At 45.7% G+C, this 57,671-nt stretch carries 53 protein-coding genes (2 of these 53 only partly in view); 16 read left to right on the top strand and 37 right to left on the bottom strand.

The features are described 5' to 3' along the window. The 3 genes in view from DVG78_RS10295 to DVG78_RS10285 are tightly spaced (at most 3 nt apart) and all read right to left on the bottom strand, a layout consistent with a single transcriptional unit that may run on beyond the window. A protein-coding gene (locus DVG78_RS10295) for an oligosaccharide flippase family protein (RefSeq protein WP_114460993.1) crosses the window boundary here: on the bottom strand, window positions 1-967 show its 5' portion. The gene continues 557 nt to the left of window position 1, outside the view; only the first 967 of its 1,524 coding nucleotides appear in the window; the start codon lies at window positions 965-967; its stop codon lies beyond the left edge, outside the window. 3 nt (window positions 968-970) lie between these two features. After that, window positions 971-1,192: a PIN domain-containing protein gene (locus DVG78_RS10290; RefSeq protein WP_114460992.1), complete on the bottom strand. Its 222-nt coding sequence runs from the start codon at window positions 1,190-1,192 to the stop codon at window positions 971-973. 1 nt (window position 1,193) lies between these two features. Next, window positions 1,194-1,406, bottom strand: a complete 213-nt coding sequence (locus tag DVG78_RS10285; protein WP_114460991.1) for a hypothetical protein — start codon at window positions 1,404-1,406, stop codon at window positions 1,194-1,196. Window positions 1,407-1,470: 64 nt separating this feature from the next. Here DVG78_RS10285 and cysM point away from each other — a divergent pair, with 64 nt between their 5' ends. Next, window positions 1,471-2,343 (top strand): cysteine synthase CysM, encoded by an 873-nt coding sequence (cysM, locus tag DVG78_RS10280; RefSeq protein ID WP_114460990.1) that lies wholly within the window; start codon window positions 1,471-1,473, stop codon window positions 2,341-2,343. Between the two features lie 35 nt (window positions 2,344-2,378). Here the strand turns inward: cysM and DVG78_RS10275 are convergent, their stop codons facing one another. Beyond that, on the bottom strand, window positions 2,379-5,468 hold the full coding sequence (locus DVG78_RS10275; protein WP_114460989.1) for a PVC-type heme-binding CxxCH protein: 3,090 nt from the start codon (window positions 5,466-5,468) through the stop codon (window positions 2,379-2,381). Next, window positions 5,465-6,274 carry a polysaccharide deacetylase family protein gene (locus DVG78_RS10270; protein ID WP_114460988.1) on the bottom strand — a complete coding sequence of 270 codons (810 nt, stop codon included), beginning with the start codon at window positions 6,272-6,274 and terminating at the stop codon, window positions 5,465-5,467. Before DVG78_RS10270 ends, DVG78_RS10275 begins: the two co-directional genes overlap by 4 nt. A 164-nt stretch (window positions 6,275-6,438) precedes the next feature. Between DVG78_RS10270 and DVG78_RS10265 the strand changes: the two genes are divergently transcribed. Beyond that, window positions 6,439-6,843, top strand: a complete 405-nt coding sequence (locus DVG78_RS10265; RefSeq protein ID WP_114460987.1) for an SMI1/KNR4 family protein — start codon at window positions 6,439-6,441, stop codon at window positions 6,841-6,843. A gap of 271 nt (window positions 6,844-7,114) precedes the next feature. Here the strand turns inward: DVG78_RS10265 and lpxA are convergent, their stop codons facing one another. The 4 genes from lpxA to DVG78_RS10240 form a co-directional block, all read right to left on the bottom strand. Then, window positions 7,115-7,918, bottom strand: a complete 804-nt coding sequence (lpxA, locus tag DVG78_RS10255) for an acyl-ACP--UDP-N-acetylglucosamine O-acyltransferase (RefSeq protein ID WP_114068851.1) — start codon at window positions 7,916-7,918, stop codon at window positions 7,115-7,117. 99 nt (window positions 7,919-8,017) lie between these two features. Beyond that, complete coding sequence (locus tag DVG78_RS10250; protein WP_114070399.1) at window positions 8,018-9,409, bottom strand: bifunctional UDP-3-O-[3-hydroxymyristoyl] N-acetylglucosamine deacetylase/3-hydroxyacyl-ACP dehydratase; 1,392 nt, start codon at window positions 9,407-9,409, stop codon at window positions 8,018-8,020. Between the two features lie 5 nt (window positions 9,410-9,414). After that, window positions 9,415-10,452, bottom strand: coding sequence for a UDP-3-O-(3-hydroxymyristoyl)glucosamine N-acyltransferase (gene lpxD / locus DVG78_RS10245; protein ID WP_114460985.1), 1,038 nt, complete (start codon window positions 10,450-10,452; stop codon window positions 9,415-9,417). Window positions 10,453-10,462: 10 nt separating this feature from the next. Beyond that, window positions 10,463-11,695, bottom strand: coding sequence for an HD domain-containing protein (locus tag DVG78_RS10240; protein ID WP_114460984.1), 1,233 nt, complete (start codon window positions 11,693-11,695; stop codon window positions 10,463-10,465). Window positions 11,696-11,764: 69 nt separating this feature from the next. Between DVG78_RS10240 and DVG78_RS10235 the strand changes: the two genes are divergently transcribed. From DVG78_RS10235 to hisIE, 3 genes are all read left to right on the top strand, one after another. Beyond that, a complete protein-coding gene (locus DVG78_RS10235; protein ID WP_114460983.1) occupies window positions 11,765-12,463 on the top strand; it encodes a peptidylprolyl isomerase in 699 nt (232 codons plus the stop codon). A 201-nt stretch (window positions 12,464-12,664) separates the two neighbouring features. Next, window positions 12,665-13,828: a sigma-54-dependent transcriptional regulator gene (locus DVG78_RS10230; protein WP_114460982.1), complete on the top strand. Its 1,164-nt coding sequence runs from the start codon at window positions 12,665-12,667 to the stop codon at window positions 13,826-13,828. Window positions 13,829-13,921: 93 nt separating this feature from the next. After that, window positions 13,922-14,521 carry a bifunctional phosphoribosyl-AMP cyclohydrolase/phosphoribosyl-ATP diphosphatase HisIE gene (hisIE, locus tag DVG78_RS10225; protein ID WP_114460981.1) on the top strand — a complete coding sequence of 200 codons (600 nt, stop codon included), beginning with the start codon at window positions 13,922-13,924 and terminating at the stop codon, window positions 14,519-14,521. A 76-nt stretch (window positions 14,522-14,597) separates the two neighbouring features. On the opposite strand, the gene DVG78_RS10220 is transcribed toward hisIE, so the two are convergent. Then, window positions 14,598-15,467, bottom strand: a complete 870-nt coding sequence (locus DVG78_RS10220) for a carbon-nitrogen hydrolase (protein ID WP_114460980.1) — start codon at window positions 15,465-15,467, stop codon at window positions 14,598-14,600. Window positions 15,468-15,713: 246 nt separating this feature from the next. Here DVG78_RS10220 and DVG78_RS10215 point away from each other — a divergent pair, with 246 nt between their 5' ends. Beyond that, complete coding sequence (locus tag DVG78_RS10215) at window positions 15,714-17,933, top strand: S9 family peptidase (protein ID WP_114460979.1); 2,220 nt, start codon at window positions 15,714-15,716, stop codon at window positions 17,931-17,933. A 171-nt stretch (window positions 17,934-18,104) separates the two neighbouring features. After that, window positions 18,105-19,037 (top strand): sugar phosphate isomerase/epimerase family protein, encoded by a 933-nt coding sequence (locus DVG78_RS10210; RefSeq protein ID WP_114460978.1) that lies wholly within the window; start codon window positions 18,105-18,107, stop codon window positions 19,035-19,037. A gap of 73 nt (window positions 19,038-19,110) precedes the next feature. Here the strand turns inward: DVG78_RS10210 and DVG78_RS10205 are convergent, their stop codons facing one another. Then, window positions 19,111-21,582, bottom strand: coding sequence for a TonB-dependent receptor (locus DVG78_RS10205; RefSeq protein ID WP_114460977.1), 2,472 nt, complete (start codon window positions 21,580-21,582; stop codon window positions 19,111-19,113). Between the two features lie 174 nt (window positions 21,583-21,756). Between DVG78_RS10205 and DVG78_RS10200 the strand changes: the two genes are divergently transcribed. After that, the gene (locus DVG78_RS10200; protein WP_114460976.1) at window positions 21,757-22,401 is read left to right on the top strand and encodes a MarR family winged helix-turn-helix transcriptional regulator; all 645 of its coding nucleotides are present in this window, start codon (window positions 21,757-21,759) and stop codon (window positions 22,399-22,401) included. Window positions 22,402-22,460: 59 nt separating this feature from the next. Here DVG78_RS10200 and DVG78_RS10195 read toward each other — a convergent pair whose 3' ends face one another. The 6 genes from DVG78_RS10195 to mutL all read right to left on the bottom strand — a co-directional run bounded on the left by DVG78_RS10195 (window position 22,461) and on the right by mutL (window position 30,325). Next, window positions 22,461-22,850 carry an RDD family protein gene (locus tag DVG78_RS10195; RefSeq protein WP_114460975.1) on the bottom strand — a complete coding sequence of 130 codons (390 nt, stop codon included), beginning with the start codon at window positions 22,848-22,850 and terminating at the stop codon, window positions 22,461-22,463. A 127-nt stretch (window positions 22,851-22,977) separates the two neighbouring features. Next, on the bottom strand, window positions 22,978-24,207 hold the full coding sequence (locus DVG78_RS10190; protein WP_114460974.1) for a dicarboxylate/amino acid:cation symporter: 1,230 nt from the start codon (window positions 24,205-24,207) through the stop codon (window positions 22,978-22,980). 265 nt (window positions 24,208-24,472) lie between these two features. Next, window positions 24,473-26,407, bottom strand: coding sequence for a 1-deoxy-D-xylulose-5-phosphate synthase (gene dxs, locus DVG78_RS10185; RefSeq protein WP_114460973.1), 1,935 nt, complete (start codon window positions 26,405-26,407; stop codon window positions 24,473-24,475). 120 nt (window positions 26,408-26,527) lie between these two features. Next, complete coding sequence (locus DVG78_RS10180) at window positions 26,528-27,445, bottom strand: rhomboid family intramembrane serine protease (protein WP_114460972.1); 918 nt, start codon at window positions 27,443-27,445, stop codon at window positions 26,528-26,530. Between the two features lie 114 nt (window positions 27,446-27,559). After that, complete coding sequence (locus DVG78_RS10175; RefSeq protein ID WP_114460971.1) at window positions 27,560-28,339, bottom strand: rhomboid family intramembrane serine protease; 780 nt, start codon at window positions 28,337-28,339, stop codon at window positions 27,560-27,562. Between the two features lie 114 nt (window positions 28,340-28,453). Continuing rightward, a complete protein-coding gene (gene mutL, locus DVG78_RS10170; RefSeq protein ID WP_114460970.1) occupies window positions 28,454-30,325 on the bottom strand; it encodes a DNA mismatch repair endonuclease MutL in 1,872 nt (623 codons plus the stop codon). A gap of 295 nt (window positions 30,326-30,620) precedes the next feature. Between mutL and DVG78_RS10165 the strand changes: the two genes are divergently transcribed. Next, window positions 30,621-30,800 (top strand): hypothetical protein, encoded by a 180-nt coding sequence (locus DVG78_RS10165; RefSeq protein WP_114070401.1) that lies wholly within the window; start codon window positions 30,621-30,623, stop codon window positions 30,798-30,800. Here DVG78_RS10165 and DVG78_RS30545 read toward each other — a convergent pair. The 8 genes from DVG78_RS30545 to DVG78_RS10125 form a co-directional block, all read right to left on the bottom strand. Then, a complete protein-coding gene (locus DVG78_RS30545; RefSeq protein WP_114460969.1) occupies window positions 30,795-31,100 on the bottom strand; it encodes a DUF6787 family protein in 306 nt (101 codons plus the stop codon). The two genes, DVG78_RS10165 and DVG78_RS30545, sit on opposite strands and share 6 nt — an antisense overlap. Window positions 31,101-31,149: 49 nt before the next feature. Next, window positions 31,150-31,878 (bottom strand): RluA family pseudouridine synthase, encoded by a 729-nt coding sequence (locus DVG78_RS10155; RefSeq protein ID WP_114068870.1) that lies wholly within the window; start codon window positions 31,876-31,878, stop codon window positions 31,150-31,152. A 118-nt stretch (window positions 31,879-31,996) separates the two neighbouring features. Then, complete coding sequence (gene panB, locus DVG78_RS10150) at window positions 31,997-32,821, bottom strand: 3-methyl-2-oxobutanoate hydroxymethyltransferase (RefSeq protein WP_114460968.1); 825 nt, start codon at window positions 32,819-32,821, stop codon at window positions 31,997-31,999. Window positions 32,822-32,886: 65 nt separating this feature from the next. Continuing rightward, entirely contained in the window at window positions 32,887-34,332 is a 1,446-nt protein-coding gene (locus DVG78_RS10145; RefSeq protein ID WP_229598185.1) for a murein hydrolase activator EnvC family protein, read from the bottom strand. A 50-nt stretch (window positions 34,333-34,382) separates the two neighbouring features. Next, window positions 34,383-35,345, bottom strand: coding sequence for a lipoprotein insertase outer membrane protein LolB1 (gene lolB1 / locus DVG78_RS10140; protein WP_114460966.1), 963 nt, complete (start codon window positions 35,343-35,345; stop codon window positions 34,383-34,385). A 31-nt stretch (window positions 35,346-35,376) separates the two neighbouring features. Continuing rightward, window positions 35,377-37,092 (bottom strand): tetratricopeptide repeat protein, encoded by a 1,716-nt coding sequence (locus DVG78_RS10135; protein WP_114460965.1) that lies wholly within the window; start codon window positions 37,090-37,092, stop codon window positions 35,377-35,379. Window positions 37,093-37,268: 176 nt separating this feature from the next. Beyond that, window positions 37,269-38,042 (bottom strand): exodeoxyribonuclease III, encoded by a 774-nt coding sequence (locus DVG78_RS10130; RefSeq protein ID WP_114460964.1) that lies wholly within the window; start codon window positions 38,040-38,042, stop codon window positions 37,269-37,271. Window positions 38,043-38,135: 93 nt separating this feature from the next. Then, window positions 38,136-39,332 carry an MFS transporter gene (locus tag DVG78_RS10125; RefSeq protein ID WP_114068875.1) on the bottom strand — a complete coding sequence of 399 codons (1,197 nt, stop codon included), beginning with the start codon at window positions 39,330-39,332 and terminating at the stop codon, window positions 38,136-38,138. 82 nt (window positions 39,333-39,414) lie between these two features. On the opposite strand from DVG78_RS10125, the gene DVG78_RS10120 reads away from it, so the two are divergent. Beyond that, window positions 39,415-39,636 carry a DUF2905 domain-containing protein gene (locus tag DVG78_RS10120; protein ID WP_114461027.1) on the top strand — a complete coding sequence of 74 codons (222 nt, stop codon included), beginning with the start codon at window positions 39,415-39,417 and terminating at the stop codon, window positions 39,634-39,636. Window positions 39,637-39,737: 101 nt separating this feature from the next. Beyond that, a complete protein-coding gene (locus DVG78_RS10115; protein WP_114460963.1) occupies window positions 39,738-41,864 on the top strand; it encodes a bi-domain-containing oxidoreductase in 2,127 nt (708 codons plus the stop codon). 55 nt (window positions 41,865-41,919) lie between these two features. Here the strand turns inward: DVG78_RS10115 and DVG78_RS10110 are convergent, their stop codons facing one another. Together DVG78_RS10110 and DVG78_RS10105 are read right to left on the bottom strand one after the other, a co-directional pair. After that, entirely contained in the window at window positions 41,920-43,092 is a 1,173-nt protein-coding gene (locus DVG78_RS10110; RefSeq protein WP_114460962.1) for a cation:proton antiporter, read from the bottom strand. A gap of 138 nt (window positions 43,093-43,230) precedes the next feature. Next, window positions 43,231-44,754 carry a trypsin-like peptidase domain-containing protein gene (locus tag DVG78_RS10105; RefSeq protein ID WP_114460961.1) on the bottom strand — a complete coding sequence of 508 codons (1,524 nt, stop codon included), beginning with the start codon at window positions 44,752-44,754 and terminating at the stop codon, window positions 43,231-43,233. A 393-nt stretch (window positions 44,755-45,147) separates the two neighbouring features. Between DVG78_RS10105 and ruvX the strand changes: the two genes are divergently transcribed. The 3 genes from ruvX to DVG78_RS10090 are packed head-to-tail and all read left to right on the top strand — an operon-like array spanning window position 45,148 to window position 46,935. Next, complete coding sequence (ruvX, locus tag DVG78_RS10100; protein ID WP_114068879.1) at window positions 45,148-45,561, top strand: Holliday junction resolvase RuvX; 414 nt, start codon at window positions 45,148-45,150, stop codon at window positions 45,559-45,561. A 55-nt stretch (window positions 45,562-45,616) separates the two neighbouring features. Next, window positions 45,617-46,189, top strand: coding sequence for a peptide deformylase (gene def, locus DVG78_RS10095; protein WP_114460960.1), 573 nt, complete (start codon window positions 45,617-45,619; stop codon window positions 46,187-46,189). A 14-nt stretch (window positions 46,190-46,203) separates the two neighbouring features. Then, complete coding sequence (locus DVG78_RS10090; protein ID WP_114460959.1) at window positions 46,204-46,935, top strand: 3'-5' exonuclease; 732 nt, start codon at window positions 46,204-46,206, stop codon at window positions 46,933-46,935. A gap of 53 nt (window positions 46,936-46,988) precedes the next feature. On the opposite strand, the gene DVG78_RS10085 is transcribed toward DVG78_RS10090, so the two are convergent. From DVG78_RS10085 to DVG78_RS10070, 4 genes are all read right to left on the bottom strand, one after another. Beyond that, a complete protein-coding gene (locus tag DVG78_RS10085; protein WP_114460958.1) occupies window positions 46,989-49,163 on the bottom strand; it encodes a xanthine dehydrogenase family protein molybdopterin-binding subunit in 2,175 nt (724 codons plus the stop codon). A 4-nt stretch (window positions 49,164-49,167) separates the two neighbouring features. Further along, a complete protein-coding gene (locus DVG78_RS10080) occupies window positions 49,168-49,641 on the bottom strand; it encodes a (2Fe-2S)-binding protein (RefSeq protein WP_114460957.1) in 474 nt (157 codons plus the stop codon). Window positions 49,642-49,702: 61 nt separating this feature from the next. After that, window positions 49,703-50,380: an NAD-dependent epimerase/dehydratase family protein gene (locus tag DVG78_RS10075; protein WP_114460956.1), complete on the bottom strand. Its 678-nt coding sequence runs from the start codon at window positions 50,378-50,380 to the stop codon at window positions 49,703-49,705. Between the two features lie 2 nt (window positions 50,381-50,382). Beyond that, entirely contained in the window at window positions 50,383-50,946 is a 564-nt protein-coding gene (locus DVG78_RS10070) for a TetR/AcrR family transcriptional regulator (RefSeq protein WP_114460955.1), read from the bottom strand. A 213-nt stretch (window positions 50,947-51,159) separates the two neighbouring features. Here DVG78_RS10070 and DVG78_RS10065 point away from each other — a divergent pair, with 213 nt between their 5' ends. Further along, on the top strand, window positions 51,160-51,684 hold the full coding sequence (locus tag DVG78_RS10065) for a hypothetical protein (protein ID WP_114460954.1): 525 nt from the start codon (window positions 51,160-51,162) through the stop codon (window positions 51,682-51,684). Between the two features lie 52 nt (window positions 51,685-51,736). Continuing rightward, window positions 51,737-52,123: a hypothetical protein gene (locus DVG78_RS10060; RefSeq protein ID WP_114460953.1), complete on the top strand. Its 387-nt coding sequence runs from the start codon at window positions 51,737-51,739 to the stop codon at window positions 52,121-52,123. 362 nt (window positions 52,124-52,485) lie between these two features. Here DVG78_RS10060 and DVG78_RS10055 read toward each other — a convergent pair whose 3' ends face one another. From DVG78_RS10055 to DVG78_RS10035, 6 genes are all read right to left on the bottom strand, one after another. Further along, entirely contained in the window at window positions 52,486-53,016 is a 531-nt protein-coding gene (locus DVG78_RS10055; RefSeq protein WP_114460952.1) for a DUF5946 family protein, read from the bottom strand. A 308-nt stretch (window positions 53,017-53,324) separates the two neighbouring features. Beyond that, window positions 53,325-54,467 carry a glycoside hydrolase family 5 protein gene (locus DVG78_RS10050; protein ID WP_114460951.1) on the bottom strand — a complete coding sequence of 381 codons (1,143 nt, stop codon included), beginning with the start codon at window positions 54,465-54,467 and terminating at the stop codon, window positions 53,325-53,327. Between the two features lie 159 nt (window positions 54,468-54,626). Continuing rightward, a complete protein-coding gene (locus tag DVG78_RS10045; protein WP_114460950.1) occupies window positions 54,627-55,418 on the bottom strand; it encodes a cupin domain-containing protein in 792 nt (263 codons plus the stop codon). Between the two features lie 192 nt (window positions 55,419-55,610). Further along, window positions 55,611-57,149, bottom strand: a complete 1,539-nt coding sequence (locus DVG78_RS10040) for an alpha/beta hydrolase family protein (RefSeq protein ID WP_114460949.1) — start codon at window positions 57,147-57,149, stop codon at window positions 55,611-55,613. A gap of 66 nt (window positions 57,150-57,215) precedes the next feature. Continuing rightward, a complete protein-coding gene (locus tag DVG78_RS30045) occupies window positions 57,216-57,353 on the bottom strand; it encodes a hypothetical protein (protein WP_158549998.1) in 138 nt (45 codons plus the stop codon). Window positions 57,354-57,377: 24 nt separating this feature from the next. Beyond that, on the bottom strand, window positions 57,378-57,671 hold the 3' portion of the coding sequence (locus DVG78_RS10035; RefSeq protein ID WP_114460948.1) for a TlpA family protein disulfide reductase. 981 nt of this gene lie beyond the right edge of the window; 294 of the gene's 1,275 nt are visible here — the last part of the coding sequence; its start codon lies beyond the right edge, outside the window — the gene reads right to left on this strand; its stop codon occupies window positions 57,378-57,380.

The following is a 57,671-nucleotide window of genomic DNA, read 5'->3' as shown; positions in this document are numbered from 1 at the left end:
TCATGACCGAAGCCAACAAATGAGGGGCATTTTTGTCTTCAGCCTGCGAGAAAAAGAACGGGTCGGCGGCGTATTTGAAAGATTGTACGGCCAAGGACATGAACACCGATAATTTGTAACAACTGCCATAAATACCGAGGGCATCTTCTGACGTCAGATTTGGATAAAAACCCGCAGGAAGTAAATGACGTAAAAACCAACGGTCGGCCATTTGATTGACGGTCCCTGCCAAGCCCAAAATCAGGATAGGATACGCATAGACCCACATTTCGTTGAAAAGCGGCCCTTTCCACGTTATTTTAAAACCTTTAAATGTATCGCGAAGTAAAAACAGAAAACAGGCGTTGGCAATCAAATTGGCGATAAAAATATAACCCGGCCCGATTTCAGGACGGTACAAAAACGCCCCCAACGACTGCAATGACGGTAGGTATTTCCCCAACGCAATGTCCCGACAAATCAGTAGGAAAAAGACATTGAGCAAGACGTTGATGATGATATTTATAATCTTAATTTTAACGAATTGTTTGGCCTTTTTTTCCAAACGTAAACGTGCAAACGGGATGGCGACAACGGCATCGATGGCCACGATGAGTGCCAAATAAATAATGTTGCTTGACTCGCCAGGATAATCAAGCGTCTCACTTATTTGCGGAGCCAAAACAATCAAAGCGCCCGAAAAAACAATGCTCACCAACGCAATGGCCGTGAGGGATTGGTTAAAATAATCCTGTCGGTGTTGGGGCGAGCGGTTGGCAAAACGAAAAAAAGCCGTTTCCATGCCAAAAGTGTAGACCACACTAAACAGTGCCACCCAACTGTACAATTCGGTATTGGACGACAGCTCTCCCGGACGTAGAAAAACGTAAGTATGCAGCGGCACCAAAAACCAATAAATCACCCTGCCCAGTATGCTGCTTACCCCATAAAGCGCCGTTTCGCTGGCTAATTTTTTAAGAACACTCATGCGTTAATAATTCGGTTCAAAAAAGTCGTAAAATCCCTGAGTACGAAGATGTGTTTTCAACGTTTCATCACGCGTCCAATATTTTGCTTTTAAAGCGAGAGACAAGGCTACAAAGGGCGTATCATCTTCATCGGCATCTTTACAAAGGCGGTAAGCCTGCCAATAGAGATTGGTGGAAATAAAATCGTTGCCAACAAAATGGATGTTTTGAAGAATATTATTCAAGCTATTTCAGAAGTTCACTTTTGTGTTTTGCCCACCATTCATTTTTAATGGTTTTGCCTAATTCTGAAATAGAATCATCAAATTGTGCCCTTTTTATGAGCTCTTCTGTACGCAGATATTCCAATAAATCCATAATTTGCGCGTCATCAAAAGCCTCTTTGTCTAGGGTAATTTTTAAATACCGTTCTGTATTTTCAATTTGTAATGCTCCCATTGGTGCAACTTTTTGAACAAATTTATCGTAATTATTTCAGAAAACACAAACCCCGTCCCTCCAAATGCCAACTCTCTTAGATTTTGTCGGAAATACGCCTCTGGTGGAACTGACACGCATGAATCCCAATCCAAAAGTGAAAATATACGGTAAACTGGAAGGGCATAACCCCGGCGGCAGTGTGAAGGACCGGGCCGCGTACAGCATGATCAAAGGGGCGGTTGAGCGCGGTGAAATCCAGCCCGGTATGAAGTTGATCGAGGCCACGAGCGGTAATACCGGTATTGCGTTGGCCATGATTGCCCGCCTGTATGGTATTGAAATTGAATTGTCGATGCCCAAAAACTCCACCCGTGAACGTGTATTGACCATGGAAGCGTTTGGGGCTACGGTGACATTGACCGAAACCATCGAATCGGCCCGTGACTATGCCGACGAGAAAGTGGCCGAAGGTGGATATCTGATGCTTAATCAATTTGCCAATCCTGACAACTATCTGGCACACTATCGCACCACTGGGCCCGAAATCTGGCGGGATACCGAGGGGCAAATCACGCATTTTGTGTCGTCGATGGGAACGACGGGTACCATCATGGGCACGTCCATGTATTTGAAAGAGCAAAATCCAAACGTGCAAATTGTGGGCTGCCAACCCACCGACGGCTCCAGTATTCCGGGCATTCGGAAGTGGCCAATTGAGTATTTGCCTAAGATTTTTGACCCATCGCGGGTGGATAGAGTGATGGAAGTGTCGCAGGCCGAAGCCACGCAACGGGCGCGTGAGTTGGCCCGTACCGAAGGAATTTTTTCGGGCATGAGCAGCGGCGGCGCGGCTCACTCGGCCCTTCAGTTGGCGCAGGAATTGGAAGAGGGGGTCATTGTATTCATCGTCTGCGACCGAGGTGACCGGTACCTGTCCAGTGAATTGTTTGGATAAAGCAGTCGCGCAGACCGCAGTCTGCGCGACTGCGGTCATTGTTTCTTAATAAACGTAATCAAATCAGCCATTTCTTGAAGGCTGATGGCGTTTTCGAGGCCGTTGGGCATAATGGATTGCTCCGCTTTCTGCATCTTGGCAATGTCTTTTTTCTGAATTACGCTGACTATTCCGCCCATTTCGCGGAGGGAAATATTATTGGTGTTTTCCTGCGCGATAATGCCCGCCACGGTGCTACCGTTCTTGAGTTCCAATGTCCAGAAATCGTACAGATCAGCAATCGAATTGTTGGGATTGATGATTTCGGTCAATACCGAGTTTGCGTTTCGGCTCCGTAAGGTAGAAAGGTCTGGACCGAAATTTACGCCTTTGACCCCTTCGATTTGGTGACAGGTCGCGCAGTTCTTTTCAAATATCAATTGGCCTTTCGATTGACTACCCTTTAGCTCCAAAGCGGCCATATATTTTTGCAATACCGCTTTTCGGTCTTCGTTGACCGACAGTACCTTCCGCGCATACGCCCGAATGTCAGTGTCGTAATAATTCATTAACCGAACCATTTGTTGCCAGCCCACTATCGACTTTTCGACCTCTTTGGTTTCGATTGCTTTCAACAATACATTGATTCGTTCTGGTTTTGACAAAAATACATTCACCGCTTCTTTTTTCAACGCGGGAGCAAAGCCCTTCATCTCATTCAACAAAAACCGATAGGTTTGTGCATCAGCCGTTTTTCCCAAGGCTTTCAACGCCGCCAACTGAACCACTTCCGGCTCTTTTTGGGTTAACGCCTGTTGGAGAATCGACTTTAATTCGTTGGAATTAACCATTGAAAGAAAAGCAATGGCATGGGCGCGGTAAACAGCGATATTGCTGCCTTGGCGGGTAAGTGTGGAAGGGTTTTTAAGGGCACTGATTGCCTGCACGATTTTTTCATCTAAGCGTTTTCCTTTGGGAAAACCGCTGATTTCAAGTAATCTCAACGAAGCTATACGAAGTTCGGACGTTGCCGTTGGGGAAAAATGAGCTAACAGTTTCTCCTTTTCAGGTTCTGACAATAACACCGTTCCTTTCTCTTTTTGAAACTGCAAACGGTTGGCGACACCGTTGAGCGCGGCGGCCTTCCAAGCCTCCGTTCCGGGAGCTTCGGCCATGATTTTTTTCATCATTTCCGAGAATCCTGTTTTATTCTCTCCGCCTGCAATGGTGGAGGCCAAATTGGCAATGAACTCACTCGTTTCGGCGGTTGGTTTGTTTGTAAATTCGGCAATGGCTACGTCAAAAATCTGATTTTCTTTTCCCGCAAAAGAAGCAATGCTGGCAAGTCCCGCCCAACGGTCGTATATGTCCCGTTGTAAAATAGCCAAACGGGCTTTTTCTGACTCGGCTGTTTTTACCAAGCCTAGCGTATTGAGCAACTGAAAGCGTACTTTAGGACTTTCGTCGTTTTGCAGGGCTGTCAATTCGTTGATTAATTCTTTTCCAAAAGCTGCGTTCAGATACCGTTCCGCTACCCGGATGCCGTTTTCGCGTACGCCCGCCGTTTCGTTTTTGAGCGCCTGTAAAATATCTTCTTTTTCAATGGCTTGTATGCCGTCCAGCAACCAAAGGGCATGCGCCTTCGCTTCGGAAAACTTACTTTTCTTCAGTAGTGCGTGCAATGCCGGAATGGCCTCTTTGGCCTGGCGATGTAGCAGCAACCGTTGCGCTGTACGACGATACCAACCGTTTTCATGGTCGAGCAAGGCGACCAGTTCCGGGGCTGATTTTTTGGATAAATTCAGTTTCCCTAACCAATTCATCGGCAATCCTTTGTGGGGAACAATGCGGTAAATGCGTCCTTTGTCCGTGCCGTTGTACAACGCGCCCGATTGCGTAATTTCGTCCGACATCCATTCGGGATGCTCCACAATTTGGCGGTAATAATCAATGACATACAGCGCGCCATCAGGCCCGACGTAAAAATTGACGGGCCGAAACCACGCATCTTTTGACGCCAAAAACTCCGATTTTTCATTCAAACGACTCGCTGTAAAACTTGCCCCGGCCTCTCGCAAAATGTCGGCATGGACAAGGTTATGCACTGGCTCCGCAATGAACGTTACGTTGTTGAATTTCTCCCCAAACGCCCCGCCTTCGTACCACGTTATCCCGCAGGAAGACGTAATGACGCCGACGTCGGTCAGCAGTTGGTGATTGGGCGTTTCGGTAATGGGGTAAATTTCGGCCGCCTCGCCGTGGTCGGAAATGTTTTGGGTGGCGTTGGGTACCAGCAAAGCGGGATTGTTTTTTATATAAGTGTTTGCTAACACTTCATGGTAAATGTGGTTAGCATTGCTCGTGTAAAAATGATGCCCCCACGCGTCCATGCTGTGCCCGTACTGCGTGCGGCCTGAGAGTTCTTCGAGTTCGTAGCTGTCGGGCTTGAACCGCACCGCCTTCCCGTTGGCATTGGGCGCTAAACGTGCGGCTGACGGTTTATCGGGGAAAATAATGTCCGTGCCTTTATCACCAAATTCTTTCTTAAAAACAAAGGGCGTTACCGCACCTTCGTGGCCGAGATAGATCCAGTTATCTAGTTCGAAGCGCGGGGTGTTGAGGTTGTGTTGGGGATTGGACAGCGCAAAGCCCGAAAGCATTTTTTTGCGAATATCGGCCTTGCCGTCGTTGTCGGTATCTTCCAAATAGAGCACATCGGGCGCATCCGTGACGATGAAACCGTTTTTCCAGCGCATGATGCCCGTCGGCAGGGTTAACTTATCCGCAAAAATGATGCTTTTGTCGGGGTAGCCGTCGTTGTCGGTATCTTTCAAGAGTTTCACCTTTCCCGAGCCGCTCACATCCAGCGGATAGCCGTGCATCTCCACTACATACATATCTCCGTTTTCGTCCACTTCCATCGCCACCGGGTCAGCAATGAGTGGCTCGGCTGCGACCATTTCCACGCTGAAACCTTCCATAACGCGCAGCGATTCGAGCGCTTTTTGATGTTCAGGCGAAAGTTTTGGAGGGGTATTTTTTTGAAACGAAAAAACCGTTAACAAACAGACAAGCGCAACATAACGCATGACGGGAGAGTTTTTATGATGAATAAACTTACAAGGAATGATGAGGATTGAACTCATTTCCTTTTTTCCTGAACATACTTAGCGACGGTTCCAATAGGAGCGATCCATACACCGTTGGCGGGGTTTTGGGCGTATTCGCACAGCTTCCGCAACATCGCAACGCGGGCGGTCTGATTGCCCGATTCGCCTACTTCGTGCCCCGCCAAAACGACCCAATGCCCCGTTTTCTTGGCATTTTCGATGATGGGAAGAATCTGCTCAAACTCTTTGCCGTCCATTTCCATGCCCGTCAGTTGGGCCATATCGCAGAAAGTAGGGTCGTTGGGACCTTCGTCGAGCCAGCCTCTGCCCACCGAAAACAATTCAGCGATGAGCGGAATATAGCTTTTGGTGTTTACGCCGCGCCCCACAAACGTTTGCCCGCAGGGGTACGCAAATACCTTCGGCATGATGCCCAACTGCGCTTCGAGGGCTTTGTTGGTGCGGATCAATTCACTTTTCATCTTATCGAGGGTGTACTCTTCGAGGGCTTTGGGTTTGGCCCACGGAAAATTCCCGCTGCATGGATGTTGCTCGGTATGGTTGCCGATTTCGTGGCCGTTGGCAATGGCCTGTTTCCACGCGTCAAGGCGTTTGCTCACGCTCGACGTCAACACAAAAAAAGTGGCTTTTACGCCGTATTCATCAAACAGCTTGGTTCCCACATCCACTTGGCTCAGTCGTGCATCGTCAAAGCTGAGACTGAGCGCCACGCGTTTGCCTTCGGGCCAAAAAGCGGGAGCGGCAGAAGGCGTTTGTGCCGCGCTTAAATGGGTTATTGTCAGTAAGATAACCAACGAAAGTAGATAAAATAGGCTTTTCATAAAAAAGAAATTATGCTTTCTTAGAAAAGATGGGAAGCCGAGAAATTACTTAGTTTTGGGGGTGAAATGTTGATAGAGTAACCTAACCAGTGGTTTGTCCTAAAAACAGTGGTTGTGCGTAGTGTTCTTTGAACACTGCGTACAACGGTTAAACAGAAAATAAAATGAATGTGCATATTGAAAGGCTTATAAAAAACCTTGAGAAACAAAATGGAGCTACGTTAGAGCAGATACAACAGCTCAAAAGCCATTTTAATTTTTTCTCATTTCCAGAAGAGTATATTGAGATTCTAACTCAAATGAATGGAGCAGAAGGGTCTATCGAAGGCACTTATTTAACTTTATATGATATTAATTACATCATTGAAACCTATGATTTCTTTAAAAAAGAGAAAGTAGGAAATGGCTTAATAATTTTTGGGACAGATACAGGTGTTTCTTATTTCTCATTTTTAATTTCAACGGGTCAATATGTTGCGACACCCTCTACTTCATTATTTATTGAAGACATAGAAATAATGGGAAATACTTTTTTGGAGTTTTTAGAAACATTAATGAAAGATTTTTAAAATTCCCCCCGTTGTGCGTAGTGTTCTTTGAACACTGCGTACTCAAAATAAAAGGCAGTCCGCGTGGGCGGTCTCATGTAACTGCCTCTACCAAAGTAAAAGAACTTATAAAGTAACCGTAATAAGCCAATGGCATTTGCAAGGCGAATCCAAAACCTGGAAGGACTGAATGTTATCACTTTTGCTACATTACAATTCCCCACAAAAAAGCAGCCAAAAATAAATTTCAGCTGCCGGTATAAAATCATCGTAAACGAATCTTTTTTATTAACTAATCATCGCCGTTGTCCGTACTTGTACTTGTGGGGGCTTTGATGATGCCGCGTTCGGAATTGCGGACAAAATTCACAATTTCGTCGCGCTCGGCGGAGGGGGCCAATTCCAACTCGATGTGCTCCAGGGCTTCGGTATTGTTGAAGCCGCGCAAATAAATATAACGATATACTTCCTGAATTTCGTTGATTTGCTCATTGCTGAAACCGCGACGGCGCAGTCCTACCGAGTTGATGCCCGCGTAAGAAAGTGGCTCACGGGCGGCTTTGGTAAATGGGGGTACATCTTTGCGAACCAACGAACCACCCGCAATCATAGCGTGGGCACCGATTTTCACAAACTGCCGTACTGAGCTCGAACCCGCAATAATGGCCCAGTCGCCCATGTGGACGTGGCCGGCCATTTGTACGTTGTTGACAATGATGCAGTTATTGCCGATGCGGCAGTCATGCGCTACGTGTGAGTAGGCCATGATGAGGCAGTCGCTGCCGATTTCGGTCTTCCAGTGCTCTTCCGTACCTCGGCTGATGGTGGCGTATTCACGAATGATGGTATTGTCGCCGATGTAGGTGAGCGTATATTCTCCCTTGAATTTTAAATCCTGGGGAGTAGAAGAAATCACCGCTCCGGGATAGATTTTGCAATTTTTACCAATTCGGGCGCCGTCATTGATGACCGCGTGCGAACCAATCCAAGAACCTTCACCGATTTCGACGTCTTTGTGAACAATGGCGAAGGGCTCAATCTCCACATTAGGGGCGATTTTTGCGTCTGAATGTATATATGCTAATGGATGAATCATAATAGTCCAAGTTGCTGTTTTTCAGCGGAGTTCGTAGCTTTAACAGTGTAAAAGACCGTAAAAAAGACGCGCTTCCTTATCGACTGTTGCTTGTATGTTTTATCTTTTTCTAACTAAACTCGCCGTCATGTCAGCTTCGCAGACCATTTGACCTGCTACATAACCAGCACCGTGCATTTTTACAATTCCACGTTTGATGGGCGCCGTAAATTCACACTTGAAAATGACCGTATCGCCGGGTACAACATTCCGACGGAAGCGGCAGTTTTCGATGGCTGCCAAAAACGGCCAGTAGTTTTCGGGGTCGGGTTGGCTGCTCAGGGCGAGAATCGCACCCGTTTGCGCCATCGCTTCCATTTGTAAAACCCCCGGCATCACTGGATTGTTTGGAAAATGTCCCGTGAAAAACGGCTCATTCATCGTTACGTTTTTGAGACCAGCCACGCTGTTTTCGTCCATATAAACGATTTTGTCAATCATCAAGAATGGATAACGGTGCGGCAACAGCTCACAAATCCGCTTCAAATCCATCACTGGCGGCACTTTAGGGTCGTAGTGCGGCACATGGCTTTTGGCCGATTCCATCAATTTCTTGATTTTCTTGGCCAGCGCTACGTTGGCGGCGTGGCCCGGACGAGCGGCCAAAATTTGCGCCTTGATGGGACGGCCTACCAGTGCCAAATCACCTACCACATCCAACAGCTTATGGCGAGCCATTTCGTTGGGGTAGTGCAGGTCGATATTATTCAGGATGCCTACCTTTTTATTAACGCCGATTTTGGGCTTGTTCAATAACTGAGAAAGATAATCCAGTTCGCCTTCTTCAATATCGCGGTCTACGATTACGATGGCATTGGTCAAATCGCCTCCTTTGATGAGGTTGGCTTTGTAAAGCGCTTCCAACTCATGCAGAAAACAGAAAGTACGACAAGAGGCAATCTCCCGCGAGAAAGTCGTCAGGTCATTGAGCGAAGCGTGCTGACTGTTAATGACTTGTGAGTTGTAGTCCACCATCACCGTCAGTCGATAATCGTTGAGTGGCAGGGCCACCATCTCGATGTCTTTGTCGGCGTTGATGTAGCGTACTGGCTCGGGGATTTCAAAGTAGTTGCGCGAAGCGTTTTGTTCTTCGATGCCAGCGTCGCGGAGTGCTTCGACAAACTTAATGGAACTTCCATCCATGATGGGCGGCTCGGGGCCGTCCAGCTGAATGAGTACATTGTCAATTTGTAAACCAACCAAAGCCGCCAAGGTATGCTCAACGGTATAGACCCGGGCACCACTTTGCTCCAGGGTAGTCCCGCGCGACACATCTACGACGTTGTCCACGTCGGCGTCAATGATGGGTTGGCCTTCCAAGTCGATGCGTTGGAATTTATAGCCGTGGTTGATGGGTGCCGGTAAAAAAGTCATGGTTGCCGACACACCCGTGTGTAAGCCCACGCCCGATACTGATACGGCTTTTTCGATGGTTTGTTGTTTGATGTTCAACATTCCTATTGTTTATCGTCTTTAATTTTCTTTTCTAATTCGTTTACTCTTTTTTCCAATTGGGGCAATTTTCGGAAGATAGCCGCTGAACGCAGGCTGTCTTTGAATTCAATGGCGGGAGTACCGTTGAGAGATAACCCTTCTTGCTCCCAGGTTTTGGTAATGCCCGCCTGCCCGCCGACTTTCGTACCGTTGGGTACCGTAATGTGCCCATTGAAGCCCGCCTGCCCACCAATCACGCATTTTTCGCCGATTTTGGTTGAGCCAGCTATGCCCGCCTGCGCGGCAATAACGGTGTGTTTCCCAATCTCAACATTGTGCCCTACCTGCACCAAGTTGTCTAATTTTACGCCTTCCCGAATAATGGTCGAGCCCATGGTGGCGCAGTCGATGGTGGTGCCTGCTCCAATACTTACGCTGTCTTCAATGATAACGTTGCCCAGTTGGGGAATGGTTTTGTAAGAACCGTCCGGTTGGGGGGCAAAGCCAAAGCCATCGCTTCCGATGACTGCATTGGCAAAGAACGTACAATTCTTGCCAATAACGGTATTATTATAAATTTTTACCCCAGAATGGATCACGGTATTGTCGCCGATGCAGACGTTGTCGCCGACGAATGCCTGCGGGAAAATCTTGACGTTTTTGCCGATTTTACCGTTGTTTCCAACGTAGGCAAAAGCGCCCAGATAGAGTCCTTCACCCGTGGAAGTTCCCTCGCCAAGGTGAGAAGGTTGTTCTATTCCCTGCTTCGTTCCTTTGATGATTTGTTCGTACTGTTGAAGAAGCTGCGTGAAAGCGGTATAAGAGTTTTCGACCCGAATAAGCGTTGTGTTTACTTTTTTTCTGGCTTCAAAATGCTTATCTACAATTACTGCCGACGCCTCGGTAGTGTACAGGTATGCCTCATATTTGAGGTTTGACAAAAAAGAAATAGTCCCGGACTTACCTTCTTCTATCTTTGCTAACTGATTGATTTTCAGTTCTCCATCTCCTTCTATTTCGCCTCCGAGCAGTCCGGCAATCTGCTTGACGGTAAATTCCATACGGTCTTAATTAAGACTGCAAAGTTAGGGGTTTCATCCAACAAACATAATACTTTCGGACAATATTACTGAGGGCCTTAATGGTCGGTAAATCAGAAGCATCGGCAATGTCGCGCACGCTGCCGTCTTTCATTTTGATGAGGATGCGTTCTTCGCTCGAAACATAGGCGGCATTGGTAGATTGTCCTTCTACTAAATAATAGGGATGCAAATCTTCTGGAATGCCCTGAGCGGTCAATTGTTGATGGATTTGCTGGCGCTGATTTTGGCTAAAAGGCTCATCAGCGAACTGAATTTTGTACAATTTTCGGTCCAGCAGCCGTTGGCAAATTGACGAAAGAACCGTGTCTAAATGGTCGGCCCAAGCCTTAATGCACGCCCATATATCATAATCGTCAATTTTGGTAAAGGCATGAAAATAAGCGCTATCTTCTTCGAATTGACTGAGGGTCACGGTATTGGTTAGGAATAAAGAAAAATGGGGCGGGGCAAAAACCGCCTCTCCGCTCATCACCAATTCACGCGCTCGTCGAATGGCCTGAATGAGCATCACTTCGGCGCAAATAGAGGTTTTGTGCAGGTATACCTGCCAATACATGAGTCGACGGGCGTTGAGAAAATTTTCGATGCTTAAAATTCCTTTAAACTCCACCACCAACTGGTCGTCTACCACATCAAGCATTTTGATGATGCGGTCGGTGCCGATGGCGCCCTCGGCTACCCCCGTAAAAAAACAGTCTCTGTTGAGGTAATCCATGCGGTCCATGTCCAACTGACTGGAAATAAGTTGGTGAAAAAAATGCCGTGGATAACTTCCTTCAAACATCTGAATGGCCAAGTCTAGCCGGCCGCCTAGTTGGCGACTAAGCTCTTTCATGATTTGTAAGGACAGGTATTCGTGGGGAATGTTGGTGAAAATGGTTTTTTCCAACACGTGCGAAAAAGGGCCGTGGCCCGCATCGTGCAACAAAATGGCAATTTGGGCGGCTTCCCACTCGGCATCCCAAATCAAGTGCCCTTTTGAACGGAGCGTATTGAGCGCTTGGCCCATCAAGTGCATGGCTCCCAAGGCGTGATGAAAGCGTGTGTGCAACGCTCCGGGGTAGACCAATTCGGCCAATCCGAGTTGTCTGATGCGCCTAAGTCTCTGAAAGTAAGGGTGTTCTATTAAATCAAAAACGAAGTCAGACGGGATGGTGATGAAACCGTAAACGGGGTCGTTGAGGATTTTGCGTTTGTTCACGGGCTGTCTAAAATTTGGGAAACTTTTTTTTTGATTGCAATTTCGTGAAAAAATAAAGCCAATACCTAAATGAATCGTTTTTGTCTATTAATTCTCCTGCTGAGTTGCGTGCAATCAATGGCGCAGAAAAAATCCCGTAAAGATTATCTTGTCACCATTCATACCAACTATGGCGAGATGAAAGCCGTATTGCACGACCGCACGCCGTTGCACAAACAGAATTTTCTAAAATTAATCAATGACCGTTTTTACGATAGTCTGCTTTTTCACCGCATTATTGAGGGGTTTATGATTCAGGGTGGTGACCCTACCTCAAAAAATGCCAAAGCGGGCGAACGGCTCGGTGGCGGAGGCTCAAATCTGGAACGAATTCCTGCGGAGTTTAAACCCGAACTGTTTCACAAAAAAGGCGCACTGGCAGCAGCGCGCAACAATAACCCCGAAAAAGCGTCGTCGGGCTGTCAATTTTATATTGTTCAGGGCCGAGTCTGGGATTCCGCGGGTCTTACGGCACAACTAAACCGGGGAGGCAGAATGCCGACTGCCGCGCAAAAAGAAGCCTATACCACCCTTGGTGGTAGCCCTCATTTGGACGGAGGATATACTGTTTTTGGTCAGGTAATCAGCGGGTTAGCAGTCATCGACAGCATTGCGCATCAGCCTAAAGATGGGGCCGACCGCCCTCTCAAAGATGTAAGAATGCGGCTGGCGGCCGAAAAAATGAAGAAGAAAAAAATTACGAAACAGTACGGATATATCTTTGAATAAGATAGAAATAGCAAGGATAAAGCTAAAATATTTGTAAAAGCTCAATTCTTTCGCGTAATTTCCGACGTGGGTTTATTAAATTTGCCCATTCAAGTGCTATTGCACAGCATGTTGTTTTTGTTAATCAGAAGAACGAAAACCTTTTAAGCAATCGCTGTTTGATTAACAACTAACAATAAACGGTTAACATTTCTACTACTGATGGCTAGAATCCTAATTGTGGATGACGAAAAAAGTATCCGGGCGGCGCTGCGGGATATTTTAGAATATGAAGGATATGAGGTTGAAGAAGCCAAAGATGGTGAAGAAGGCCTCAATATGATTTTGAAAAATTCCTACGATGTAGCACTTTGTGATATCCGGATGCCAAAATTGGAAGGGCTCGAAGTACTCCTGAAAGCGGGAGAAGCGGGGCGCCCAACCCAATTTATCATGGTGTCGGCGTTTGGTAATGTGGAAAATGCCGTTGAGGCTACCAAAAGGGGAGCGTATGATTTTATTACCAAACCCCCAGATTTGAACCGTTTATTGGTTTCGGTTCGTAATGCTATAGAGAAATCGAAATTGGTAGCAGAAACCGTTGATTTGAAAAAACGTATTTTTAAAATCAACGAAATTGTGGGTGAATCTGCCCCTATCAAAAGGGTAAAGGATACCATCGAGCGCGTAGCGCCCACCGAAGCAAGGGTCTTGATTACGGGGGCCAACGGCTCAGGAAAAGAGATGGTGGCTAAGCAAATTCACGAGAAAAGCAGTCGCGCCAACAAGCCGCTGATTGAAGTGAACTGTGCTGCTATTCCGAGCGAATTAATTGAAAGTGAGCTGTTTGGGTATGAGAAAGGCGCGTTTACAGGCGCCGTCAAACAGCGTATCGGGAAGTTTGAACAATCTGATGGAGGTACCCTTTTTCTGGATGAAATCGGCGATATGAGCCTTTCGGCCCAAGCCAAAGTACTTCGGGCATTGCAGGAAAGTAAAATCACGCGGGTGGGTGGCGACAAAGAAATCAAAATCAACGTGCGGGTGATTGCCGCAACCAATAAAGATTTGAAGCGCGAAATCGCCGAAGGGGGCTTTCGTGAAGACTTATACCATCGCCTCAACGTTATTCCGATTCATGTACCGCCGTTGTCGGAGCGCCGGGAGGACATCTTATTGCTGGCCGATAAATTTCTGTATGATATTTCACAGGAATACGGCGGTATTCCCAAAACCATTCTTCCCGATGCCATGCAACACCTGAAGTCGTTGCCTTGGACGGGAAATGTGCGTGAACTTCGCAACGTTATTGAGCGTTTGGTCATCATGTGTGGCGACGAAATCATGCTCGATGATGTACGTTTGTACGCGAGTTTCGGTAATTAATTTATTTAGAAAATAGACTTTGACGAGGGACTTTGAACGCCAGACAATTTGTCTAATGTTCAAAGTCCATTGTTTACGGTCACCTACCAATGTATGAAAATCAATTTTGAAAAATCCCCGGATGGTTTGGTACCTGCCGTGGTTCAGGACCACGAGACGGGCAAAGTGCTGATGTTGGGGTATATGAATGAAGAGGCCTTGGCCAAAACCGAAGCCGAAAAAGTGGTTACGTTTTTCAGCCGTAGCAAACAACGCCTTTGGACCAAAGGTGAAACCTCTGGTAACTTCTTGAATGTCAAAGCAATTTTGGTGGATTGTGACCAAGATACGATTCTCATCAAAGCCCATCCCATTGGCCCTACCTGCCACACAGGTGCGGATACCTGCTTTTTTGAAAAGAACGAAGGCAAAGCTCCTTTTCTGAATTACCTGCAAAAGCAAATCATCCGAGATCGTAAAAATAACCCTTCAGATGCATCTTATACGAGTAAATTATTCCAAAGAGGCGTCAATAAAATTGCCCAAAAAGTAGGGGAAGAAGCGGTCGAACTCGTGATTGAAGCCAAAGATACCAACGACCATTTGTTCAAAAACGAAGCCGCCGACCTACTTTTTCATTACCTCATTCTGCTCGAACAGCGCGGCATGGATTTGGACGACATCGTGGATGTGTTGAAGGAAAGACATAAGTAAGCTAAACTGGATATTGAACGTTAGACTATTTGTTAATTTCTAACGTCCAATATCTTTGACTTCTTACAATAGCCTACTATTCATCAATCAAACGCTTAGTAATCGGCTGGTAGCTATCAATGCGGCGGTCGCGGAGATAGGGCCAGGTGGTGCGGTAGTATTCGGTTTTATCCAAATCCAATTCCACCACTTTTACTTCTTCTTGGTCGTGCGAAGCCAAATACATAAGACTTCCGAAAGGATTCGATACAAATGACCCGCCCCAAAACTGCTGGTCGGCTTCGCGCCCTACGCGGTTGACCGACACGACATACACGCCGTTGGCTACTGAATGACTGCGCTGAATGGTTTGCCAAGCGTTGTATTGCTCCAAATTAACGGCAGGGTCTGGCTCATTGGTATCCCAGCCGATGGCCGTGGGATAAAACAAAATCTCGGCCCCCATCAGACTTGTAATGCGCGCCGCTTCGGGGTACCATTGGTCCCAGCAAATCAGAATGCCTAATTTCCCAAACTTGGTATTAAACACTTTATAGCCCAAATCGCCTGGAGTGAAATAGAATTTTTCGTAATATCCGGGGTCATCGGGAATGTGCATTTTGCGGTATTTGCCCAAGTAGCTGCCGTCGGCGTCCAAAACGGCCGTTGTGTTGTGATAGAGTCCGGGGGCACGTTTTTCAAACAAAGAGGCAACAATGACAATGCCAAGCTCTTTGGCCAATGCCCCAAATTGCTCGGTGGTGGGGCCGGGAATTGCTTCTCCGAGGCTAAAATTGGCGTGGTCTTCCACGTCGCAGAAATAAAGTGATTTAAACAATTCCTGCAAACACACAATTTGTGCGCCCTGAGCCGCCGCCTCACGGGTTTTGGCGATGGCTTTTTCTACATTATGGTTGACATCGGCGGTGCAGCTCATTTGCACCAAACCCACTTTTACATTTCGCATGGAAAATTAACTTTGATTGGAATGTGGATGAACGTCGGCGAGGGCTCAGGGCCTGCCGTTCAAAACCTCGCCGACGTTACCGATTACAAAGGTAATGCGAAAACCCTTATTTATTGACAAATCGGCGAAAGTGCTGGTTTAGAACATCGGCGAGGTTTTGAACCTCGCCGACGTTACACCGACGTTACATATTGACAAATCCACGAAAGTGCTTACTTTAGAGTTTAAATCAACAAACCCTTTAAGATGATGTTTTTTACTAACCTATCGAGAATTGTTTTTCTATCAACAGTTCTTTTTTATCATTCCCTCAACGGTTTTTCGCAAACCAAAGAAAAAATTGTTGCCTCCGATTTGACGCGCATCAAGCAAGTGGGTGGAATTGCCGTTTCGCCCGATGGAAAGCGGGTCGTTTATACCGTTACATCGCTTGAGCCTGCCTCAGAAGCACTTGAGTATGAATATCGAACCCACCTTTGGCTCGTGGATTTGGACGGAAAAACACCCCCGCGGGCCATTACGCGGGGCAACGAAAGTGCCAGCCAACCCGTATGGAGTCCCGACGCAAAAAGCGTGGCGTTTGTGCGGGCCGTCAAAGGCAAAGCGCAGATTTTTGTAATGCCTTTGGAAGGTGGAGAGGCGTGGCAGTTGACCGATTACAAACATGGTGCTTCGGGGCCGCAGTTTTCGCCCGATGGCCGCCACCTATTATTTTCTACCAGCGCGGTGTTTTCGGCATTAATGGCTGATTCTACCCTGAATCCGACGAAAGCAGGCCCTGCATGGAGTTTGGAAAAGGCAGGTTTTGCCAAAAATGAATTTCTGAAAAAAAATACTGCAAAACCCAATCCTGACGGGACGATTGAAGAAATCAGGGCGTATTTGGACAAGGACGTAGAAGATAAAAAAGCCAAGGTCATCAATCGACTCAACTTTCAGGGCGAAGCCTCGGCGGGGCAGGAGTTGAGCTTTAGTCATTTGCTGGTCATTGATGTTAAAGAAGGGGCCAAGCCGGTGGCGCTTACCAAAGGGTTTTATTCGTACGCGGGTGCCGCTTGGTCGGGCGATAGCAAACAGATTTGGTTTAGTACCCGCGCCGATAGCCTGCTTCATCCCGACCGCGATGCCGAAAGTCGCATTTGTGTCATGAACGCTGATGGTAGCGGGATGCGAACGGTTTTGGTAGAAAAAGGGCGTAATTTTGGGCAGCCCACTCCCTCACCCGATGGACAGTGGTTGGCTTTCATTACGTCACAGGCTCCTGTCAAATCGGCCACACTGGACCAAGGACATTTGGGCTTTTTAAACCTAAAAACGACGGCTGCCAAATACTCCGTTAATCCTTTTGACCGTTCTCCTGGTAATTTGAAATGGGTTACGCTGACGTTCCCAAAAAACAAGAAAGAAGTTGGTAAGGTAGAATACGTGTATTTTACGGCCTCTTCCAACGGTGGAGCTCCGCTTTTCAGAGCGGTTCCGACCATTGATAAAGTTGAGCAATTGTCTGATTTTGAAAGCGGTGTGACTGATTTTGATGTTCTTCCCAATAAAGTTGTTTTTGCCAAAACTGAAGTGGCTAACCCTTCAGAGTTGTATCAGGCCGATGTATTGGCAAAAAACGCCGTGAAGTTGTCGACCCATAACGATTGGGTAAGCAAAAAAGCATTGAGTATGCCAGAAAAACGGACATTTAAAAATGAAAAAGGCCAGACCATCGAGTATTGGATTATGAAACCGACGTTTGTGGAGGCAGGCAAAAAATATCCGTTGCTGCTCAATATGCACGGTGGTCCTACCGCCATGTGGGGGCCTGGCGAAGCGTCGATGTGGCACGAACATCAGTTCTTTTGTGCGCAGGGCTACGGGGTGGTATATGCCAATCCGCGCGGTTCGGGCGGTTACGGCGTCGATTTTATGAAAGCCAACTACCGTGATTGGGGCACTGGTCCCGCTGCCGATGTGTTGCGTGCCTGCGCGGATGCGGCCAAAGAAACTTGGGCTGATACTTCGCGTCAGGTCATTACGGGAGGTTCGTATGCGGGTTACCTTACGGCGTGGATTATCGCCCATGATAATCGTTTTAAGGCGGCTTTTGCCCAACGCGGTGTGTACGACCTGACTACGTTTATGGGCGAGGGCAACGCGTGGCGTTTGGTGCCCGGCTATTTTGGCGGCTATCCGTGGGAGACCGAAGCCAAGCAGTCAATGGATGCGAATTCGCCTTATACGTTTGTTGATAAAATAAAAACCCCTTTTCTCATCAAACACGGCGAGAATGACCTGCGGACGGGCGTAATTCAGAGCGAAATGATGTATAAATCCCTGAAAATTCTGGGTCGTGAAGTAGAATATGTGCGGATGCCCGGCGGTACACACGAGCTGAGTCGTACAGGCAACCCGCGTCAACGCATTGATCGGATGTTGCGTATCTATGAGTTTTTTGAACGGTACGTGGGGAAGAAGTAAAATAGGTTCCTTCAGTACTTTTTCGATTGTTGTTTTATAAAAAAGTTAATTTGTTGTCTTTTAAAAACCAACGTTGTTATTAAGTGATGAGTGTTGGATTTTTACAAAATGACAAAGAGACAAAAGCCTCAGATATATATCTTTAAAAGTTTAAAAACACCTTGAATTTCTATGAATAATCGCCGCACTTTCATTAAAAACTTAGGCGCTGCTGCGGGTATGGCCGCGTTTGCCCCCGAACTTTTTGCTGCTGAGCCGCAAAAACTGTGGTTTCAGATTTCGTTGGCCGAATGGTCGTTGCACAAAACCATTCTTAACGAAAAAAAATTGACCAATTTAGATTTTCCCGTGGTGGCTCGTAAGGAGTTTGGGATTGGTATTGTGGAATATGTAGACCAGATGTTTAAGGACAAAGCCAAGGATACCGCTTACCTGAATGACCTCCTGCAACGCTGTAAAGACAACGATATTAAAAACCACCTTATCATGGTGGATACGGCGGGGAATCTTGGCGAAGCCGATGCTAAAAAACGCATGGAGGCCGTCGAGAAGCATTATCAATGGGTAGATTGTGCCAAATATCTGGGTTGTGCTACCATTCGAGTGAATGCCCGAGGCCAGGGAACCAAGGAAGAACAGGCGAAACAGGCCGCCGACGGATTAGCCAAATTGAGCGAATATGCGGCTAAACAGAAAATTAACGTGATTGTAGAAAATCACGGTGGAAACTCGTCTGACGGAAAGTGGCTGGCTGGTGTTATGAAAGAAGTGGGGATGAAAAACTGCGGAACCTTACCCGATTTTGGCAATTTTTGTATTGAGTCGTCTTATGGAGCAGGTGAACGTACTTGCAAAAACGAATACGACCGCTACGTAGGTACCAAAGAATTAATGCCCTATGCCAAAGGAGTAAGTGCTAAAACCAACAACTTTGATGACAAAGGCAATGAAGTAAAAATAGATTATGTCAAACTTCTCAAAATCGTGAAAGACAGCGGCTTTAAAGGTATCGTTGGCATTGAATACGAAGGGCCGACGATGTCAGAATACGACGGCATCAAAGCCACCAAAAAGCTGTTGGAGCGAGTGGGGGCAATGGTGTAAAAAGCGTATTTGCAAAAAGGGACGTGTTGAGTTTTTATATTCGACACGTCCCTTTTTGTTTAAATAAGTGTTTTTAAAACTCAATCACCAAGCCCAGTGCAGGGGTAAAATTGGCGTCTTCGTTGGCTAAAATGAGCGGAATGGCGTTGCTGCCGTCGAGCCTAAGGGCTTGACCATCATTGGTTTTGAAGCCTGAATTGTCGGCGGTGCGCTCAAATGTGTATTGGGGAAAGGCAGGATTGGCAGTCAACAAGGCATTTTGAAAATCAAAGAACAAGTCAATCGACATCTTTTTGTAATTCCATTTTTTATCCACCCGGAAGTCCACACGACTAAATGCTTTGAGTCGTTGGCTATTGAGGCGAGTGTAGTCTTCGGTGCCCACACCGCTGGTGAGATAGGTTCTTTGTGAAGTTACCAAGTCAAACGGCGTGTAGGGGGCGCCGCCTTGGTAAAGCCACTTTAGGCCCAGCTCCCAACCCCGCTTAAATTTGTAACCCAACTGGGTCGAAACTAGATTGCGGGTATCCCAAGCTGAGGCCACATATTTGCCGTCTTTTCCCGAAAATTCAGATTGAAAATAAGTGTAACTCAACACCCCGAAGAAGTTTTTGGTGAGTTTTTGCTGAACAAAAAATTCAATTCCCCGACTTCTGCCTTTGCCAGTACTGGTCACGGCTTCGTTGCCGATGGCGCCAAAATTGCCGCCCTGATTGGCCAACGATATGCCGTCGCGTACCGAAACGGGATAGTTATCGTATATTTTCGAGAAACCTTCGAGCGTGATGCGCGTGGTAGGTGTTGGAATGAATTCAAGACCCGCTACCACGTGGTCAGAACGAATGTATTTGTTGGATTTATTGACCAAATTCCCATCTTGGCGGTAGCCCAAAACGGTGTAAATCGGGGTCTTGAAATAACGCCCCACTGACGCATTCAGCCGCCATTTGTCGCTCACTTGATAGCTGGCCGACAGGCGTGGGCTCAGTGTTTCGAGTGGATTGTTGCCGTTGGTCGTGAAAGAATTCATGTCGGTGCGTAGGCCCGCCGAAAGATTGAGGCGGTCGTTGAGTAGTTTACGATTCACTTGGGCAAATGCACCGTATTTGAAGAAATCAATGGCCGTATTAAAAGTTACCGTGATGCCCGGTTGCACGATTTGCCCTTGTGAATTAGTGATTTCGCGGCGTAAGACGTTGAAAAAATCGTTGTTGTATTTGACGTATTGCAACACAGCTCCGTAGCTGTATTCCCATTTTCCAATGAATTTATTGACATCAATCCGTAGTTTATTCTCAATCTCCTGCGAATTGCTCTTCAGTGCGCGGTATCGTTCATCGCCCTGACGATTGTCTTCAAAGCGGTCCAGACGGTTATTAAACATATTTCGGCTCAGTGAAACATTCATAAAACCGTTTTCCAGAAGCCGTTTCAGTGAAAAACCCGTCGTATAATTCCACTGATTGATGTTGGGATTGGAGCGCAGAATGTATTCTTTTTCGGGGCTGCTTTCTTGCGGAACAGCAAAAGTAAATTCGTCGATGGCTCCCACGCCGATGGCCGTTAGCGTGGTTTTTTTATTGATTTTGTGCGTGACTTTGTACTGGAAGTCCCAATAATTGGGCCGAATGGGCAAGTCAATGGCCTTGAATAAAAACTGCAAATACGAGCGGCGAACCGAGGCTAAAAAAGTGGTCTTGGCGGAAATAGGCCCTTCTAACGTGCCAGCTATTTCGGTTGAGCTGACCCGGATGTTTCCCTGCACACGCTCTGGATTACCTTCGCGCTGACGGAATTGAAGTACCGACGAAAGGGCGTTGTCGTAACGGGCGTTAAAACTGCTCGAACTCAGCGTGGCATCTTCAATAAAAGATACGTTCAAAATCCCCGTTGGGCCGCCCGAACTTCCCTGCGTGGCAAAGTGATTGATGACGGGTATCTCGACCCCGTCCAAATAAAATACGTTTTCATTTGGGCCACCTCCCCTGATAATCAAGTCATTGCGAAAGCCTCCCACTGACCCAGCCGTACCGCCAACGCCAGGTAATACCTGAATCACCCGCGAGATGTCGAAGTTGCCGCCAGGGTTGTTTTTGATTTCCTCGGTGGTTAGTTTTTGGATGGAGTTGGGCGTTTCGACGGAGGCAACCGAAATTGAACGGTTAAAAACAACTTTGGTTTCGGCCAACTGTACGGCATCTTCCTCCAGCTCGAAGTTGATTTGCTGGGCGTTGCCTGAAGTAAGCACGATGTTAAATTTACTGGTGGCTTTGTAACCGACAAACGTCGCTTTGAGGTTGTAGCTGCCCACTGGCAAACTGAGTTTAAACTTACCTTCGGTATCCGTAGTGGTGCCTTGGTTGGTGCCTTCCACCTGAACCGTTACGCCAATCAGTACTTCTTGCGTACGTTTGTCTTTGACGTTGCCGAGAATAGTGCCCGTATTTTGGGCAAAAGCCGAAGCAAGGCTTAAATAGGCAACCACGAAGAAGGCCGCTAGGGCAGGGTAATTGGGGTTTTTTGTGAGTGTTGACGTTGAATTCATTGTTTTTCGATTGTATATATTGCAAGATGGTTCTTAGCTAAATAGGCGACTAGACAAACATTTTAGGTTTGATTTTGTTCTATCTATGTTTGATACAATAACATTCCAAATTTGAAATTGTTTGTACGAAAACAAATTAATTTTAATATATTAGAATGTTTTTAGTTTAAAAAAATGAATTACGAACTCCTGCAACAGCTAATTAGTCATCTGGCAGATTACGAAGCCCAGCGTTCTTCTTCTCAACGAAAGGACATGGAAGGATTTGTGGCGTATTTGAATCAGCAGGTTTTTTCAAAATCAACCGATGCTGCGGTAGATTTTGAAAACAGTGAAACAGTGGAGGCATTGTTGTCGCAATTGATTGCTTTTTTGTACCGTTACGCCAAAGGGTACATTAAAAAAGCCCTCGAAGATTCGGCGCTCATTACGCTGGATGATTTCGGCTATTTGGCGGGTATTTGGCAAAGAGGAGGGTGTTCAAAAACAGAAATCATCGAATTGAACATCCACGAAAAAACGACGGGAATGGAGGTGATAAAGCGTTTGTTGAATAACAAACTCATTGAACAAACCGACGACCCCAACGACCGTCGAAGCAAGCGCTTGTTGATTACGGAGCGAGGAAAAGGAGTTTTGTTCGGAACGTTCGGTGAGATGCGAAAGGCAAGCTTGATTATTTCTGGTAATCTAAATGAAATCGAGAAGTTGCAGTTGTTGTATCTGCTTCAAAAGCTGCATTTTTTTCACAAACCGTTATTCCTAAACGAGCGGGAGAAAAGTTTAGATGAATTATTGAATTTAAATCAAACCGAATAAAAAAAGCGTTTGCGAAGGAGTTCGCAAACGCTTTTTTTAGAATAGATTTATGATTCTGGCTATTGCTTTACCACGATGGTATTCGCCCATTTATCGCCAAAACGCTTTTTGTCATCGCTAAATACCATCAGGGCATCAACAAAACCAAAAAGAGGAATCATCAATGAAACTTGGCGCACGATGGCCGTACCCCAATCTCCCTCAATACCCGCGCCAGTATCTTCCTTAATGACTTTGATTTTCATTAATTTTTTACCGATGCTTTGCCCTCCGAAAAATCCGTTTGTGGCAGGAATGGCGTCTTTGGTGAGTACGTAAGCAATGGCAATAAGATACCCCACAAAAATGAGTTTAAAAGAAATAAAGGCTAAAATCCAGGCGGGAAGGTAACCCACAATACCGTCAATAAAGGCAGCTACAAAACGTTGGATGGCATCGGCTTTTTGCATTAGATTAAGAAGGTTTAGAGTAAAAAAAGTGGTTCAGGGAATTTTTTACCGAACCTACTTCTTTTCAGCCAAACAGTCAAGGAGTTACGGGTTAATTTTTGTAAAAATAAATTACGTAAAATTTGTCTTAACTCTCGATGTATTCTCCTTCTAACTTGGAAATAACGGCCGTAGCTACGGCATTGCCCGCCACTGAAGTGGCCGAACGTCCCATATCTAAAAACGGATCCACGCCGATAAGTAGCGCAAGTCCTTCAACGGGCAAATCAAATTGAGCCAGCGTACCAGCAATCACCACCAACGAGGCCCTTGGCACTCCAGCGATTCCCTTTGAGGTAATCATCAGCGTAAGCAACATCGCTATTTGTTGCTCAATGGAAAGCGGGATGCCGTATGCCTGCGCAATAAAGCCCGTCGCAAAGGTCATGTACATCATCGAGCCGTCCAAATTGAAAGAATAACCGAGCGGCAACACAAATCCGATGATACGCTTGCTGCAACCAAATTTCTCCAACGCCGTGATTTGCTGCGGCAAAGAGGCCTCTGAACTAGCCGTACTGAACGTCAGAATCATTGAATCTTTGACGTGCGCCAACAATTTGAGGTACGGAATCCGCATTACAAGACAAATCACCCACAAGACCCCAAAAACAAAGAAAAGAAGCCCTCCGAAGAAGCAGAGAATCAAATACGCATAGGAGATAAGGATTCCGAGTCCTTTCAACGCTACCACGCCCGTCATAGCGCCCAAAACGGCGAATGGCGCAAGTTGCATCACATAGCCAACTATTTTGAACACCACTTCGGCCAAGCTGTCAATCACCTTGATTAGCTTTTTCCCATGCTCGCCCACTGCTCCAAGGGCTATTCCGAAAAACAGTGAAAATACCACAATTTGCAGGATTTCGTTTTCGGCCAATGCTTTAAAAAAGCTGTCGGGAAAGATATGAAGGATAAAATCTTCGACGGTTTTCATGGCTTTGCCCGATACGCCCACTTCTGTTCCTGCGGCAGGACGCGGCCATTGCTGCACTTCTCCGGGACGGGTTACGTTGACCACAACCAAGCCCACAATCAGCGAGAGAATCGTGGCAAAATAAAAATAAAGCAGCGTTTTAATCCCAATCCGTCCTACTACGCTAAAATCACCAAGTTTGGCAACCCCCACCACCAAAGTGCAAAACACTAGCGGGCCGACAATCATTTTAATTAATTTGAGGAAAACTTTACTGAGGATTTGAAACTTATTGGCAATCTGAGTGGCATCTTCTGGGCTCATGGTGCTGTGCAGGATTTGACCGATAATTACGCCCAATACGAAGCCAATGATGATTTTGGTAGTAATGTTTAGTTTCATGAAGTGTTGGGTTATAGATACGTTAGGTTGAAATTTTCAAAGAATTTAGTGAGTAGTATTTTAAAAAGAATAACCATAAAGATTGGAGGCCTGCTTACCGCACTTCATGATTCTGCCACAAATTAGGAAAAAAAAGAAAAAAAAGCGTGTGTCAGGACGAAAAACTGCCCTGAACTCGGCGAATCAGGAGACGTTCGGGTAATTTTAAACGCACAAGAGGCTCGGTGATTCACCGAGCCTCTTGTAGAAATAATATAAATGAATTTTACAAAGCAATTGCGGGGGTCGTCATCATTTCACGAGCCGTACGAGCAATACCCTCGGGGTCGAAACCACATTCTCGGTGTAGTTCAAGTTGTTCGCCGTGTTCTACAATGCGGTCTGGAATTCCAAGACGTTTTACCTGGGCATGGTATCCGTTTTCAGCCATAAATTCGACCACCGCGCTGCCCATTCCTCCGGGTAAACAGCCGTCTTCTACCGTAATGACTTTGTCGAATTGTTGAAAAACTTCGTGTAACAGGGCTTCATCCAAAGGTTTTACAAACCGCAAATCGTAGTGGGCGGCGCTGATGCCTTCCAATTCGAGTATATGGCATGACTTAACGGCATAGTTACCGATGTGTCCAATGGTCAGAATGGCTACGTCGTCACCAGCTCGTACTTTACGTCCTTTACCGATTTCAATTTTCTCGAATGGCGTCTTCCACTGGGGCATGACGCCCTCGCCACGTGGGTAGCGAATGGTAAATGCTTTTTTCGATTCCTGTGTTTCGGTCAATTGGGCCGTGTACATTAGGTTTCGCAACTCCTGTTCGTTCATTGGAGCCGAAATCACCATGTTAGGAATACAACGCATGTACGCAATGTCGTAGGCACCGTGGTGCGTAGGGCCGTCGGCCCCCGCAAATCCTGCCCGGTCCAGACAGAAAATAACGGGTAGTTCCTGAATACAAACATCATGCACAACTTGGTCGTAAGCCCGTTGCATGAAAGTGCTGTAGATATTACAATAGACCACCGAGCCTTGAGTAGCCATTCCCGCCGAAAAAGTCACGGCGTGTTGTTCGGCAATGCCCACGTCGAAAGCCCGGTCGGGGATGGCTTTCATCATGATATTGAGCGATGAGCCAGAAGGCATGGCAGGCGTTACGCCCACAATTTTTTCGTTTAGTTCGGCCAATTCAACCAGCGTATTTCCAAATACATCTTGGTATTTGGGTGGTTGTGGTTGGTCATATACTTTCTTAAAGATTTCGCCCGTAATCTTATCAAATTTACCGGGAGAGTGCCATTTTGTTTGGTCTTTTTCGGCAGGGGCAAATCCTTTTCCTTTGACCGTGACGCAGTGCAGCAGTTTTGGGCCTGGAATATTTTTTAAATCATTGAGAACGTGTACTAGATGATCGACGTCGTGGCCATCAATGGGGCCAAAATAGCGTAGATTAAGTGATTCAAACAAGTTACTTTGGCGCAGCAAGGTTGCCTTGAGTCCATCTTCGACGCGGGAAACAATCTCACGGGCATTTTTACCAAATTGGCTCATTTTACCCAGCAGATTCCAAACTTCCTCCTTCACGCGGTTGTAAGTATGGGAAGTGGTAATGTCGGTCAAATATTCTTTGAGCGCCCCCACGTTGGGGTCGATACTCATGCAATTATCATTGAGAATGATGAGCAGGTTGGTATTGTTGAGCGCTCCAGCGTGGTTCATCGCCTCAAATGCCATTCCACCCGTCATGGCACCGTCGCCGATAATCGCGATGGATTGTTGATTTTGAGCACCACCTAACCGTGCGCCAACGGCCATGCCCAGCGCGGCAGAAATAGAGGTAGAGGAGTGCCCTACGCCAAAAGAATCATAAGGACTTTCTTTGCGTTTGGGGAAACCCGAAATACCGCCGTAGAGGCGGTTGGTATAAAAATTATCCCGTCGTCCAGTGAGGATTTTGTGGCCGTAGGCTTGGTGGCCTACATCCCATACCAACTGGTCTTCGGGCGTGTTGAAAACGTAGTGTAAGGCAACGGTAAGCTCAACAACTCCCAAGCTTGAGCCAAAGTGACCACCGTACACAGACACCAAATCAATGATGTACTGTCGGAGTTCTTGCGATACTTGAGGAAGTAGGGATGAGTCTAACTTACGCAGATCTTCGGGCGTATGGAGTTGCGAAAGTAATTTACCTGGAGTGATGAGCATTGTGTAACAGCTTGAAACAAACGTAGTACTATAACCGACGTACCGATAAAAGTGTTTGGCAAAAGTACGAAAAAGAAAAGCAACTTATCAAAAGTTTGAATATCACCTTCCCCCAACCCATCACTGCTGGCTTGCTTTGTAGAGTTTTTGTTTCTCTTCCCGGGTCAAACTTTCATACCCTGATTTCGAAATTTTGTCCAAAATAGCGTCGATTTCGTCTTGATTTGGGATCAAAATGGCCGAATTTTCGCTGCTGGAAGTAAAGTGGCGCGCCGCTGAGGTGGTAGTGGCGCGGGCGCGTTGGGGAATGGTTACGTTGGGCTTGCCGGTAAACAACTTCCGAAAAAAATCATTAATGGCATAAATGGGCGTTCCCCAATCGTGGCCTTTTTTGAGGGATCTTATGAAACCAAAGCCCACCATTGCTCCTGCAATGTGGGCTACATTGCCACCGGCATTAGGTCCTACCAACTGAGCCATTGAAATGATAATGCACAAAGCTGCAATGTATTTCAAACGAACTGGCCCAATCAAAAAGACAAAAAAAGTATGATCTGGCAAGAGCGTAGCTGCCCCTAAAATGACCGCAAAAATTGCTCCTGAAGCACCAACGAGCGTAGTACTGATCAGTTCTCCCTGAAAATAAGGTAATGTGTTATACAATGCTAAAAACAACACCCCCCCTCCGAGTCCCCCCAGCAGGTAGAGAGCAACGAGCCGTCGGCTGCCGAGGTATTCTTCCAACACTTGCCCAAACCAATACAAAGAGAGCATATTAAAGAAAATATGAAAAGGCCCCTGATGAACAAAAAAGTTGGTGAGCAAAGTCCAAGGGCGATGCAAAAACGCATTAAAGTCCGCAGGAAGGCGTAACTGTTCCATTACCCATTCATAATAAACAGGATATTGACCAAAAGTGAAAATAATGTAGAGAACAATGACCGTCACGAAGACGAACAGGTTCAAAAGTATGAGTTTAACAACCGCATTGTTGGTCTTTGAAAACTCCCCCTTAACATCGTCAAAAATGCTGCCCATGCCTTTTGGTCGTTAATGGTTATTGGTTAATTATTAGTAATTTCAAACAAGCTTTTAGGCTTTTTATTGTTGTTTTTTTAACGAAAGTTAGGTAAAAATATACAATAACGCAAATCAGTGCATTCGCTTAACCCGCCATACCTTCAACAATATATACGCAAAAATCATGCCTCCAATATGGGCAAAATGTGCCACTCCCGAATCTCTGATATAGACACCCGCATATAATTCGTATAAAGCGTAAAAAGTAACGAAATATTTGGCTTTGATGGGGACAGGAAAGAACAATAACATCATTTCCATGTTGGGGAAAATAAGCCCGAATGCGGCGATAATTCCAAAAATTGCCCCAGAAGCCCCCAACATTGGGATACTCAGCCGCTGTTGATACAAATCTTTTACAAACCCTACACTCTCGTTGATATACGATAAATTTTTTGGTTGATCTTCAAAATCATTCAAAAAACCCAGAGCACCTTGCTTTATGTCGGGAGCAAACCGGGTCACAAAATCCAAAAATGCGTCGGGAGAAGGGTATTGAGCGTATAGGTCAACGGCATGACTGAGCTGCGACATTTCAATGTAATTGATGACCGCATACAAAAATCCCGCGCCAATCCCCGTAACAAAGTAAAAGATGACAAAACGCTTGGTACCCAGCACGTGCTGCTCTAACAAGGGCCCAAAAAAGAAAAGCCCGAGCATATTGCTGAATAAATGCCCAAAACCCCCGTGCAAAAACATATACGTAACAAACTGATGTGGCCTAAATTCTGGACCCATTACAGGATGCAGCGCAAACCAGTTTACAATAAGGGGACTGAGGTCTTGAAGTAAAAAAATGACGACGTTAAGAATTAATAAATTCCGTACAATCGGAGTAATATTGAACATAAAAGCACAGATTAATTAGAAACGATTCTATTGATGGTTAAAGGTTAACTGTTAAGGGGTTAAGACTAAATTGAGTTTGGACAATGTGCGATTGACGACTTAACTTTCTGACAGTTAACCATTCTTAAACAGATTTGCTATTTTGTCTAACGATAAAATGACAAAAATGGGTTCGCCGCTTGGCGTATAATTTGGGTTGGAAGAAATAAACAGTTGGTTGATTAACTTTTCTATTTCATCCGACGAAAGCCGCACCAGATAACGGGAGGCAAAACGTCGGGCCAACGTGCGAGCGGTTGTTTCGGAGCGATTGAGTCGTAGCTCATCATGACTCTGGTGCAATTGTTCACATAATTCTTCAAATAATTGCTGTATGTTATCGCTTGGTAAATCACCTGGAAGGCTTCTTACCACGAGTGTATCGGGCCCGAGTGCGTCAAAATCAAAACCCAAGGCCGTGATTTCTTCCCGCATTTCGAGAATCATCGGAATATTGGCCGGTGATAATCTGACCGTAGCTGGAAAAAGAAGTTGCTGCGACGCGGCATTTTGGTTTTCCAGTTGTTTTAAATAGCGGTCATACAGTACGCGTTCATAGGCCGCGCGCTGGTCAATGAGCATCATCCCTGACTTAACCGCCGAGACTACATAACGGTTTTGAATCTGCACCGCCAAACGACGATTTTTAATGTCTTCATCTTCGGCACTTAGCGCATTGGCCCGGCTACCGAGGGTCGTAGGAAGTGGTTCTGAAAAGTCCTCTTTTTCGCCCAGCTCCAAGGTGGTTTGTACGGGCGTGGGATCGGGTTTTTGAAAGCCATCGAATAGTTTTTCCCAATGAGACAAATTGGTTTCCTCACGCCGTGAAGTAGGCAGGGGAGGGGCCAGCGTCGAATCTCGCATAAAACTCGGTGGCTTGGGTGCCGTATTGGTTCGAGGGCCCGACATAGGGCTGAGGAAATTAACGTTTGATTCGAAATCAATCGAGTGAGATAAATGATTGATACTGATTGCTTTGCGTATGGCGGCCATCAATAGCGCATACACTGAGCGCTCATCGTCAAACTTTATTTCGGTCTTTGTGGGGTGAATATTGATATCAATGTGTGAGGGGTCGATGTCCAGCATCAACACATAAAATGGATGACTACCTTCCGAAATGGTGGATTCATAAGCCGCCAACACAGCGTGGTGCAGGTAGCTATGTTTGACATACCGCTCGTTTACGAAAAAAAACTGCTCACCTCGGGTTTTGCGCGCAAAATCGGGTTTTCCTACAAATCCTCTCACGGTTACGTAAGGGGTTTCTTCTTGGCACTGAATCAGTTGTTCACGGTAGTTCTTCCCGAACATATCCACAATGCGGCGACTCAATTTGCCTGCGTAGAGATTATAAACCTCGGTGTCGTTGTGATAAAGGGAAAAACTAATTTCGGGATGGGCTAGCGCAACTCGCTGAAATTCATCCAAAATATGACGCATTTCGACGGAATTGGTTTTGAGAAAATTGCGTCGAGCGGGTACGTTAAAAAAGAGGTTTTTGACCAATATATTGGTTCCGGGAAGGCACGCGACTGATTCCTGTGATTTCAATTCAGAACCCTCCATCCGTAGCAAGATTCCAATTTCATCGGAAGGGCGTCGGGTCCGCATTTCAATTTGGGCAACGGCCGCAATCGAAGCCAATGCCTCACCACGAAAACCCATGGTGCGAATTTTGAAAAGGTCGTCGGCATGGCGGATTTTGGACGTTGCATGGCGTTCAAAACTCATGCGGGCATCGGTTTCCGACATACCGCCGCCGTCGTCAATAATCTGAATAAGGGTACGGCCAGCGTCACGAATAATTACCTGAATATTTTTGGCCTGCGCATCAATGGAATTTTCCAGTAACTCCTTTACAACGGAAGCCGGGCGTTGTACTACTTCACCCGCCGCAATCTGGTTAGCAATGGCATCGGGCAACAGGCGAATTACATCTTGCATATTGGGGGTACGTCTTTCAAATTATACAACAAAAAAAAGGGCTCAAAACGTTTACGCAGTGTAGATTTTAGTTAAAAAATATATATGTTGCAACAATTAAAAATAAAAACGCGTTTATATGATTAAAAAGATATATAATTTTACTTTATTGGGATATAGATAACTTTTTTATCTTTGTTCTAAAAATAAATTTACCCCATTTAAATACTTTGGCACGCTGTTTGAGGAAAGGCTTAAAAGAGAGGTATTCTACTTTTAATCAATCAGTTGCACTACACTAATGACACTAACTAAGATGAAGAAGCCTAACCTGTATTTGGCCTTTCAGTGGCTAATTTTCCTTCCGATTATTCTACCTTTATGTATTGTGTTCGGAGCCCTCCAAGGGGTGTTTAACACGGTAGAGCAGATGGCCCAACAAATGTGGTCTGACGTTTCGACGGTAGAAAAAACTGTTGAGCCTTCAGAGCTATGAGTGCTTGCGAGAAAATATGTTTATCAGGCGCCTGAACATTTTTTTTTCGAAGTTCAAAAAAAACTGAAATTGCCCAAAAACCCATCCGTAAAATAAAAGGATGACCTGATAAAGGGGCAAAATAATAAGAATATTAAACGCCCACACGGCCCATGTGCTTTCAATGGAAAGCCATTGGACCATCCATCGCTTCGTGTACATCACGGTAAATCCCGTACAGGCAAAGACAAGTAGTATAATTACTACTTGCCAACTGTTTTTTACTCCCCAACGGTTTTTGAGTTTATCAATCCAAGTCATTTAATGGGTAGTCTGTGTGCTAGAATCAGGCTTGGGTAAGTCAGGTGTATTATTCGTGCAAAAACGCCAAATGTTCTGGGCCGATTTCTTCAGGGTCTAAATCCAAAAATTCTTCCCAGAACGGGTCGTTTGGCAATGACGCCCGACATAAAATAGATTCTTTTTTGACTGGATGCGTAAAAAACAACCGACGGGCGTGCAGATTGATACTGCCGTCGTGGTTGGGTTTTGGCGAGCCGTATTTTACATCGCCCCGAATCGGGCAACCGATTTGTGCCAATTGAACCCTGATTTGGTGCGGGCGTCCCGTGTGCGGTGTTACTTCTAGCAAGTAATGCTTGTTTACTTCACCCAACAAACGATACGTAAGTTCTGCTTTTTGGGCCTTGTCGGCGGGATAATCATAGGCAGAGACAACATTTTTATTTTCGTCTTTGACCAACCAGCTTACGAGTTTGTCCTGCTTTTTTGGAGGGCGTCGGCGCACCACCGCCCAGTAGGTCTTCTGAACGTCGCGTTTACGGAAAATTTCGTTCATGCGTTCAAGGGCTTTCGACGTTCTGGCAAAAACCACTAAGCCACTTACGGGGCGGTCAATGCGGTGAACCGTTCCCAAAAACACTTCCCCAGGTTTTTCGTATTTTTCTTTAATGTAATCTTTTACTAGCTCCAAGAGCGGAACATCGCCGGTGGAATCGCCCTGAACGAGGAGACCAGCGGGTTTATTGACGATAATGAGGTGATTATCTTCGTATACTACGTGAAATGGCTTGGCCATCGGAATCAAAAGTTAATAGTGAATGGCAGCTTATCTGCCCTGAATTGTTCATTACAAACTTCGTTACGAACATTCGTTACGAACAATTAAATCTTAACGGAGAACCAGTGCTGATGGTTCAGTAAGATTCTTTTTCGTTCGGGAAATCGTTTGCTTTGACGTCTTTGACGTAATTAGTGACAGCATCCGTCATGATGCTGTGCAAATCAGCGTAGCGCCTTAAAAAGCGCGGTTTAAATTCTTTGGTGATGCCCAGCATGTCGTGAATTACCAGAATTTGCCCGTCGGCATGAGGCCCTGCACCAATACCGATGGTTGGTATGCTGACGCTTTCAGACACTTGCTTGGTCAGGCTCGAAGGAATTTTTTCTAAGACCATCCCGAAACAACCGATTTCGTCCAGCATTTTGGCATCCTGCAAAAGCTTTTCGGCCTCGGCATTTTCTTTAGCGCGAACGGTGTAAGTGCCAAATTTATAAATTGATTGGGGAGTCAGGCCCAAGTGACCCATCACGGGTACACCAGCGCTCAAAATCCGAATAATGGATTCTTTTATTTCAAGACCTCCTTCAAGCTTTACGGCGTGTGCACCCGATTCTTTCATGATACGAATGGCCGAATCAAGCGCGGCGCGTGAATTTCCTTGATACGAACCGAAAGGCAAATCGACCACCACAAAAGCCCGCTTCACGGCCCTAACAACGCCCTGTGCGTGATAAATCATTTGATCGAGGGTGATGGGCAGCGTGGTTTCGTGGCCTGCAATGACATTGGAGGCCGAGTCGCCCACCAAAATAATGTCAATCCCAGCGGCATCTACAATGCGCGCCATAGAAAAATCGTAGGAGGTAAGGGCGGAGATTTTTTCGCCCCGGTTTTTCATTTCCTGTATGATGTGCGTGGTAATACGCTTTACTTCGAGGGAGGAAAGTTGAGTTGACATTTTGATGTATAAGTTGTTGGTTATCTATTATTTGTGTTTGATGTACAAATAATGATTACCGTTTTTTATCTAGGACGCAGCCAGACTTCTGGATTGAGCTTACTTGCTGTATTTTTATTTTCTTTCCAAATCTGAAAATTGACTTCAGAAACACCATCCCCGTTTGTAGCTACTACTCCGATAGGTTCACGTGCTTTAATTCTTTGTCCAACACGTACATTAACACTTTTAAGTTTAGCATAAACAGTATAAAAGTCTCCATGTTGAACAAAAATGAAGTTTTTCATGACTGTGGGTTCGTTACTTACATCCATAACGATACCATCGTAAACAGCACGAACAGCTGCATTTGCAGTAGTTTGGATATCCACTCCTTGATTTTCCTGATAGACATTTTTTATTACTTCTTTAGTCCCAAAACCGTCTGAAATAAATCCAGGCACTGGCCAGGGCAAACGGCCTCGGTTGGCGGCAAAAGAGGCTGCTAGCGTTACCTCTTCTTCGTTCATTCCTTCGTTATTAAGCTCCTCTTTTTTCGGTTCTGGCTTCGCGGCGGGAGGTTCAGCTTTAGTGATTTCTTCGTTATTATCTTTTTCTTTGGCTCTTTCGGCCGCCGCTTTGGCGGCAGCTTCGCGCTCGGCTCGTTCCCGAGCGGCTTTTTCGCGGGCAGCAGCGCGGGCGCGTTCGCGTCGTTCTTCGATTTCGCGCTGAATAATGCGCGTCAATGCATTCTCCAATTGCTTGTTTGCTTTCCGCACTTCGGCTACTTCGCCCTTAATTTCTGCTTCCCGACCGCTTAATTCTTGGACTACTTTGTCTTTTTCGCCTTTCAGCTGTTCCAGATTTTTACTTTCTGCAATCCGCGTTTTGAGGGCGTTTTCTTGGTCTTTTTTCTTGTTGCTGATGCTGTTTGACTTGGCAATCATGAGTGATTGCACTTTTTTCATTTGGGTAACTTGCTTCTCACGCTCGTCGGTGTATTGCTTTAGGTACTTGTAACGAACCAAAAATTGATTGAAGGTAGGCGCCGAAAATAGGAAACTCAATTCACTAAGGCTATTGTTGCGTTTTGAGGCGTTGTAAATCATGCGGGCATACTCATCACGCAATTTGTCGAGGTCTTTGTCTAGCGCCACTTTGGCTTGTTGCAGCTCGGTAAGTTCGGAATCCATCAACTTTAAATCATCGTTGATGAGGTCTATTTTACGGTTTTGGGCATTGATTTGCTGTTTGATTGCCTTAAGTTGTCCTAGACTAGAGCGCTTTTGTTCGGTTGTTTGCTTTAAGATTCCCTGCAATTCTTGCAAACGCTCCATGTTTTCCCGTTTCTCTTTTTCGAGCTGTTGACGGCTTTTTTGGGCCATTGCTGAAAAACAGGAGATGAACAGTACCAATCCAATCAGTACGGGTAATTTAAACGCCAACGAAGTATTATGCTGAAAACTACGTACATCACTTTTGCGCGCAGCAGCAGTATTTTTAGCATAACAATCAAACCTTTTTTTACTCATAAATAGCTTATTCAACACAGCAACAATACGTTTTAAAATCAACCAACCCCCTATTTTCGCTCATATTTGGGTGGAACACTAAACGGAAAACTAAGCGTTTTTTCAGCCAATTCCACTTTTTGGTGCTTTATCCGAAATACCGTTTGATACTGTAGCTTATCTTTTTCAGATTGGTAATCCAACTGAATCAAACTGGTATAAGGAAACAGGTAATTGTTGAGTTGCGTAAAATCGTCGTAGTCGAGGGTTAGTGAATTTTTGGTGGGCTGTTCGGTAACCAGCAATTTTTTCAAACGACGGTTTTGCTCTCCAATGTAGCTTTCCAACATAATTTTGCCTTCTTGTTGGCGGAGCATGAAATAATCATTTTCCTTCTTAAACCGCTGATTTTCTTTCTTAGGAATTGGCATATTTCCGACCAAAATAGACTGAATCAAGTCAAAACTCAGTTGGAAATTAAATTTTTGGCTGAGTGTACTAAAATCGTACTGGTAATATTCTTTGTGATAACGGTCTACAATCAGAATTGAATCACGCGTGATGAGCCCCCGAACCACCTCAATGGGGCCAGCCACAATCGAAAGCCACAACACACTGTCTTTCAGCATTCTAATGTTGATATTGGCATTGTCTATGTCTTGGTCTTTACTTTTAAACGAAACTTTTGATTTGGCCGATAAGTATTTAAAATCAACCATTTCAACGTTCACTTTGGTCTCTTCGGGCTCTATAACGGGCGGAACTACCGCCACCGCTGTCGTATCTTTTTCCAACACCGCAACGGTGTCTTTGAGAACGGCGGCTAGGGTGTCGGCGGATGTTTCAGTTTTGTTTCTCTGTCGTGGCCGATGACAAGCCGAAAAAAGTACAACCAAGATTATAGTACTAAATGTTAGGAGAGAATTCCACTGCGTATTTGGGCTGGAAGGGCGTTTTTGAGTGCGTAAACAACCCGAAGAGACGCGGTGTACCTCAACGACAACTACATTAACTAATGGTACTTTAAGTTTCATATTTTATAGAAAAAAACAGGTACAGATTGTTTTATTCAATCAATTGACCTGTCGCAATTTTTTTGTCGATTTGGGATGTATTTTCGCCCATTGTTTTGGCTTTTTTCCACTGTTCCACTGCTTTTTCACGTTCCCCCAATTGGTAAAGGACGTCGCCATAGTGTTCAATAATGGTTCCACTTACCCCTTTGCCCGAAGCAATGGCTTTTTCCAAATTTGCCCGCGCTCCTTTGTAGTCTTTCATGACGTAGAGCACCCAAGCATAGGTATCCAAATACGTGGCATTGTCGGGGTTTCGGCTTACTACTTGCGCCGCCATTTCTTTGGCTCGCTCCAGTTTGGCTTTCCGTAACGACAGAAAATAACTATAATTATTTTGAACGTGGTCGTTTTTGGGTTCTATTTTGAGGGCTTCTTCGTAGGCATCGTCCGATTTTTCGTGCTCGCCCAGGCCATTGTATGCATCACCCAATTGCGCATAAATCACGCCTTGCAGGTCTTTGTTCTCAGATGTTAATTTTTGGGCTTCTTCGAGCGCATCTACGGCTTTTTGATAATTGCGTTTGACCAAATTCGCCGAGCCGTTGGAATACCAGAATAAACCTTGATTGGGGAAGGTTTCCAATGCCTGTTCGGAATGGGCCAACAAGCTGTCGATTTGGTTGAGGTCTCCGTCTAATTGCAAAATCGCACCCCATACTTCGTACATCGAACTATTGATGCGAGAGGCTTTGACATAGGCATCACGGGCTTCGGATTTGCGGTCGGCCTTGGCCAACAAATCGGCGTAGACAACATAGGCTCGCATGTCTTTGGGGTGAGCTTTTACGATTTCGGCGGCTCGGTTGAGCACATCTTGGCGAGTTGCCTCGTCTTTTGCTTCGCGGAGGAGCCCGACCAGTGCCTGCATTTTGGTATCAATGTCGGCGTTGGGGTTATTAAACATCTGCCCGATTTGCTGCTCAGCGGCTTTGCTGTCTCCGTTTTGACGATAGATTTCGGCCAGCATCATGCGGGCATTTGCTTCGTCAGGGTTGATTTTTAACGCTTTTTCGAGCTGTTCTTTGGCGTCTTGAGGACGTTTGTCCATCATCAACAGTTGCGCTAGTTCTACCACATATTGGGCCTCGGTCGGTTCTGCGTTAATGAGTTTTTGGGCTTCTTCGATTGCTTTTTTGGGCTTATCGAGTTTGAGGTAAATGCGTTGTTTCTGATGTACCAAATCTTCATCCACGCCCAAAGCCCGTTCTACTTCATCATAAGATTTGAGGGCTTCTTCGTATTTTTCGTCCAGAATATAAACCGCGGCTAATTCAAGGCCGTATTCGGCGTTGTCGGAATTTTGACGGATAATGTTGCGGTAAATTTCGGCGGCTTTGGGATATTTTCGTTGTTGGGTATAAATTTCGGCCAATTGGATGGCGTAAAATTTATTGTCGGGGGCAAGTTGGGCCGCTTTTTGTGAAAAAATAGCCGCTTCGTCCAAACGTTCGCGTTTGAGCAGGGTACGCGCCAGCTCGTAGTTCAAGGCAGGAACGGAAGCGTCGACTTTCAATGCCGTGCGAAATACGCTGTCGGCCCGGATATATTCTTCCATGGCGGCGTATTTCATGCCTTCGGCCAGCAAAGATTCTAACTCAAATCGTTGTGATTTTTGGGCGTCGGTTTCGCTGACAGGCTTATTCTTTTGGGCCATTGCGAGCTGACCCAAAAATAAGAGTACCCAAATAAAGGGCGTGTGTTTCATTGGTTTCAAATTAATCTCGTTGACTGGTGTGATTGAGGTTCGAAATTGAGATTCAATCTATTATAAAAAACGAGATTAATGAAGCAAAATTGGAAGAATTTAGTCGTTTTACCAAAATTTATAAAAACCCCTCCTAAATCCTTCACTGGGAGAGGGGTTTTTAAAGGCATACATTTTTAAAAATCATTGTTTATTTCAAGCCAAACGGGGCAATGGTCGGAGTGGACCGCGTCTGGCAGTTGACGGCAGCTGAGCAGTTGGGGGCGTAGGTTGTTGGTGACGGAGAGATAATCTATGCGCCAGCCTTTGTTGTTGGCGCGGGCGCCCGCCCGATAGCTCCACCAACTGTATTCCACCAAATCTGGATTAGTGTATCGAAATGCATCGGTAAAACCACTTTCAAACCATTGAGTCATCCAGGCGCGTTCCTCGGGCAGGAAGCCCGTCGTATTTTTTAGTCGGACGGGGTCGTGAATGTCAATTTCTTGATGGGCAATGTTATAATCTCCTACCACAACCAGCTGGGGGCGGGTTTGTTTGAGGGTGTTTATCCACTGATGAAAATCACCAAGAAACTGCATCTTTACGCCTTGGCGTTCATCGCCGCTGGTTCCTGACGGAAAATAGGCGTTTATGATGGTGAGGCCGCCGATGTCGGCCCGAATGACGCGGCCTTCGTGGTCATAAAGGTCAATTCCGCAGCCGATTACGCAATTATCAACGGGGATTCTGGAAAAAATAGCCACGCCGCTGTAGCCTTTCTTTTGGGCGGCATTCCAGCCGATTAACTGATAGCCCAAGGCTTCAAATCCTGATAAATCGACTTGGTCGGGAGTGGCTTTGACCTCCTGAAAGCAGAGCACATCAAACGACTTGGTAGCAAGCCATTCAACAAGTCCGTTGCGCATAGCGGCGCGTATGCCGTTGACGTTGTAAGATAGAATTTGCATGGAGAACTGGAGCCACCCCAAATCAATGGGCTGCCCTCACCCCCTCTCCTAATTCAAGGAGAGGGGAGTATTTTATAAGGGTGAATTTTTTATTTAAGCGGTGGCAGGCTTGGTCGATTTTTCGCTGAAGAATATCAAAAACAGAACCAATACCCCCGCTGCGATGCCAGCCGGCACCATCCATACACTCAGCCAATTGGTGATATTTTCGGCATTGGTATTGGCGGCTACTACTTTACCACCAATCCATGAGCCAATGCCCATGCCGAGGCCGTAGGTAGCCAAGGTAATAAGGCCCTGTGCCTGCGATTTGATGCGGTCGCCAGCTTTGGTATCGGTGTAAATTTGGCCAGTAACAAAGAAAAAGTCAAAACAAACGCCGTGTAATAAGATGGCGGCGTACAACATCCATTCACTGGTGTCGGCATCACCGTACCCAAAGAAAAGAAAGCGGACAATCCATGAAATTAATCCGACGGCCAGCATCCATTTAACACCTAGTCTGCTGAATGCCAACGGAATCAATAGCATAAAAACTACTTCGGATACTTGGCCCAGTGACATTTTATTTTCTACAAACTCCATTCCCGAAGCGCGTAACGATGGGTTGGCAAAGGCGTAATAGAACGACAACGGAATACAGATGGCAACCGAAGCGATAAAAAATATGACGAATGAACGGTCTTTAAACAACGAGAAGGCATCGGCTCCGATGATTTGACCAATGTTGACTGGACCCGTGGCGCGCGGTGGCGTATTAGGCAGGGTGAAGGCAAGTAAACCTAAGATAATAGAGGTAACAATCGAAATTTGAAAGATAGTTACTTGGTCGCCAACGTTTAAAAAACCCACTAAATTGGTGACGGCAATCCAAGCAATGGTTCCCATGACACGAATGGTAGGGAAGTCTTTTTCGGGGGATGCAATGTGTCGCATGGAAATCGACGTAGTGAGGGCAATACACGGCGCAAAACACAAACAATACGCTAAAATAACCCAGAAAAATGTACCTGCATCGTTGATTTGCGACAGCACAAAAAGCAATCCAGCACCTAACATGTTGAGCGCTCCTAGCACTTTTTGGGCGGCAAAATAACGGTCGGCCACGGCTCCGATGAAGGGAGAAATAATCATGGCGATGGAGAAAGCGAGGTACGCATTCCCGATTTGGTCGCCAGTGGCGTTGAGTTGTTTGCCGAGATAGACACTCATTTGGCCGTACCAAGATCCCCACGTAAAAAACTGGAGGAACATCATTAACATTAATTGTATCCGGACGGAAGACTTCATAGGGGTTTTTAGGGTTGAGTTTTGAATGGGCGAAAATGATGGATTTTGGTTAGAAATTCAAATCCTTGGTAAATTTGGGCCTATGAATCCTGCATTTGGCAAATATCTCATTGGCATTGGTCTCCTGATTGTGGTGGTTGGGGTAATTATCTATTTTTTTTCGGACAAGCTGCACTGGCTCGGCCAACTCCCCGGAGATATACGTATTAAGCGAGAAAAGTTTGGTTTTTACTTTCCCGTCACCTGTATTGTGTTGAGTGTGGTGCTCAATCTGATTATTTGGTTGGTACGGCGGTTTTTGTAACCATCTATGTCATGGTTAGATGAATGGTTGTTGCTTTTGAAGCTATTTGCCGTTAAAAAATCAAATGACTGACTATAGGTAAGCTTTTGTATTTTTGCTCCATGAAGCAACTGATCCAAAACCTTCAAAACGGTCAAACAATACTGGAAGAAGTGCCTGCACCGCAGGTGAAACGAGGTGCTGTGCTGATTCAAACGCGTCGAAGTTTGGTTTCTTTGGGAACCGAACGAATGCTCGTTGAATTTGGCAAAGCCAACCTCATCGAAAAAGCCCGCCAACAGCCCGAAAGGGTCAAAATGGTGCTGGATAAAATCAAGTCTGACGGCCTGATGCCGACCTTGGAGGCCGTTTTTAACAAGCTGGGGCAGCCGCTTCCTTTGGGGTATTGTAATGTAGGTCAGGTGATTGCGGTGGGAGAAGGCGTGACGGATATTCGCATCGGCGACCGTGTGGCCTCCAACGGCCCCCACGCCGAAATCGTTTGTGTGCCTCGCAATTTGGTGACTAAAATTCCCGATAACATATCTGACGATGAAGCGGCATTTACGGTCATTGGCTCCATTGGGTTGCAGGGCGTACGGTTATTGAATCCAACCTTGGGTGAAACTGTCGTAGTGATTGGACTGGGGTTGATTGGGTTATTGACGGCCGAACTGCTTCGTTTGAACGGCTGCCGGGTCATTGGGTTTGATTTTGATGAGAATAAACTCCGCATTGCACGCGAAAAAGGCATCTTGGCCGCCAATCCTGCCGCAGGAACCGACCCCGTCAAGTGGGTAGAAAGCCTCACCAACGGTGTAGGCGCGGATGGTGTGGTGATTACGGCTTCGGCCAAAACGGATGAGATTATTTCACAAGCCGCCCGCATGTCGCGCAAGCGGGGCCGTATTATTTTGGTGGGCGTGATTGGCTTGAATCTGAGTCGGGCGGAGTTTTACGAAAAAGAGCTTTCGTTTCAGGTGTCGTGCTCTTATGGCCCGGGCCGTTACGACGACGACTATGAGCAAAAGGGCGTGGATTATCCGTTGCCGTTTGTTCGTTGGACCGAAAACCGTAATTTTCAAACCATCCTTCAGTTGATGGAATCGGGGTTGCTCGATGTAAAACCCTTTATTACGGAACAGATTGCGCTGGAAGAATACCAAAAAATTTACGATGACATGGGCAAAGGTGGGGCGATTGCCTCTCTGTTGGTCTATCCCGAAAAACCTTCGGCCGAGCGTACCGTCCGTCACCATGACATTTCTTTTGCGGGCCGAAAAGGAGTTCTCGGTATTATTGGGGCAGGAAATTTTACCAAAATGACTTTGATCCCTGCCTTAAAAGGCAGGGCAATACAAGGCGCAAATATAAAATACATTGCTAGTGCGAATGGACTGTCGGGAACGGCGTTGGCCCAAAAACACGGCATTGCCCACAGCACGACGGATTATCATGAAATTTTAAAAGATAACGACGTTGATTTGGTGATGATTACCACGCGCCACAATCAACATGCTCGCCTGACGATGGAGGCACTGAAGGCGGGGAAGCATGTGTTTGTGGAAAAACCACTGGCGATTTTTGAAGAAGAACTGAGTCAACTCTTGGAAAGCTTTCAACGGGCCGAAAGGTTGAGTGTTACGGTTGGCTTTAATCGTCGTTTTTCACCCCATGCGCTGAAAATGAAGTCATTGCTGGGAGATGCGCCCATGAATGTGACTGCGACCATGAATGCTGGTTTTATTCCTGCCAACTCGTGGGTACACGACCGCGCCGTGGGTGGCGGACGTATCTTGGGCGAAGCTTGTCATTTTATTGATTTGATTACGTACCTGACGGGCAGCCGCGTGACGGCGGTATGTATGAATGCCATGGGGCCGCAGGCTACCGAAATAACTGATAATGCAAGTATCATGTTGCGCTATGAAAATGGCTCCACAGGCGTTATTAATTACTTCTCCAACGGACACAAGTCTTATTCCAAAGAGCGGGTAGAAGTATATTCGCAGGAGCGAACGCTGATATTGGATAACTTCAGAACGCTGGAAGGTTATGGGTTCAAAGGCTTTTCCAGACTCAAAACAAGTCAAGACAAAGGACATAAAACGCAGTTTCAAGAACTGATAAAACGGATTCAAACGGGAGGTGCGCCGCTGATTCCGTTGGATGAAATTATCAACACTACTCAGGCCGCATTTGCGGCCATTAGGAGCTTGAAAGAAGGCGCTTGGGTGCTTCTCACCTAGAAGCGTCTGACGGTTTTAAACCGTCGGACGCTTACCTACTTAAACCGTCGGACGACTACTCACTTTCTTTTTTATTTTCCATCATCAACCCAATCATCATGACCAACGCTGATAAAATGATGATTTGGATAATCAGCGATTTATTGACCAATGAGATGGTTTGGGAAGCAGGAGTACTCAGAAATAATAAAATGGTAATCAATCCACGCGGTGCGATAAAAAGCAATGGTGAAAGCTCCATTTTGTAGAATTTGAGCAGAATAGCCCGCAGACAAAAGATATTTATCACAATTCCTACGGCCCATCCAAGCGTACTGAGGTTCAAAATTTCAGCGGTTTCCATCAGGTAGCCAAAAAGCAAGAAGAACAACACCCTAATCACGAACGTAGCCTCAATCGTGATTTCCTTAAATTTCTTCACTTCGCGGTCCAGCAGGTCTGGTTTTAGGCGCTGAATCCACTTAAAGCGTTTTATTTCGTCAAGATTTCCTAAGAATAACCCAAAAATCAGAATAAATACGAGTGAAGGAAGGTGATAAATTTTTGAAATATTATAAATCAAAATCACCAAAAGAATAATAGGAGCAAACTTGATATGGTGGTCGATTTTGCTCAAAAGATAGGATAAGCCGCCCGTTGCCAGAAAAGAAACAATAATGATGGTTATCAATTGTGCAAAAAAATGCCAAATAGAACCCGCACCAAAACTATCATTGAAGGCTACAAAGTTGAAAAATATCACCCCTAAAATGTCCGAAAGACTACTTTCGTAGATAACAAATTCTTTCTGATGATTCACCAGATTCTTGACGCTCGGAATGGCAATGGCGCTGCTAATGACGCAGAGTGGAATGGCATTGGTGAGGCTATCTTTAAAATTGATTCCGCCCCAAAAATGGAAAGCCCCCGCCGCCCCAAAAGCCAGTAGCAGCATGGGCAACAAAGCAACGGCAAAGGACTTTTTGATGAGCGGAAATTTTGTGGAATTCAATTCTAATTCCAAGGAGCCTTCCAACACAATGAGAATCAGTCCAATTGTTCCTAAAATGGGTAAAATAGGACTGAGATTGGGCAGCGACAAACCCGTTGTAAGCGCCACTTGCTTCACGAGCCATCCCATCAGAAGCAGAAGAATAACAGAAGGTACTTTGGTTTTGGAAGAAGTAATGTCAAAAATATAAGCAAGAAGAATCAGAACACAAACCGTGATAATAATTGCTGTCGTCATTAATAGAAAAGTTAGGTGTGTTACAATACTAATAAACACCTGCGTAAAAACAAAGGGTTAGACCACCGATGGCCTAACCCTTTGTTTTTTTTCAACGTCGGCGAGGTTTTGAACCTCGCCGACGTTAGTTGATAAACCTTACAAATTAAATCCGAAAGAATAGACATCTTCTGGATAATCTAAATAAAGACCTTCCATCTGAACGCGAGCTCCTTTTTTCTCGGATAAAGCCGCTTTTAGTTCTTTGACCGAACGAACCGCCTTGTCGTTTACTTTCGTAATCACAAAACCTTCTTCTACACCTACGCGGGCGAGTTTGCCCGCTTCCATCGCGGTTACTTTCACACCGCCGCCAATATTGGCGCGCTGAAGGCGCTGTACTTCGCGGGGGTTGAGGTCGCTAAATTGGGCGCCTAATGAACTAAGGGCTACGTCAGCTTCATCGGTTTTGATGATTTCGCGCCCACCTTCGCGATTGCGGAGCATTACACTGTAGTCTTTTACGCTGCCACCACGGTTAACGGTCAGAACAACACTTTCACCGGGACGTTTGCGGGCCACTAGCTCACGGAATTTGGGGTCAGAATCTACGTCAACACCATCTACTTTGGTGATGACGTCGCCTACTTTCAAGCCCGCATCTTTGGCGGCGCTGTTGCCTTCGCCAAAACCTTGCACATAAATCCCCGTGGCTACTTTTACGTCGTACTGTTCCGCTTTTTTGCTGTCGAGTTCTTCGGGAATGATACCGATGTAGCCGCGCTGCACACCACCATATTTGATAATGTCGCTGGATACTTTTTTCACTAAGCTCGAAGGCACTGCAAAGGCATAACCTGCGTAGCTACCCGTGGGGCTGGCAATGGCGGTATTGATACCTACCAATTCACCTTTCAGGTTGACCAAGGCACCGCCTGAGTTGCCGGGGTTTACGACCGCATCTGTTTGGATAAATGACTCCAAGGGAGTATCACCTTTAAACTGGCTGCCGCGTGCGCGTGACTGTTGCTGAAACTTCTCGGCAAGGATTCCGATACCGCGTCCTTTGGCACTTACAATCCCCGCCGTAACGGTCGATTCCAAGTTAAACGGATTTCCTACTGCTACTACCCACTCACCCACTCTGATGGCGTCGGAGTTGCCAAACGTCAACGTAGGTAGGTCTTTGGCGGGAATCTGAATCACGGCAATATCGGTAGAAGGGTCAGTGCCGATTACTTTGGCTTTATAGGTGCGTTTGTTTGACATCACAACCTCCAGTTCTTCCGCACCTTCCACCACGTGGTTGTTGGTAACAATGTAGCCATCCGCGCTGACAATCACGCCCGAGCCCGACGACTCTTGCTTTTGCGGACCGCTGCGGCGCATTCCAAAATCTTCGCCAAACAAGTCGAAGATGTCCATGCCGCGTTGTTGCGCTTGGCGGGTGGCCGAGGCTTTAATGTGTACTACGGCAGGGGTGGATACTTCGGCGGCGTACGTAAAATCGGCCGCTGCCCCGGGAGCAACTCCCCCAGTAAAACGATTCATGGAAGGAGCGCTTGCTTCCGTAAAAACGACATCTTTTGAGTCATCAATCCCGCCCAAAAGCTTTACACTTCCAACGGTAACTGCGCTTGAAATGAGCCCAACCAATGCCAATGATTTCCAATTCTGATTCATGACTTTTTATTTTGGTTTTGGTTTTAATTACTATTTGTTTTTAGATTCTTCTGTTTTTGCAATTCACACTTCAAAAATGCACGAACATAACGTCTCGGGCAAAAAAATCGGTATCCAAATTTCTTCTTTTTAACAATATTTAACAAGCAAAAGTTTGGACTTACTCAAGATATAAAATAATGATGCGAGGGGGCTTTAACTGTCAAATTGTCATTTGTCGGAAAGCCTTTTATGAACCAATTACGCCAAAGGCTGACGATTTTTCTGCTATATTTGTGATTTAATTGTCAATTTACCCTGTCATGAGTGTTGAGAGAGGAGCAAATATAAAGGTGATTCTCGGCTTGTATTTAGAAAGAATAAACGGGTAATTTACTTAAATAAAGCAAACCAATGGGGCGAATTCTTGCCATTGATTATGGCTCAAAACGAACTGGATTGGCAGTTACCGACCCGTTACGGATTATTGCGACGGCCTTGGAAACGGTACGCTCATTTGAATTAATTGATTTTTTGAAACGTTATACCGCCAACGAAACCGTGGATGTATTTGTGGTAGGGATGCCCCGCACGTTGGAAAATACCGACACCAACAATACGCCGCACGTGAAGGGCTTCATCAAACAACTCAAAAAAGCGTTTCCCGATACCCCCGTGTACGAACACGACGAGCGTTTTACCAGCAGCATGGCGTTACAGACCATGATTTCGATGGGGTCTAAAAAAAGTGACCGACGCAATAAAGGTAATATTGACAAAGTCAGTGCCACCATTATTTTGCAATCGTTTATTGAAAGCCAACGATGAAATCGTATCATGGGTGTTTTGCCCGATAAACCATTAAAAAGGACAACGATTAACAATGATTTTTCCAATAGTAGCTTATGGCGACCCCGTATTACGAAAAGTGGCTCGCCCCATTGAAAAAGACGAAATCAACCTGCCCGAGTTGGTAGAAAATATGTACCAAACCATGTACGATTCTTCGGGTATTGGTTTGGCGGCTCCGCAAATCGGACAAAGTATCCGGTTGTTTGTGGTAGATGGTACGCCTCTTAATGAAGACGAAGAAGAGGAAGACAAAGACCCAAGTTTGGAAGGGTTTAAAAAAGTATTTATTAATCCGCAGGTGTTGGAAGAAACGGGTGACGAATGGGCGTTTGAAGAAGGATGCCTCAGTATTCCAGGAATCAGAGCCGATGTATATCGTCCCGAATTTATTAAAATCAAATACCGAGATATTGATTGGAACGAACACGTAGACACCTTTGAAGGCATGGCGGCGCGTATCATTCAGCATGAATACGACCACTTGGAAGGCAAACTGTTTACGGATTATTTGCCCATGCTCAAACGACAGATGCTAAAAAAACGCCTCACCGACATTACAAAGGGCAACGTCAAAGTGGATTACAAAATGAGATTTCCTAAATAACCTCGAAACGCGAGATGCAAGAACTTCGCCGAGTTGCCAAAAATATTCTTTTTATTGACCTAGAAACGGTGTCAGCCAAAGCTTCGTTTGATTTGTTGGACGAACGAATGCAGGAACAATGGCAACGAAAGGCGGCCAACATCCGCAATGACGAACACGTCTCGGCTTTTGATTTGTTTTACCGTCGGGCGGCTATTTATTCCGAATTCGGCAAAATCATCTGCATCGGGGTGGGGGCGCTGTATTGGACCACTTCCGATGAGCTGCCACGTTTTAAAGTAAAAACCATTGCGGGCGACGACGAGAAAGCGATTTTGTTGGAATTTAAAGAGTTGGTTGAAAAATATCCCCAAAATCAACTCGTCCTTTGTGCCCACAACGGCAAAGAATTTGATTTTCCTTTTCTGTGCCGTCGAATGCTCGTCAATGGAATTACGCTTCCTGACTCTTTAAAACTTTCGGGTAAAAAACCGTGGGAAATTCTTCATCAAGACACGCTGGATATGTGGCGTTTTGGCGATTATAAAAGCTTTGCACAGTTGGATTTATTGGCGGCACTGTTTGGCATTCCGAGCAGCAAGTCAGACATCAGCGGCGAAGACGTGACCCGCGTTTATTACGCCGAAAAAGACCTCGACCGCATCCGTCGTTACTGCAAAGAAGACGTTGTGGTGCTGGCGCAACTTTGGCTTCGCCTCAATCAATACGATACCGTAAAGCCCGAGCTGATTGTACGGGCTGAATAAAAGCAACGAACGTCGTCGAGGTCTTGAACTCAAAACCTCGACGACGATTTATTTTAGCTCAATTTGAGCGGTAATGTTCTCAGGTTTTTACCCGTTAAATCAAAAACCGCTGCCGCAATCGCGGGCGCTACTGGCGCAAGCGGTGGCTCACCTACTCCGTAAGGTTCGGTGTGTCCTTCCAGAATAATTACCTCAATTTCAGGGGTATCTGAAAGTTTTGCCATGGGGTATTCGTGAAAATTGGTCGCGGTTATTTGTCCGTCTTTGATAGATAAACCTTCATACAGTGCGGCCGTAATCCCCATCATGGTGGCGCCTTCTACCTGCATCCGAATCCCCTCAGGATTGATGGCCAAGCCCGCGTCAAGCACCTGCGTTACCTTTTTTACCTGAATTTGATTGTCAACTATCGCTACTTCAATCACCGCCGCCGCAATGCTCTTGCGGTCGTTGCCGATGGCGATGCCGCGCCCAATCCCCGCCGCTTTGGGTTGATTCCACCCGCTCTTTTCGGCCAGCGTTTCCAATACTTTTTTGTAACGTTGGTTGATTTGTTCATTGCCTGCCAGCAACTCCAAACGCATTTTGAGCGGGTCTTTGCCCGTTTTATGGGCCAATTCGTTGATAAAGCTTTCGATGGCAAACGTATTGGGAAACATCCCCACACTGCGCCAGATTCCAGTATGAACGGGCAGTTTATTTTGCCACAACGTGGCTGATTTATGCTCAATGTTGTACAAAATACTGGCACCGTGGCCCGCCGACACAAAATCGGCCCCTAAAAGTGTATAGCCGATATTGGCAGGAATTGCCCCAAGCACCTGATCGGGTGTGGCTTGGCTGTGGGTGATGGCTTCGATTGTGCCATTTTCTCCAATTTTTGCAGCGAGTACGTGGTGCGTTTGCGGACGATAAATGGCATTCTGAAACTCCTGCGTTCGCGTATTAAATATATGTACTGGCTTGCCAACAATCTTGGCAATGCGCGCCACTTTTTCGGAATGTTTTGAATCTATTCTTCTGCCAAAACTTCCACCGGCGTAGGTGGTTTCGATGTTGAGTTGTTCCGTTTCTGCCTCAATGGCTTTGGCGATGGCACTTCTGAAAAGGGTGGACGCCTGCGTACCTACATACATCGTGGCTTTGTCTTTTTCAACGTGCGCCACGGCGCCGTGCGGTTCCATGTGGGCGTGGGTGGCCAAAGGCGTGCGGTATTCTTGTTTGAATACTTGGTTGGGCGCTTCTTCCAAAAGCGATTCGGGCGAGCCTTCGCTTTGAATGCGCACGTCGGTTCCGAGTCCTACGGTCGTGAGTGCTTCAAATTCAGCCTGTTGCCATTTTTTGGGAACATCCCATTCCGCTTCAATTTTTTGTAATCCCAGCTCGGCGGCGTATCGGTTTTTGGCCACGACGGCCACCAACTCACCGTCCTCCACGATTTTGACCACTCCGTTGACCTTTGCAGCTTCTTGGGTGTTCAGCTTTTTGAGCTTGCCGCCGATGTAGGGAGATTGGAGCATCACCGCATACAACATATCTGGGAACGTTTGGTCGATGCCAAAAATGGGTTTACCCGTCACTTTTGGTTTTAAGTCAATGCGTTTTACGTCTTTTCCTACATACTTAAAGGCCGAAGAAGGCTTTAATTCGGGTGTTTCGGGCGTTTTCCATTCTTTGGTGGAGGTGGAAATTTCATAATAGGTAGCTTTATGATTTCCCGAAGTCATGATTCCATTTTCAACTTTGATACCTGCCACGGGCACGCCCCATTGCTTGGCGGCTTGGGCTTTGAGCATTTCGCGCAGGGTAGCGGCTACTTCTCGAATGGGCTTAAACAACGACAAGGTGGTATTGCTTCCGCCCGTTCCCAGCGAATCTTCCACGCCGTTGGCCGTATTGGCGTGAACAACCTTGATTTGTTCGAGCGCTACTTCTAGCTCCTCGGCGGCCAACATCGCTAATCCCGTAAAAATCCCCTGTCCCATTTCCAGCTTGGTAGATTTGTAGAGGATGGTGTTATCGGGCAATACTTCAAACCAGAAAGAAGGTTCTTGCGTGGAAACTAGCAGGGGGAAATCCATATTTTCCGCTTTTTGGGCCAAAAAACGACGAATAGGCCCCTTTGACGCAATAACCGCTACGACGGTTCCGCCAAAAATAATGGCGCCGCGTTGCAAAAATTTACGTCGCGAAAACTTCTTTTTTGTTTTTTTATCTTCAGTAGCCATGTCGTTATGCAGTTACGGTTTGGGAAAGTTGGGCGGCTCTTTTGATGGCTTTGATGATGCGGGGCTGCGTACCGCAACGGCAAATGTTGGTGATATTGTTTTTAATATCTTCTTCGGTCGGGTTGGGGTTTTTCTCCAGCAAATTTGCGGCCGCCATCATAAACCCGGGCTGACAATAGCCGCATTGGGGCACGTTTTCTTCCATCCATGCTTGTTGAATAGGGTGAAGTTTATCCTCACTTTCGGATAATCCTTCGAGCGTCGTTACTTTTTTCCCTGCCGCAAAGCTTACGGGTATGGAACATGAACGATAGGCTTCGCCGTCGATGTGGAGCGTGCAGGCACCGCAAAGTGCAGCCCCGCAGCCGAATTTTGTGGCTTTGAGGTTGAGTTCATCCCGAACTACCCAAAGCAAGGGCATGGCGGGGTCTACGTCTACCTTTGCCGTTTTGCCATTGATATTAAAGTTGATTTCCATTTGGTTTAGTTTGAATATTGATTTTAGATTGACTAATCACTCTATTTTTAGGGTAAATTTTTTATCCTTTTTTTGTCAAAGGAACAAAGTCTTTGATTTCCAATACGTGCTTTTCATGGCCTTTGGTGGCAACGTATACCATGGCCTGACCCAATTCGGCCAGCGTACTCACAAAGTTTGGAAATACCTTACGGGCGAAGGGATACATCCAACTGACGTACTTGTAAGCAGGAAGGGTATTTTTCAAACCCGGTGTAGCGTGCATATATCCCGGACGGAAGTTATACACGGCCTTGAAAGGCAGTTTCATCAAGTCGTTTTCAGTTTTGCCTTTTACCCGCGCCCACATGCTGCGGCCTTTTTCGGTGCTGTCGGTGCCTGAGCCTGATACGTAGCAAAATGTCATGTCAGGGTTGAGTTTGCTCAATGTTTCGGCTACGTGCATCGTGAGCGTGTGGGTCATTTTGGTATATTCTTCCTCTTTCATCCCGACGGAAGAAATGCCCAAACAGAAAAAACAAGCGTCGTAACCTTTCAATTGGGCTTGGATGGGCGAGACGTCGAAAAAATCTTGGTGAATGATTTCCTTTAATTTGGGATGCGTGAAGCCAGAAGGTTTGCGGTTGATAATCAAAACTTCTTCAATTTCAGGGCTTTGCAGACATTCGTGCAATACACCCTCGCCGACCATGCCCGTGGCACCCGTCACAATGGCTCTTATTTTTTTGGTTTCTTTCATGGTTATTTTTGTTCGGTCAGCATATCCCAAAGCATTTCAAAGCCGTTTTCGATGATGGGTTTTTGTTGGTCGGGGGGTAAGTTGACAACGTAATTGTAGATGCCCATCAAGTGGCTGTTGGCCAACGTATAAATCAAATCAGTGGGTAACTCTTTGATGATTTTGGTGGCTTTTGCTTCTTCAATCAGCTGAATGTGTTTCTGGGATTGCTCCATCAAAACCGATTCGGAGATTTGAAAAATATGCGGTGAAAAAAGTACCTGTTGGATGTAATGGTTCTTCTCTCTGTTGTCTAAAGCCCAGTAAATGAAATAGATAAAGACTTTTTTTATGATGGCTTCGACACCATCCTCCGGAGTAATCTTTGAAAATAAGAATTGGTTTAAATCATTTTTGATGGTGATGTATAATTCTTTTATCAGGTCTTCTTTGGTGGCAAAATAATGAAAAAGGGTTCCGTTGGATACCCCCGCTTCCTTAGCGATTTTGCTCGTGGGCGTACCATGAAAACCAAACTCCACAAAGAGCTTCAATGCACTCGCCAATATCTGTTCTTTTTTATCCATTTATACTAGATTGACTAATCACTCTACAAAGGTAAGGTTTGGATCGGGCTTTCCAAATTTGTTTTTGGGTTTTATTGTCGAACACCAGCAACGGCGTATAATAGAGATAACTCACGGTTGTTACTTCCTGAAACGGAATACCTCTTGATAACTATTTTTTCAGCAGCCAAAAGAAAGGCTTATTTTAGTGCCAAAACAACTTTTAGGTTTGCCATGAAAAAGGTACTTTACTTAACACTTCTAACTTTCGTATTAGGCTGCAAAGGCGAAGACCAACCCACGATTGATCCCGAAATCTTAAAACCCCTTCTAAACGGGTATTTTGAGTATTTCCCTAAGCCCATCGACTACTTTACATCCCGCATCACCTGCAAAGAAGGTCACATGATTATCTCTAAAGCTTTTATTACAAAAAAGGACGAGAAAACCCTCACTATTCAATTTGTTTACGTTGGTAAATGCGCAGGACTCAACCCCAACCCCGGCAACGATTATGAAATAAGGGCTACTTTTACCTCTCCAATGCCTAAACAGGAAGCTACCCGTTATCGTATTGATTTTAGTGGAGTATGTGATTCGGCCATCCCGGCAGACCCTCAACTTGTTGGCAAAAAATTGGATGGGTATGCTTATTTGACTCCTGACCTTGGCGAGTTTGTGATTAATCTCCCCGTTTCCGTAAACAACGTCCCTCAAAAAATTACTTCCAAAATGGACATTAGAAGCGATAAGTTTTAGATGTGATGTTTGGCCCAAAACCTTTTATAGGCGGACAAAAAAGTGCTTAAAAATGGAAAAATTAACAATATTGAAAAATAGATATGGGGACTTTTGTGATAGTATTATTGAATGTCTATCATACAAACTACACTATAATAATAGGATAATTGAAATGACTACTTTAACTCGAAATATAGAGTTTACAGATAAAAATGTATATGAGATAGTTAAATTTAGATTTACTAAAATTAAAGAGTTTAAATTTTATGAAGAAAAAGGGTCAGTCAACTATGTTGTTGTTTTAGGTGGCAATTTTTTGAAAATAGAAAATACCTACATATTTGATTTCATTCCATGGGGAGAAAACCTGACAACTTTAGGAGACATTCGTAAATCAGATTTTTATATTATATGTGAAGAATTTGATTTTGAGTTTAAACAATATTTTGATGTTTAGCCATATGCCCTCTACACCTTAGCTTGTGACTCCACAGACTTAATATAAAGTAGGTTTTGTCCATCACCCCAAGTGCAGTATATAAAAATGTCATCTGCTCCATAGATAACTGTGGTCTTTTAAGCTGACCTCTAACGGTTTACGTATTGGCGATGGTGGAGAATTTGAAAAACGTCTGCCCAACATTTGCACAAATGCCCAATAGAATTACAAATTCGGGCGGCCGATGCCGTTGAGTTTACAACTATCAGCCCGACTATTGCCAATACAATGGTGGCGGTAGTTTTTAATTTGCGTAATTCTTTTGATATGTCTCATCCAAATTGAGTTTTCGCTTTATGTAGCCGATATGCTAAGCGATATCAACCATATCTGTTTAAAAAGCTGTTTGCTAATGAAGAAATCAAGGTTTGGTGCTCACTGAATGAATGGTAAACTTCAGTCGCCCAGCTTTTTACAATATTGATACATTCTTCTGGCGTTGATGCATTCAGCAAATCTAAAGTGGTTAATTGTCCTCGCTCTCCGAATCGGGGTGGTGTCAAAAATTCGGTTTTATCTTTTTTATAAGCGTTAATGATGTTGCTCAATAAAGGCGTCTTAGCATAATCCCATTTGATATTTTTCTCAAAAATTAAGTATAACCTTGTTAAATGAATATGATTGTTCCAAGGTCCGTGCAATTCACAATGCTGCAAAGCCATTGCATCAACACTTAAGAACCGTGTTTCATAGTAGATAGGATTATTAAAGTCAAGAATTTGAGTTAGGTGGTTTAAATTGCCCTCACATTCAAATACACCTTTGGATACATTTGAGTGACAAAACTGACATCTCCCCACATTTTTAAGTTCAATTCCTGATTTTTGGGCGTAGTCAAATAAGTCTTGCATATTTCTGTTCTCAAATTAAATTCAAATTATCCGCGAAAAATTTTGTAACAGTCTAACCTAAAATTACCGCCAACTCGCTGATTGACGCATGTTTTAGTGTTTTATCTGCAATGTAAATGCTTCTGTATTACAATACAAAACTTAAAAGCATTGTTTGTTAATAGGTTGGTTTATAGATGCTTACATGGGATGCGTTTGTTTCTAGTAATAGACGCTTAAACAATACAAAATGCGTATTTTGTATTGTTTAAATAATACTTCAGTACAGAGAGGTTTTGACGGAGCATGTCCTTCACCTCACAACAGCCCTACACTTTCTGCAAAAGCGTCAGCAGTTTTCTGTCCAATTTTTGGCCTTGGAAATTTTCGTAGTCAACGTCGCTTCGGCCAGAATTGAGCAAACCGAAGGAGCCGTCAAATTCCCATAACGCAAAGCCGATTCCGTTTTCGCTCAGAATGCCGAGCAGATCTTTGAACCACGCCAAAAATACGTCGTGGGGCGTCTTGTTGAAGCAGCCGCACTCGCCACAGTGTACGCCCGTGCCACTGTTTTTAAGGTCTATCCACGGTTGAAATTTGTCTTCCAACATTTTGCGGCTCAGGTTTTGGTCGCCCACTTTTCCGGGCCATACGGGAACGGGCAGGCTTTCCGGGTCTTTGTACACCCAAGAGGCTTTGTAATGCGAGATGATGGAGGGCGTATAGCCTCGGCAACTTTGCCCCACTTCTAAATCGGAAATACCCGTAATCACATCATTGCCAACGTTGTTGCCATCGGCAATGATTAAGTGTTTTTTATTGACTCCTTTGATGGTATTGTAGGCCGCCAGAATCAGCTTGCGGTACATTTCGGGCTCCAACTTGGTTTTTTTGCCCAATTGGTCGTTCATGTCGTCGCGCCAACTCGGTTCGTTGAGGAGGTCAAAGCTGATTTTTTTGGAAGACGTATCTTTGAATTTTTTCGCCCAAAATTCCCAATGATAGCAAAAGTCGCTCAGCGCCTGCTCATTGGTCCACAGGTTGTAAGGCTCCACAAAACCCGCGTTGATGCAATAGCCCGGCGCGCGGTGGAGATTGAGTGAAACGTGATGATTGTATTTTTGTGCCCAATAAACCAACTGCTCAATGCGGTCGGTCATTTGGGCGTCTATGTTTCTGATTTCGTCGATTCGGATGTTTCTTGAACGGTCAAATTTCAGATACGCAGGGTATGCCATCGGAATTCGGACAAAATCAAAGCCCCAATCTTCCATCCATTTAAAATACATTTCGGGGGTTTTCGGGCGACTTTTGGCGGGGTCGGGCGAGAAGAAATCAAGGACATTGAAGCCTTTCCATTGGGGCAATTTGTTCTTTTTCTTCACCGGCAAACTCATACTTCCACTCGACAAAGCGACCGTAGCCAACGAGCTATTTCTGATAAAAGTGCGGCGATTGATGCGATTTTCCATACGCAGTGATTAGTTGAAAAGCAAAGTTGAACAACAGTAAAATTACTTCAATGTTTTTTTGACACAGAGTTAAACACAGAGCCTCACAGAGTTGAGTAAAGAATAGCTCTATGAAACTCAGTGAAAACCTCTGTGCCACTCTGTGTCCCAAACTAATACTCACTCAAACTGAAAAGCAAAATAAGTACAAGAGCCTTTGCTGGTGTTTTGAAGGCCGTGCGGCACGTTTGAGTTGAGGAAAATGATATCACCGACTTTGGAGTCATGCCATACGCCATCAATGGTTTCCTTGGCTTGGCTATAGGCCTCGCCTTCCTGACTGTTGACCAGCATCAAAATCTCGGCGGCTGGGTGGCGGTGTGCAGGGTGGCTCATCCAATTGCCCGTGAGGGTCGTTACGTGCATTTCAAAACGCTTGCTCATGCTTGTTGGGCGGTCGAAAAAATTCCTTCTGCCGCCTTTGTCGTGGCCTTTAAACTCGGTTTCGTCCCAATTGAGCAGCAGCGAACCGCCCGCCGTTTTTCCTCTTTCAATGTCAAGCGGAGCGACCGAATTGAGCTGAAAAACGTAGTATGTCACGGGTTTGTCGGTATTGTTGACCACACTGCGCTTATCGCCCGACATAATTAAGGCAATACCTCCGGGCTTCAGTTCTTTGGTTTTACCTTCTACGGTCACGGTCAGGACACCTTCTTTTATGATGAGAAGTTCCTCGTTTTCTTGGGTGTACTCGCTGTCGCGCATTCTGCTTTTGGGATTGACGGTCGTGGCGTGTACTTTGAACAACTTGAAATGAGGCGTTGTGCCTTCCAAAATGGGCCGCGCTTCGCCTTTCGTTCTTTTGATCACTTCCAACTCTGACCATTTGTAGACTTTAGAAGCAACGGGCTCAGTGGTCTGGGCAAAAACCAGATGGCTGACAAGAAATAGCGGCAGGAGTAGCTTTGTCATCGGTAAAAGGTTCGTTTTAGGGTGTAGGCCAATGTTCTATTAAGTGCTTTTCACCAGAGGCTTTGACAAAACCTTAGCGATGTGCTTTCTATTGATGAGAAAGGTTAAAAGGGGATAAGTATAATGGTGTTGTATTAATAAATTGATAGACAGATGGTTATAAAACCAAAAGAGTGGCGTTTAAGTGACCGGTTACTGCCCAGCTTTTTCGTATTTTAGCATCTTGCTTGCCCAAGAGATAAAGTGCTGAAAGTTGGGTTGGTCGGTGTGGCCGCCGTCGTGCTGTCGCCATGACAGTTGCCCGTTGTGCATACTCGTAAGCATGGGCGGCATTTTTTCTTTTAGGGGGTCGTTTGAGACTCCTAAATCTTTTGCTCCCAAGAGTTTATAAGCAGTGCCCGCTGCAATCGTTGCCATATAACTACCCTGTTGGTCAAGCCATTTGGCATCGCCTTTTTCGGGAATACCGTAGCTTACATAACAAAGGCGAGGCGCGCAAAGCGCAATTAATTCATGCGAATCTACCGATAAATCGCAACCCGTTTTTTTGCCAAAACCCGATTCTTCGGTGCCGTATTTCAGGTAATTTCCCGCCATCCAATGATACTCACCACTAGCCGTCAGGCTTTCGACGGCTTCGCCAAACACCCTGCGGTGCAAGGTTGTGCCGCCTTTTCCAGACGAGGCAATCAACCCTACGGCAAAGCGTGGCTCAAAAGCCAAGGTTACCAAAGCGGCTTTCCCGTAGCGGGAAACGCCTTCGATGCCTACTTTTTTAGCATCCACGGCGGGGTCGGTTTCTAAATAATCCAAGCCACGGGCCGCGCCCCACGCCCAAGCCCGGAGCGAGCCCCAATCGTCGGGTTTGCGGTATTGGCCTTTGTTGACCAAGCCGATGATACCTTTCGTAAGCCCCGCGCCATTGTCGGCCTGAACACTCGTCGGGTCGATGGTGCAATAGCCCCAACCTGCGGCCAACAACTGCTCTGTACCTGGAGAGTCGCCGCTGGGAAGGGGCGCGAAGAAATTGGGAAGGGATGCGCGGGCAACAGGGCTGTAAGCGGGATATTTATCAAAAATAGCCTTCATTTCGGGATTACTTTTGATGAGCATTTCTTTGAACGCCGCGTTGATTTTCTCGAAATCTTCATTGTTGGGCTGGGCAGGTGAAGGGAAAGACGGACGACCAAACATCATCAACACTGGCACGGGACCTTTTACGTTGGAAGGAACTACTAGCATCATGTTGATGTCCACTTTGACGGAAGGATAGGCACTGTTGTCGACATGACCGGTCAATTTTTTGGCTACTACAGGAATTCGTCCCACAAATTCATTGTCTACGGCGTCCACTTTCCACGTTACTTTCGGGATATTTTTAGGTGGCCTTCCGTATACTTCGCGTTCAAATTCTTCGATGATTTCGGGGCGGCGTTGTGTCCACCACACATCGGCAGAGGTGACTTTGTTGCCATTTTTCAACGTTAAAATATCGGGCAAAGTTGGGCAGGGATTGGCGATTAATTCGTCATAATTGGCGTGATTGGGAGCCGATTCATTGCCGCTTGGGCCAGGCCGCAAGGTTTTGATGCCTAGTTGCTGCTTCATGTTGGCGTGGTCGGCGGCGGTGAGCTTATTGAGGCTATCGCGTTGAGCTGCGGTAAGCCCAAATTGCGCAAAAGTTGAAAAAGGGAGGAGGGAGAATAGCAAGAATTGTTTTAAGGGTTTCATTTTAAGGGAGTTGGGTTTTGGGTATTTTCAATACTTGCTATGCTAGGCCACATCAAGCAATGTCCTTCAAAAGAAGTTCATTGGTGATTTTGCGTGGAGTACCTTCCCGATGTCGTCGTGGTTTTTGAAAATACCCACGGATTTTTGGGCCGCCGAAGTGAGTGAAAACAATCCAACTACTAACAGCAAAGCGTAAGATTTCATCGGTAAGGATGGGGTTAGGTAGGCTTAGTCAATCAATTTCAACAATTCAGTAAGCGTGTTGGGAGAGCTGGGACGAGAGGCGTCGGCGGCGACAATTTTGCCGTCTTTATCAATAATCATGTAACGTGGAATGCCTGTAATGGCAAATTTACTGAGAAGCTGCGCACTGCGCGCTCCGTTTACGTGGCCGTGTTCACCCGGAAGTTGTAGTTCTTGAAGGGCTTTTTTCCACAGTTGCGGGTTTTGGTCGACTGAGATGTAGAGGAAAACGATTTTTTTTAACTGTTTTTCCGTCAGCTTTTCGTGCATGATTTTTGA

It is taken from the genome of Runella aurantiaca, assembly GCF_003339505.1.
GTDB classification, from domain to species: domain Bacteria; phylum Bacteroidota; class Bacteroidia; order Cytophagales; family Spirosomataceae; genus Runella; species Runella aurantiaca.
Note: the sequence above shows the minus strand (reverse complement) of the source record. Positions and strands in the feature narration are given on the sequence as shown.

Bases quoted from the DNA above. Each gene is read 5' to 3' on its own strand.
- DVG78_RS10285 (WP_114460991.1), bottom strand. From the start codon at position 1,406: ATGGGAGCATTACAAATTGAAAATACAGAACGGTATTTAAAAATTACC.
- cysM (WP_114460990.1), top strand. From the start codon at position 1,471: ATGCCAACTCTCTTAGATTTTGTCGGAAATACGCCTCTGGTGGAACTG.
- DVG78_RS10275 (WP_114460989.1), bottom strand. From the start codon at position 5,468: ATGAGTTCAATCCTCATCATTCCTTGTAAGTTTATTCATCATAAAAAC.
- DVG78_RS10270 (WP_114460988.1), bottom strand. From the start codon at position 6,274: ATGAAAAGCCTATTTTATCTACTTTCGTTGGTTATCTTACTGACAATA.
- DVG78_RS10265 (WP_114460987.1), top strand. From the start codon at position 6,439: ATGAATGTGCATATTGAAAGGCTTATAAAAAACCTTGAGAAACAAAAT.
- lpxA (WP_114068851.1), bottom strand. From the start codon at position 7,918: ATGATTCATCCATTAGCATATATACATTCAGACGCAAAAATCGCCCCT.
- lpxD (WP_114460985.1), bottom strand. From the start codon at position 10,452: ATGGAATTTACCGTCAAGCAGATTGCCGGACTGCTCGGAGGCGAAATA.
- DVG78_RS10235 (WP_114460983.1), top strand. From the start codon at position 11,765: ATGAATCGTTTTTGTCTATTAATTCTCCTGCTGAGTTGCGTGCAATCA.
- DVG78_RS10230 (WP_114460982.1), top strand. From the start codon at position 12,665: ATGGCTAGAATCCTAATTGTGGATGACGAAAAAAGTATCCGGGCGGCG.
- hisIE (WP_114460981.1), top strand. From the start codon at position 13,922: ATGAAAATCAATTTTGAAAAATCCCCGGATGGTTTGGTACCTGCCGTG.
- DVG78_RS10220 (WP_114460980.1), bottom strand. From the start codon at position 15,467: ATGCGAAATGTAAAAGTGGGTTTGGTGCAAATGAGCTGCACCGCCGAT.
- DVG78_RS10215 (WP_114460979.1), top strand. From the start codon at position 15,714: ATGATGTTTTTTACTAACCTATCGAGAATTGTTTTTCTATCAACAGTT.
- DVG78_RS10210 (WP_114460978.1), top strand. From the start codon at position 18,105: ATGAATAATCGCCGCACTTTCATTAAAAACTTAGGCGCTGCTGCGGGT.
- DVG78_RS10205 (WP_114460977.1), bottom strand. From the start codon at position 21,582: ATGAATTCAACGTCAACACTCACAAAAAACCCCAATTACCCTGCCCTA.
- DVG78_RS10200 (WP_114460976.1), top strand. From the start codon at position 21,757: ATGAATTACGAACTCCTGCAACAGCTAATTAGTCATCTGGCAGATTAC.
- DVG78_RS10195 (WP_114460975.1), bottom strand. From the start codon at position 22,850: ATGCAAAAAGCCGATGCCATCCAACGTTTTGTAGCTGCCTTTATTGAC.
- DVG78_RS10190 (WP_114460974.1), bottom strand. From the start codon at position 24,207: ATGAAACTAAACATTACTACCAAAATCATCATTGGCTTCGTATTGGGC.
- dxs (WP_114460973.1), bottom strand. From the start codon at position 26,407: ATGCTCATCACTCCAGGTAAATTACTTTCGCAACTCCATACGCCCGAA.
- DVG78_RS10180 (WP_114460972.1), bottom strand. From the start codon at position 27,445: ATGGGCAGCATTTTTGACGATGTTAAGGGGGAGTTTTCAAAGACCAAC.
- DVG78_RS10175 (WP_114460971.1), bottom strand. From the start codon at position 28,339: ATGTTCAATATTACTCCGATTGTACGGAATTTATTAATTCTTAACGTC.
- mutL (WP_114460970.1), bottom strand. From the start codon at position 30,325: ATGCAAGATGTAATTCGCCTGTTGCCCGATGCCATTGCTAACCAGATT.
- DVG78_RS10165 (WP_114070401.1), top strand. From the start codon at position 30,621: ATGAAGAAGCCTAACCTGTATTTGGCCTTTCAGTGGCTAATTTTCCTT.
- DVG78_RS30545 (WP_114460969.1), bottom strand. From the start codon at position 31,100: ATGACTTGGATTGATAAACTCAAAAACCGTTGGGGAGTAAAAAACAGT.
- DVG78_RS10155 (WP_114068870.1), bottom strand. From the start codon at position 31,878: ATGGCCAAGCCATTTCACGTAGTATACGAAGATAATCACCTCATTATC.
- panB (WP_114460968.1), bottom strand. From the start codon at position 32,821: ATGTCAACTCAACTTTCCTCCCTCGAAGTAAAGCGTATTACCACGCAC.
- DVG78_RS10145 (WP_229598185.1), bottom strand. From the start codon at position 34,332: ATGAGTAAAAAAAGGTTTGATTGTTATGCTAAAAATACTGCTGCTGCG.
- lolB1 (WP_114460966.1), bottom strand. From the start codon at position 35,345: ATGAAACTTAAAGTACCATTAGTTAATGTAGTTGTCGTTGAGGTACAC.
- DVG78_RS10135 (WP_114460965.1), bottom strand. From the start codon at position 37,092: ATGAAACACACGCCCTTTATTTGGGTACTCTTATTTTTGGGTCAGCTC.
- DVG78_RS10130 (WP_114460964.1), bottom strand. From the start codon at position 38,042: ATGCAAATTCTATCTTACAACGTCAACGGCATACGCGCCGCTATGCGC.
- DVG78_RS10125 (WP_114068875.1), bottom strand. From the start codon at position 39,332: ATGAAGTCTTCCGTCCGGATACAATTAATGTTAATGATGTTCCTCCAG.
- DVG78_RS10120 (WP_114461027.1), top strand. From the start codon at position 39,415: ATGAATCCTGCATTTGGCAAATATCTCATTGGCATTGGTCTCCTGATT.
- DVG78_RS10115 (WP_114460963.1), top strand. From the start codon at position 39,738: ATGAAGCAACTGATCCAAAACCTTCAAAACGGTCAAACAATACTGGAA.
- DVG78_RS10110 (WP_114460962.1), bottom strand. From the start codon at position 43,092: ATGACGACAGCAATTATTATCACGGTTTGTGTTCTGATTCTTCTTGCT.
- DVG78_RS10105 (WP_114460961.1), bottom strand. From the start codon at position 44,754: ATGAATCAGAATTGGAAATCATTGGCATTGGTTGGGCTCATTTCAAGC.
- ruvX (WP_114068879.1), top strand. From the start codon at position 45,148: ATGGGGCGAATTCTTGCCATTGATTATGGCTCAAAACGAACTGGATTG.
- def (WP_114460960.1), top strand. From the start codon at position 45,617: ATGATTTTTCCAATAGTAGCTTATGGCGACCCCGTATTACGAAAAGTG.
- DVG78_RS10090 (WP_114460959.1), top strand. From the start codon at position 46,204: ATGCAAGAACTTCGCCGAGTTGCCAAAAATATTCTTTTTATTGACCTA.
- DVG78_RS10085 (WP_114460958.1), bottom strand. From the start codon at position 49,163: ATGGCTACTGAAGATAAAAAAACAAAAAAGAAGTTTTCGCGACGTAAA.
- DVG78_RS10080 (WP_114460957.1), bottom strand. From the start codon at position 49,641: ATGGAAATCAACTTTAATATCAATGGCAAAACGGCAAAGGTAGACGTA.
- DVG78_RS10075 (WP_114460956.1), bottom strand. From the start codon at position 50,380: ATGAAAGAAACCAAAAAAATAAGAGCCATTGTGACGGGTGCCACGGGC.
- DVG78_RS10070 (WP_114460955.1), bottom strand. From the start codon at position 50,946: ATGGATAAAAAAGAACAGATATTGGCGAGTGCATTGAAGCTCTTTGTG.
- DVG78_RS10065 (WP_114460954.1), top strand. From the start codon at position 51,160: ATGAAAAAGGTACTTTACTTAACACTTCTAACTTTCGTATTAGGCTGC.
- DVG78_RS10060 (WP_114460953.1), top strand. From the start codon at position 51,737: ATGGAAAAATTAACAATATTGAAAAATAGATATGGGGACTTTTGTGAT.
- DVG78_RS10055 (WP_114460952.1), bottom strand. From the start codon at position 53,016: ATGCAAGACTTATTTGACTACGCCCAAAAATCAGGAATTGAACTTAAA.
- DVG78_RS10050 (WP_114460951.1), bottom strand. From the start codon at position 54,467: ATGGAAAATCGCATCAATCGCCGCACTTTTATCAGAAATAGCTCGTTG.
- DVG78_RS10045 (WP_114460950.1), bottom strand. From the start codon at position 55,418: ATGACAAAGCTACTCCTGCCGCTATTTCTTGTCAGCCATCTGGTTTTT.
- DVG78_RS10040 (WP_114460949.1), bottom strand. From the start codon at position 57,149: ATGAAACCCTTAAAACAATTCTTGCTATTCTCCCTCCTCCCTTTTTCA.
- DVG78_RS30045 (WP_158549998.1), bottom strand. From the start codon at position 57,353: ATGAAATCTTACGCTTTGCTGTTAGTAGTTGGATTGTTTTCACTCACT.